Origin of the sequence: Microbacterium plantarum, from assembly GCF_035231185.1 — a bacterium.
GTDB classification, from domain to species: domain Bacteria; phylum Actinomycetota; class Actinomycetes; order Actinomycetales; family Microbacteriaceae; genus Microbacterium; species Microbacterium plantarum.
Genome location: NZ_CP141117.1, coordinates 2,565,247 through 2,622,917, shown reverse-complemented (window position 1 = coordinate 2,622,917; position 57,671 = coordinate 2,565,247). Strand labels below are relative to the sequence as shown.

Sequence of the window (57,671 nt, the reverse complement as noted above, 5' to 3'; positions counted from 1 at the left end):
GCTTTCGCGCACACGGCGGAGTACGACCGGGCCGTCGCGACGTGGTTCGCCGAGTCGACCCTCGAGGGCGACGAGCTGCCGCAGCACCTCACGATCCGCGCCGAGCGTCTGGCCACGTTGCGCTACGGAGAGAACTCGCATCAGCGCGCCGCCATCTACACGCGCGCGGGCGGCCACGGCATCGCTCAGGCCGAGCAGCTGCAGGGCAAGGAGATGTCGTACAACAACTACGTCGACGCGGATGCCGCACTGCGCGCCGCGTTCGACATGGTCAAGCCCGCCGTCGCGATCATCAAGCACGCGAACCCGTGCGGCATCGCCGTCACCGCACCGCAGGCGCTCGACCCCATCGCATCCGCGCACCTGCGCGCGCACGAGTGCGACCCCGTGTCCGCATTCGGCGGGGTGATCGCCGCCAACCGGACCGTCACGCTCAAGATGGCCGAGAACCTGCGCGACATCTTCACCGAGGTGATCGTCGCTCCCGACTTCGAGCCCGCCGCGCTCGAGGTGTTCAAGCTGAAGAAGAATCTCCGCGTGCTGCGGCTCCCCGCCGACTGGCGTCAGGAGCGCATGGACGTCCGGCTCGTCTCGGGCGGGCTGCTGCTGCAGGACGCCGACCGCTTCCCCGATGACATCGAGTCGGTCGCCACGGACTGGCAGCTGGTGTCGGGGGAGCGTCCCGACCCCTCCGAGCTCGAGGGGATGATCTTCGCGTGGAAGGCGTGCCGTGCCGTCAAGTCGAACGCCATCGTGCTCGCTCAGGGGTCTGCGACGGTCGGCATCGGCATGGGACAGGTCAACCGCGTGGACTCGTGCCGCCTCGCCGTCGAGCGCGCCGGAGAGCGGGCGGCCGGCTCGGTCGCGGCATCCGATGCCTTCTTCCCCTTCGCCGACGGCCCGCAGGTCCTCATCGACGCGGGGATCAAGACGATCATCCAGCCCGGCGGTTCGGTGCGCGACCAGGAGGTCATCGATGCGGCCCAGGCCGCGGGCGTGACGATGTTCTTCACGGGCGAGCGCCACTTCTTCCACTGACGCCGAGCGGGGTCGGCCGAGTCAAGAGGTGATCGGCGGGCCCGGAACGGGCGATAGGGTCGCTTCGGGTGTGGATCGTTTCGAGGAGGAACGAGTGATCTGGGAGATCGATGAGCGCGCTCGGACGATCGAGGGGCTCGATGCGGACGGCCGACCGAGGCCGGAGTACGCCGCGTCTCTCGGACTGCGCCGAGCACCGTTCGGCCGGCGCGTGCTGGCCACGGCCATCGAAGCGCTGGTCCTGCTCCTGATCCAGTCGCCGCTGCTCGTCTTCGTGGTTCCGGCGCTGAGCGGCATCGCTCTGGCGGCCGAGCCCGTCGAGGCGCTCGGCGCCCGTGACGATCTGCTGCTGCTGATCATCCTCGCGGCCGTGAGCTCGGGTCTGTCGACGGCTTTCGTCCTCACCCAGCTCATCCTGCTCGGCCGCCGTGGAGTCACTCTGGGCAAGGCGCTGACGGGCTTGCGCGCCGTGAACGTCCGCACGCTGGAGCGTCCCGGCTTCTGGCGAGGCGCTGTCGTGCGCTACCTCGTCCTCTGCGCGAGCATGATCGTCCCGATTCTCGGCCCCCTGCTCGTCATCGCGCTCTCGCCCTTGTTCGACCCCAACCGGCGAGGCCGCAGCTGGCCCGATCTCGCGGCCGCCGTCTGGCTCGTCGACATCAAGCGCGGGCTCAACCCGTACGACGACAAGCGCATGCGCATCGCGAGGAAGACGGTCGCGACGGACCTGCTCGATGTGAAGACGGAGCTGCCGTCGCTCGCGACACCCGTCGCCTCGGCGGGCACCGGGTCGTACGTTCCGCTCGCGCGAAACAAGGGCGGTGTGCTCGGAGCCGTTCGCTCCGCACCCGGCAGCGGAATCATCGGCGAGACGGATGCCGTCGAGGAGGAGGAACGCCCGGGCATCCCCACCACGGTCGCGCCGGCGCCGTTCGTTGCACCCGCACCGGGCATGCCCGCGGCGTCGCCGCCGCCCGCAGCGCCGGGAGTGCCTGCCGGCGCACCCACGCCCGGTGCTATTGCTCCGGGGGCGATCGTCGCTCCCGCCGCCGGCGCGGCGCCGTGGACGCCGCCGTCGCTGCTCGAAGAGCCCGTTGCGCCGCCTGCCCCGGCTTCGCCTGCCCCGGCCGCCCCTGCCCCGGCTGCGCCCGCTGTGTCGGCGCCGGCACCCGTTCCCGCCGCCGAGCAGGTGGCCGCGCCGTCCGCGGTCGTCGAGCTCACGCTCGACTCGGGCGACACGATCGCGGTGCCGGGCGGGGGCGTCGTTCTGGGCCGGGCCCCGGCAACCGGTCCCGACGATGTGGACGTCTCACCCGTTCCGGTCGTGGACCACACGCGTTCGATCTCGAAGACCCATTGGGCGCTCCTTCGCTCCGGCGGCCGAGTCGTGGCTGTCGAACGCGGCTCGACCAACGGAAGCGTTCTCGTGCGCGGTGCCCGAGAGCAGGTCCTCGTCCCCGGCCAGCCCGTCGAGCTGCGCGACGGCGACACCATCCGCTTCGGCGACCGCTCCGCGGTCGTCGCGATCCGCTGACTCCCCGCCGACCGACGTCGCACGGCTGACAGGAAACCTCGATGAGACTCAAGCTGACTCTGCAGCGCCGCGATCACACCGGGACGGACATCGTCGTCACGTCCGACTCGACCGCCACCGTGCACGACGTCGCGCGTCGGATCGTCGACAGCGACCCGCGACGTGAAGTCGCCGCGGGCGACTCGGATGTCCTGACGTTGACGGTGGCGCCGCCGACGTCGCCCGATTTCGTCATGCTCGACCCGAACATGCTCGTCAGCGATGCTCCGATCGGCTCGGGGTTCGTTGCCACCGTGACGAACCTCGGAGCGGACTACGTCGCCACCCGCGGTGCCGGCGGCCCCGTCGCCGCGATCCTCCACGTGGTCGGCGGGCCGCTTGCGGGACGCGAGTTCTCGCTCCCGCAGGGCCACTTCACGATCGGCCGCTCGCAGGGCAACGACATCGTGCTCGATGACCGGCTGGTGTCCAAGCGTCACGCGCGCATCGAGATCGGGGCATCCGTCGAGCTCGTCGATCTGAACTCCGCCAATGGAATCGTCATCGACGGCGGTCTCGTGCAGCGCCTGCGCGTGATCCCCGGCCAGCGGTTCCAGCTCGGCGACACCGAGCTCGTCATCTCGATGGTCGAGAGCTTCGCCCCCGTCGAACAGGATCCTGTGCTCGAGCGGGGCGGCAGTCTCCTGTTCAACCGCAGCCCGCGGGTCGAGGCGCGCTACGTCGGCGAAGAGCTCGAAGAGCCGCGGATGCCGAAAGATCCGGTGTCGCGCCTCTTCCCATGGCCGATGCTCATCGCGCCCCTCATCCTGGGCATCGCGATGTTCTCGATCACCAACCAGCCGCGCACGCTGCTCATCGTCTTCATGACGCCGATGATGCTGCTCGGAAACTTCATCTCGCAGCGGACGCAGCTGGGCCAGCGTCAGCGCAAAGAGGTCGAAATCTTCGAGCGCACCTTCGAGGAGCTCGAGGAGAAGCTGTACCGGCTGCGGCCGCGTGAGCGCGAGGTGCGCAACGCCGAGGTCCCGCCCGTCGCCGTGGTCTTCGAGCAGTCGATGCAGCTCGGCCCGATGCTGTGGACGCGGCGCCCCGAGCACTGGAACTTCCTCTCGGTGCGGATGGGCACCTCCGAGGCTCCTTCACGCACGAGCGTCAAGCGTGCTGAGAACCCCGATGCGCTGCAGGAGTACGTCGAGCGCGTCGACCGGCTGCGCGAGCGCTACCGGATGATCGACGGCGTCCCCGTCCTTGAGTCGCTGCAGAGCGTCGGCGTGCTCGGCGTCGCCGGCGGCGCACGCGAGGCCGCGGATGCCCTCCGCGGGCTGGCCGTGCAGCTGTTCGGGCTGCACTCCCCGAACGATCTCGCCGCCGTCGCGCTGACCGAGCCCGAGTGGGCGAAGGAGCTCGAGTGGCTCAAGTGGCTGCCGCACACTTCGAGCGAGCGCAGCCCGTTCCGCGACATGCCGCTGTCGGATTCCGCCTCCACCGGCGCCGCACTGCTGTCCGGGCTCGAGGAGCTCGTGATGCGGCGATCGAAGGCGGCAGCCGCGCCCCGTCTGCCGTTCGACGACGACTGGGACCCGATGCGTTACGGCACCGATGTCCGTCGCGCCGCCGAAGAGGCGACCTTCCCGGGGCAGACCGCGGTGCTCGTCATCGTCACCTCCGACGCGCCGGTCGATCGTGCCCGTCTCACGCAGGTGCTGGAGCGCGGCGCCGACGTCGGTGTCTACGGCATCTTCGTCGCGCCCGTCGTCGACGCACTGCCCGCCGTGTGCCGCACGTTCGTCGACGTGTCGGCGGGACTCGGCGCGGCGCGTGTGGGAACCGTCCGCAGCGGCGTCGAGTACCCCGTCACAGAGGTCGAGGGCGTCTCGAACGAGCTCATGACGGTGCTCGCGAAGCGACTCGCTCCGGTGGCCGATGCCAGCACGATCATCGAGGACTCCTCCGACATCCCGAACTCGGTGATGTTCCTCTCGCTCGTCGGTTCCGAGCTCGCCTCCGACCCGACATTCGCTGTCGAGCGCTGGCGCGAGAACAACACGATCCTCGACCGCAGCGGGGGAGCGCTGCCGCGGCTGAAGAAGGCCGGCAACCTGCGCGCCATCGTGGGCCAGGGTGCGACCGACGCCATGACGCTCGACCTGCGGACGCAGGGGCCGCACGCCCTCGTCGGCGGTACGACGGGCGCCGGCAAGTCGGAGTTCCTGCAGGCGTGGGTGCTCGGCATGGCCGCCGCCCACAGCCCCGACCGCGTCACCTTCCTCTTCGTCGACTACAAGGGCGGATCGGCCTTCGCCGACTGCGTCGAGCTGCCGCACACCGTCGGCCTCGTCACGGACCTGAGTCCGCACCTGGTCCGTCGCGCCCTGACGAGCCTCCGGGCCGAGCTGCACCACCGCGAGCACCTGTTCAACCGCAAGAAGGCGAAGGACCTGCTCGAGCTCGAGAAGCGTCGCGACCCCGAGACGCCGCCCGCACTCGTGCTCGTGATCGACGAGTTCGCCGCGCTCGCGGGCGAGGTGCCGGAGTTCGTCGACGGCGTCGTCGACATCGCCCAGCGCGGTCGCTCGCTCGGCATCCACCTCATCATGGCGACGCAGCGTCCCGCCGGCGTCATCAAGGACAACCTCCGCGCCAACACGAACCTCCGCGTCGCCCTGCGCATGGCCGACGAGTCGGATTCCAAGGACGTCGTCGACGACCCCGTGGCGGCCCGATTCGACCCCAGCATCCCCGGTCGCGGTATCGCGAAGACCGGCCCCGGCCGTCTCGTTCCCTTCCAGTCGGCGTATGCCGGTGGCTGGAGCACCGATGAGGTCGTCGCCGCCGACGTCAGCGTCGCGGAGCTCCGCTTCGGGTCGGTGCAGCGCTGGGAGGTCGACGAGAAGCCCGAAGACCCGGCCGCCGAGGTCGATCCCGGACCCAACGACCAGAAGCGCATCGTCGCCACCCTCGTCGCCGCCGCGAACCGAGCGGCGATCCCGGCACCCCGTCGGCCCTGGCTCGACGACCTCGAGACCACCGTCGACATCCGTTCGCTGCCCGCGGGTCGCGCCGGGTCGATCCTCATCGGCAAGAGCGACATCCCCGAACGCCAGCTGCAAGAGGCGGTGTACTTCGATCCCGACCGCGACGGCTCGATGCTCGTGTACGGCACCAGCGGCTCGGGCAAGTCGACGGTCCTCCGCACGATCGCCATCGCCGCCGCGACGACGGGCCGCCGTGCCGAGAACATCGAGGTCTACGGTCTCGACTTCGGCTCGGGGTCGCTCAAGAGCCTCGAGATTCTGCCCCATGTCGGGTCGGTGATCCCCGGCGACGACGCCGAGCGTGTGCAGCGCATCATGCGCTCGCTCGGGAAGGTGCTCGACGATCGCGGCAAGCGGTTCAGCGCCGCCAACGCGTCGACCATCGCGGAGTACCGCGAGCTCACCGGCCGTGACGAGGCGCGCATCGTGCTGCTCCTCGACGGGCTGCCGCAGTTCCGGGCGGAGTGGGAATCCACCACGGCGCGGATGCCGTTCTACCAGGCGTTCATGCGGATCCTCGGCGAGGGACGTCCGCTCGGCGTCCACGTCGTGGCCACCGCCGACCGTTCCGGCTCGGTGCCGACGGCGGTCAGCTCGAACATCTCGCGCCGCGTCGTGCTGCGACTCTCGGACGAGAACGCCTACGCGCTGCTGAACGCGCCGAAGGACGTCCTCGACGAGCGCTCCGCGCCCGGGCGGGCGATCGTCGACGGCTTCGAGACGCAGATCGCCGTCCTCGGCGGCACGCCGAACGTCGCGGAGCAGACGAAGCTGCTCGGTCAGCTCGCCGACGAGCTGCGCTCACGCGGCGTGCGGGAGGTCGCCGAGATCGGGTCGCTCCCGACGCGTCTCGCGCTGGCCGATCTTCCCGACCGGATCGGGGAGTTCCCGGTGCTCGGCGTCTCGGAAGACACGCTGGCGCCGCGCGACTTCGACCCCGTGGGGACCTTCGTCGTGGCGGGCCCGCCGATGGCCGGCAAGACCACCGCGATGAAGGCCCTCATCACGTCGATGACGCGCCTCGACCCCGAGGTGACGCTGTTCCACTTCGGCGGCCGGCGCTCGCAGCTGCGCGACTTCGCGCCGTGGGTGCGCAGTGCCACGACGCCCGACGACGCGAAGGAACTCGCCACTGAGCTCGCCGAACTCGTCGCCGACGAGACGCTGGGGCGCCGCATCCTCATCGTCGTCGAAGACGTGCCGCAGTTCGCCGACTCGCCGGCGGAGCGCCCGCTGAAGGCCCTGTTCCAGGCGGTCAACCGCAGCGACCACCTGCTCATCGGCGACGCCGACGTCACGCAGGTGACCAGCGGATTCGGCCTCGTCGGCGACTTCAAGGGCGGCCGCAAGGGCATCATCCTCAAGCCGGATGCCTTCGACGGCGACGCCGTGTTCAAGGTGCCGTTCCCGAAGGTCAAGCGCAGTGACTTCCCCGAGGGTCGCGGCATCTTCGTGCAGGCCGGTCGTGCCGTCACGGTGCAGATGCCGCTGGTGGAGTCCGAGACCGTCGCGGCATCTCGTCCTGTGGCGGCGGGCGCGGCGGAGGCCGTGTCGACCGACACGGTCACCGAGACCATTCGCTGAGTCGGATGTCGTCGGGGCGGGTCCGCGCGTCGCCAGCCACTGCGGGCGGGCGGTGGTGGGCGTGGATCGCGGGCGCCGGGATGACGTCCGCGGTCGTCTCGGCTGCCGTGATGTATCCACCGCTCCGGCGTATCCGGCTCGACCCCGGCCTCGCCCTTCCGATCATGGTGACGGCATCCGTCGTCGCGGTTCTCGCTCTCGGCGCGGCGGCCGTCGTCCGGCCTGCGGCAAGGCGAACGGATGCCGCGATCATCGCCACGATCGTCGCGGTGGCAATGGTCGCGGCGATCGGATACCGCGCTGTGGTGGGAACGTCTGCGGGCACGTCGTTCTCGGAAGCGCAACTGCGGCTGTGGTTCGCACTCGCCGTGGCGCAGGTCGTGCTCCTCGTCATCATCGCGGTGCGATCGCCCCGCACCCGGCGCGCCGATGAGGTGCGGCGTTGAGCATGCGAGCGACGATGCGGCGGTCATCGCCTACGTCCAGGCCGACCTCGAGCAGCTGTTCGCGTCGGTCGTCACGGTGACGCACTGAGCGTCTCTGTCGCTCCGGGCGCCGTGCCGCAGCGACCGCCTCACCACGACGAGCGCACTCCGCGAGCCGAACGCTCCATGTGGTGATCACCGTCGTCTCACCGATCGGGTGGCCAAGTGAGCGCACCGATGGACACGAAGTGGGACCCCGTCATCCCCTATCCGCTCTTCCTCGCGCCGACGGCGATCCTGGTCGGCCTCGCTGCCCTCTCCGGGGTTCTCGCGCTGGTGGTCGCCCTCAGTGCGCGAGCCGGCGACGAGTCAGGGCAGCGGGGTCCACTGGGCCCCACGGCGCCGGCCATGGTCAGTGCTTTCGCTTTCTCCTCCTCGTCCCCGACGGGGCACCCGGTGGGGTGACACCGTCTTCGGTGAGCAATGGGTGGCAGCAGCCGTTCGCGCCGGCGCGTTCGTCGTGCTGCTCTTCGGCGTGGCTGCCTCGTCCGCGAAGAGTCGTCGTCGCCGAGGCGCAGACGCATGAGCCCGTCCGCCGCGCACCTGGACGATGACCGCCCGCAGAGCGTGAACGTGGGATGACGTTCTTCAACGACAGTGCCACCGACTGGGCCGACGATCATTCCTTGAGCGCGGAGACGCGGTTCAGTCGCCTCGAAACGGTCGCTTTCCAGCGGCATTCCGAGTTCTTTCATACCCTGGCGCTGCGCGTCGGAACGGCGGAGATGCGCGCCAGAACGGTGGTGGTACGTCGGGTGGTGGCTCAGCCGTGCCGTGTGGTTCTGGGATCGTGAAGGTGACCAGTGGTGGTGGTGCGTCTTCGCGATAGACCCGCCCGGTCGGTGAGGTCCAGACGAGGGTTCCACCCGCGAGTTGTACCACGTGCCATCTGGTGTGGTGTTTGACGTCGTGGTGGCGCTTGCAGAGGTCGGCGAGGTTGCACACGTGTGTCTTGCCGCCGTCGGATGCGGCGATGGTGTGGTCGAGTTCGCATCGGATGGCGGGTTGTCGGCATCCGGGGAACCGGCAGTGCCGGTCCCGGGCTCGCAGCAACCGGATCATCGCCGCGGTGGGCCGGTACGCGTCGCATTCCAGCACGGTTCCGGTGACGGGGTGGGTGAGCAGCCGGTCCCACGAGGTGGCGTTGCCCGCGAGCTCGCGGGCGGTGGCGGCGTCGATGGGGGAGCGCCCGGCTAGATCGGCCGGCCCCTCGTCCTGACCCATCAGCGTCAGCGCGGATACCGCGACCTGCACGTGTGCGCGGATCGCGCCGAGGGTTCCGTTGCCGTCACCGGTCGCGGTGGGATCGAGGGTCGGTGTTCCGGCCAGCAGGAGGTCGGAGAACACGTCGGCTCGAACCTGGTCGATGCTCCGGCCGTCGTCGATGAACGACGACCCGACATCAAGCGTCGTTTCGGCGTCGGGTGCGCGGCCATTCGCGTCGGCTCGCTCGTCAGGAACGCCCGCGGCGTCGCGCGCAGGTCGTGCGTTGATGATCTCCCGCGCCTGTCGCGTAAGTCGGTCGACGATTCCGTCGGCGATCACGGTCGGCAGCGTCGCGATCAAATCCGACATCCCGTCCGGGCCGGGCTTGACCGAGACGCACCTCCCCGCCGCGACCTCCTCGTGGCGTTCCGTGAACGATCGCGGGTGCACCCGTTCGGCGACCATTTGGAGCGCGTCGCGCACCCGGTTCGGGGCGTCGCGTTCGCACTTCTCGATCGCGAGGCGTTCGAACTCCGCACGGTCACCCGCCGGGATGACGCATCCGACGTCCTGGATGACCCGCACGTGCCCGCGGACGATCCGCCCGGCCTCCCATGCCGCCATCGTCAACGGGTAGTTGTCGACGAGGTCTCGGGCTTCGTCGATGCGACGCTGCAACGTCCGGTCGGTCGCGACGAACACCCCGGCAAGCTCGGCGGCGATCCCACGCAGTGCCATCTCCCGCGCCTTCACCCGCTCGGACGCGCCCGCCGACTGCTGCTCAGCCAGCACCCCCGCCGCCGCCAGAACCCGCACCTCCCGGACCTGCCCGGCCCGCACCACATCCGCAGCCGCCTCGGCATCCGCGACCAGCGCCGCGAGCGCGGCGACGTCGGCGTCGCTGCCCATCCCGCTGTCGGATGCGTGGTTCGAATGCATGTTCTAATCATGGCACCGACCTCCGACATTCACCCGAACTGTCCACAGGCTGCGGCATCCGCGCGATCGACCGTCGGAACATGCCGCAGCGCCGCCGTCCGAACCTGACGTGTCACGCCCGTTCGGACCGGTGGGGAGGTCCCCCGAGCGCCTGGGGTTCTCTCATCGTCATCCCCGCCGTCAACATCGTTCCCGCCGGGATCGTTCTAGCTGGCCTGGCCGCGGCCCACATCGCCCTGCACGTCTTCCTCCTCGCGCGTCGTCCGATTCCGCGGGGATGGCCCGATGTCGGGAAGCTCGGGATGACTATGGCGTCGGAGGTCATGTCGCCTCGCGCGAAGGCTGCGCTCCCGAGTGCCGGCCACCTCAGCTCAGCCCACTGACGGGCCGGATGGAGAAGACCGCGGTATCACGGCGCGTCCTCTCGGCATGAAAGGCGGAACTGCGCCACGGGCTGTCAGAGGAAAGCGATTGCCTAGCACATTCCGAGATGGGGAGTTCTCCCCATCGACCTGATGTGATCGGTGCCGATAGGTTTTCTGTGTCGGCTCCGGAGGGGGGTCGGGACATCAACTTTCAGGAGGGCCGTCATGGCTGATTTCGGTGCATCTTATGGCGAGATGGAGCAGGTTGCGAGCTCGCTGGCGCAGGCTCGTGATGACATTCAGGGTCAGCTGGACACCCTGAAGTCGCAGGTCGACACGCTTCTGGGCGATGACTTCAAGACGCAGCACGCGTCGGGCAAGTTCGGTGAGGGCTACTCGGAGCTCACCACGGGTCTGAAGAACGCGGTCGATGGCATCAACGACATGTCCGAGTCGCTGCTGGGCATGATGCGCGCGATCCAGGACCTCGACCAGCAGCTCGCCGGCAGCTGATCTCGTCTTCTCGGAGGTGACCATGGTCGACGTGCGGATCGACTACGGCGCGATGCGCGCCAGCCGCAACGCTTACGCGAACATGCGGGATGTTCTCGACGGGGCGACACGGGCGATGTCGAACGTGTCGGGCGCGGCCGTGCCCCAAGACGTGCTGCGGCGGCGTCTCGAGGATCTCCACGATTCGTGGGGTGGCGGTATCGACAAACTCGCCCGCTATGCGGAAGACGCGGGCACGGGACTCGAGGGCATTCTCGAGGCATTCCAGCAGCTCGACACCGAGCTCGGCAACAGCATGGTTCCGCAGGAAGGATCGGCGTCGTGACCGACTTCTCCGCTCTCGGCTTCGACCCCGCCCCTGGCGATGTCGCGACGCTCTCCGGATATGTGGATGCGCTCACCACCAGCTGCGACGGCGTCGATGACGCGCTGTCGATGATGGACGGCTCCGACGACGCCGCCTGGATCGGGAAGTCGGCGACGGCGTTCCGCGCCGCACTCAGCGAGGACTTCCGACCGCACCTCAGTGACACCGGCGAGGCGTTGCGCACATCGCGGACGGCCCTCGCGACCTGGACCGATCAGCTCACCAACTACCAGCGGCGTGCCGCAGCGCTCGCGGAGGAGGCCTCAGCGGCATCCGCGAGCGTCGCCTCATCGGAATCGGCCCATGCGCAGGCGCAGGCGAACAAGGACGCCGAGGACGCCGACCCGGATGCCGTGTCGAACGCGTCGACGGCGCTGGCGAACGCGCAGGGCGAGCTGGAGTCGATCCGCGCGCGCGCTCGTCAGCTCAAGGACGAGGTCGATGCCGACGCCGCCGCCGCGGCCGGAGCACTGCTTTCCGCGAGCGACACGCTGAACTCCTACGCCGGCAACCCGGTCATGAACTTCCTGGGCTCGGCCGGCGACTGGCTCGCCGACGCAGGCAACTGGCTCATGGACAACGTGGTGCCGATCCTGGAGGACATCCTCCGGGCGGCGCTGCCGATCATCGCGATCCTCTCGCTCTTCATCCCCGTCCTCGGCACGGTGGCGCTCATCATGTCCATCGCGCTCGTCGCGATCGACGGCCTGCAATGGGCGACCGGTCGCGGAACGTTCGCCGAGTTCGCCACCGGCGCCCTCGGACTGCTGGCGGGTGGCGCGCTCGGGCAGGCTGCAAAGGCGCTGATCGGCCCCGGTGGACAGGTGCTCATCCCGTCGATCCAGGGCATGACGCCGGCGATCGCCGGCGGTGGGGCCGCGGCGGGAAGCGTCGCCGTGGCGCTCAACGTCAATCTGCCCAACATGGTCGCGAACACCTACTGGACCGTGAACAGTGCGATGGACGCCCACAGCAAGGGGACGGACTTCGTCGACAGTCTGACCGGGCCGTGGCAGAACCTCTCCGAGCGGTTCAACAACACCCTGCGCGGCAACGGTCCGCGCACCGACGAGGAGGTCTGATGACCGAGCAGGAGGCGACGCTCGACCCGATCGCGGCTGAGGGGGCGCCGCTGCGGGTCTGGCAGCGCGTGCCCCAGGGGTGGATCGAGTTCCGCTCGTTCGGCGATCGTTCGCCGCAGGAGTGGCTCGACTGGTACCTCGTGAGTGCCGAGGGCTGGCTCCCGGATGCTGCGCGCGACGCGATCGTCGACGGATTCCGCGCCGGCGTCGAGCTGTTCGCCGACACAGCTTTCGCGTTCGCCGGTGTCTCGCTGACGTTGGGCGAGCGCCCGGCGGCGTTCTTCCTCTGCACGAACGTGGTGCCGGGGGCGGCCGAGACCGACGCCGCCGCGACGGCGTTCCACCGGCTGCTCCCGCTCGCGCGGTTCGGCGAAGGCGGGCGCAGCGAGAGCTTCACCACCCCGGACGGCCGCGTCGGCACCATCACCCTCGGTGCGTCGATGGACGGCGGGATGCCGCATCTCACGGCGGTCGGCGAGATCCGTCTTCCCGGCGGCGCGGGCACCGCCGTCGTCATGGGGTTGTGCTCCGACCCGCAGCAGTCGGCCGAGCTGGCGCTGCACGTCGCGTTCGCGCTCACGACCACTCAGGCTCTGCCCGAGGGTGTCGAGCCCGCGGAGCCCGAGCCCGCCGCCACGTAGCATTCTGTCCATGGCGTTCGCTTTCATCCAGGCAGCATCCCGCCCGCTCCTCGAGACAGGCGAGGCGGGGGAGCCTGCGGCATCCGCGGGGCCGTCCGACGCCGATCGTGCTGTCACCGTCCTGCGTGCCGACTACGAGCGATGGTCGCGCTGGGCGCTCGGAATCGTCGGATTCGTCGCTGCCGCGGGCGGCGTGTTCTTCGCGGGCGGGCTGGTCGCGACCGTCGTGGCGATGGGCGTCGTGACACCGGACACCGTCATCGTCATCGTCATCGCAGCGGCGATCGCGCTCGGAGGCGTCGCGCTGCTCGTGGTGTTGTGGCGCACGGGTCGCGCTTTGACTCGCGCCGCGTCGTTCTGGCTGCGCGCACCGTACGTCGCGGGCCAGCGCGCGCCGCGCGCCGCCGGATGGGTACAGGCGCGTACCGTCAACCTCGAGCCGCGCATCCTGGTCCGTCTGAGCACGGCGACCTTGGCGCTGCTCGTCGCCATCGGCGGTGTCGCGGTCTTCGTGCGTGACCTCGGCGCCGGCGTCTCGGTTTTCACGGTGCCGGTCCTGCTGGTCGGCATCTGCGGCGCCCTCAGCGGCATCGGTCAGATCAGCGGCGTATTGCGTATCGTCAACGGCCTGAGTGCGGGCGACCCGCTGTGGGCGTGGCTGACGCGCTCGGTGCGCGCGCGCTGAGGCACGCTTCACCTGCCGCGTACGCTGGCCCCGTGATCCTGCCGTCGTCGCCGCCGAGCCGCGTGCACGCGTTCGCCACACGTGCCTTTGCGATCGTTGCCGTGATTCCGTCCGTTGCGCTGATCGTATTCCTCGTGGGGTCGCTGATCCTCTCGGGCGGGCAGGTCAGCGAGTCCACAAGGGCCAAGTGGGCCGTCGCGGCGCCGTATCCGCTCTTCGTCATGCCCGCCGGAGTCCTGATCGCGCTAGCCGGTGCATTCGTGGTCTTGGCCGTCGTCTCGGTGGTGACCGCGCGTCGCGACGATGTGCCGGGTCTGCGCGGACTTATCGGGCCTGGCATTGCCGCCGCGATCGCTGCGGTCCTGTTCGCCGGTATGACGCCGGAGCGCGGCGTGCGTGCGGGGGACATGGTGTGGGGTGCCCAATGGACCGCGGCCCCGATCTCGGCTCTCGCGGTCGTCATCCTGGTCGTGGGCATCGCCGTGCTCTCCCGACGTTCCTCGATTGGTGAGCGATGACGGCGGGCCGGCTGAGGCACTCGCGGAGCAGCTCATACCGCCACCGCGCGACAGGGCGAGCGCGACGCACGTTTGCCATGGCCCTGGCCACGGGAATGGTAGTGATCATGACGGGATGCAGTTCCGCAGCCGAAGCACCGACGGGAGATGCGCTCTACCGCGACGGCGAGGATCGATACCTCTCGTACGCGACGACCATGCATTCGGTGATCATGGCGATCCACGATGGTGAGTGGAAGGTGGATCAGGGGTCGTGGGGCGCCTCGCCTATCCCGTGCCGGACAGAGGGCGGCTCCGACGGGTATGCCTTCTCGTGGGCCCGACTGCTGGAGCAGGACGCCCCGGATGTCGACGCGATCGTGGCGGCATCATCCGCTGCCTTCGAGGCCGCAGACATGTCGGCGACCACCACGACCTACGGCGAGGGAGACCGCCAGGAAGTCAACGTGATCGCGACGGGTGGTCCCGTCGTTCGTGGCGTCGTGACCATCCGCCCTGCCCTGGGTACGATCCGAGTGACCGCGGAACCCGGGTGCTTCCCCGGTGACGCCGCGAAGCTGTATGACATGGTTTTCGCCGGCATCTCCTACCCCGGACTCGCCCTGCGCGTGCCGGCCTTCGAGGGGCCCGATTGGCAACCCCGGTTCTATTTCCCCGAGGACGGCAGCCCGGTGTACTGGAACGAGGACGGAACGCCGATCGAACCTCCGCCCGCGTCCACCGACTTTCCCGTCGCCCCGTACGGTGGTGACTCATAGGCTTCCTCCACACCACGGCTCGCGGCTGGGCAGAAGGCCACTCGCTCGCCGCTGACGTCCGATTCGCGCAACTCGAGGCTGTGGCCTACCAGCGGCATCCGGAGATCTTCCAGCACTTCGGCGCCGACGGCGCCGCGATGGCGCACCGCCTGCACGCGAACGCGAAGAGGTCATCGTTACATCGCATCCTCGACGTCGTGCTGTGGGCCCTCGTGATCGGCGCGTTCTTCGCACCGATCGCGGGCCTCGCCGTGCTCATGGGCGACCGCTTCGACTTCCACCGCATCGAGGCCCAGCGGGCGATGCCGATCGCGGGCGCGATGTTCACCGTCGCGGCGGTCAGCCAGGCCACCCTCCTGGTCATCTGGCTGGTCCGGGGCGCCCGGTTCTCGTGGCCGGAGTTCTCCATCCACCTCGTGGCGGCGGCGATGGCACTTCTCGCGCTGGGCACGATGCCCGGCGTCGCCGAGCTCGACGACTACACGGGGTGGCAGCAGTGGCGGGTTCCGGTCCTCATCGCGCTCGGCGTCGCCGGGCTGGCAGCCCTCGTGATGCTGGTGCGCTTCCGCGTCCGCGAGCCCGATGGCGACGGCGAGGGCGCGCCCGAGACAGGCCTCAGCGTCGGCGACATCCGCGCCCGCATCGCGGCGCTGCCGGCGGGTGAGCGTCAGGCCATCGTCGACGACCGGAACGCCGCGCTCGCCGTGCTGCACGAGCGTGGCCTGATCGATGCCGAAACCCTCGAGCGGGCCCTCGGGTGCGAGCCGGGAACGCTGTTCCTCCTCGACGCCGAGCGGCCCGCGTGAGCCGGTGGCTGCGGCGGGCCGACCGGGTCAGATGTTCGGGCGACCGTAGGTCTCGAGGAAGCGCAGCCACACCTCGCTGAGCGTCGGGTACGCCGGCACGGCGTGCCACAATCGCGCGAGCGGAACCTCGCCGACGACCGCGATCGTCGCAGCCTGCAGCAGCTCGCCGACATCCGCCCCGACGAACGTCGCTCCGATGAGAACGCCGCGGTCCTCGTCGACGATCGCCCGTGCCTGACCGGAGTAGGCGTCAGACCGCGTCGACGCGCCCGCGATCCACGAGAGGTCGTAGTCCAGCACACGGATGTTGCGTCCCGCAGCACGCGCGGATGCCTCGGTCTCGCCGATCGATGCCACCTCGGGGTCGGTGAACGTCACCTGCGGCACGGCGCCGTGGTCGGCGGTCGCGACGTGCGCGCCCCATGGGGCGTCGTCGATGGTGCCCCCGGTCGCCCGCGCGACGATCACGTCGCCCGCGGCGCGGGCCTGGTACTTGCCCTGGTGGGTGAGGAGGGCGCGGTGGTTGACGTCGCCGACCGCGTAGAGCCAGTCGGATCCGCGGACGAGCATCGTGTCGTCGACCTCCAGCCACGAGCCGGGCTGGAGGTCGACGGCATCCAGCCCGAGATCGTCGGTACGCGGGACGCGACCGGTCGCGACGAGCACCTCAGCGGCGCGGACGCGCGTGCCGTTCGACAGCTCGAGCTCGACCTGACCGTCGTCGACGCGCTGGGCGGAGACGAGGTCGGTGTGCAGCAGCACCCGCGCGCCGCGGTCGGTCAGCGACTGCGCGACGAGGTCGCCCGCGAAGGGCTCCATCGGTCCGAGCAGCCGGCTGCGCGCGATGAGCGTCACCTCGCTGCCGAGGTCGACGAACGCCGTGGCCATCTCCGCGGCGACGACACCGCCGCCGACGATCGCGAGCGAGCCCGGGATCTCCTGCACGGCGGTCGCTTCGCGACTCGTCCACGGAGAGACATCGGCCAGGCCGGGGATATCGGGGAGGAGAGCCGCCGAACCGGTGCACACCGCGACGGCGTGACGTGCGATGAGGGTGGTGAGCGAGCCGTCGGGTCCGGTGACCTCGACGCGCTTCTCGCCGGAGAGGCGGCCGTGCCCGCGGACGAGGTCGACGCCGGCCCCCTGGAGCCACTCGACCTGCGACGCGTCGTTCCAGTCGGAGGTCAGCGAGTCGCGGCGGCGAAGCACCCCGGCGACGTCGATCTCGCCCGTCACAGCCTGCTTCGCACCGTCGACCGCGCGCGCCGCGCGGAGGGCGGCGCCGGCTCGCAGCAGACCTTTCGACGGCATGCACGCCCAGTACGAGCACTCGCCGCCGACGAGTTCGCTCTCGACGATGGCAACGCTCAGGCCGCCCTGCACGGCGCGGTCGGCGACGTTCTCTCCGACGGGACCGGCTCCGATGACGACGAGGTCGTAGGTGCGTTCGCTCATGTCGCGACGCTAACCCCGGTTGCGGGCTGTGCGCCAGCACTTGCGCTCAGCGGGGTCGCGCGTGCCGCCAACGGGCTGAGCGGCTCGATCCGACCCGTGAGCGGGGATGGCAGGGGGTTGAGCCTGTGCGCGGTCCGGTCGGGCGGCGATTCGTCGGCCGGCGACGCAGGGGAGTTCTCCCCATCGACGCGGCGTCCAGGCCCCCGATAGCGTGTGAGCGTCGGCCGGACCGAGCCGGCGGAGGGGGCCCGATGTCAGACGTCGAGATCTACTATCACGCGCTCACGAGCACCGCGGATGCGATCCAGACGCGGGTCTCGAGCGCGGTGATGGACAACGCCGACATCCAAGGCGACGACACCGGTGTCGAGAACCCCGCGCACCGGGTCGCGCTCCGTCTCGAGATGAACCGGCGGCTGAGCGGACTGAATCGCGCCGTGCTCGAGCGCACGACCGCGGCATCCGAGGTCGGCGCGTTGCTGACCGCGATCGCGACGCGCTACTCCGACCTCGACGTCGAGCTCACCGGGCAGGAGCAGCCGTGACCCTCACCTCTCCGAACCGCGGCTACCCGCTCGAACGCCTCGAGGGCAATCCCGGATCGATGAGCTGGTGGAGCAGCGCGTTCAGCCGTGTCGCCGGCTCGCTCGGTGAACTCCGTACGACCGTCCAGTCCGCGACCGATCTCGACGGTGTCGGTGCATCGATCCGGTCGGCTCGCTCCAAAGCGCAGGAGGTCGCCAGCGCCTTGGCCGCGGAGATCGCCGAGGCGGAGCTTCTCGCAGGAGTGCTGCAGCGGTACGCGGACGCGTTCTCGTCGTCGGCGGAGGCGGCGAACCGGCTCATCGACGACATCGAGTCGGCCCACGCTTCGTTGGCATCGGCATCAGCCGCAGCCGATGAAGCGGGGCTGAACGCGCTGTGGACCTCGCGCTCCGGCGAGCCGGCCGACGTCCGGCGCGCGAACGATGCGGCGCAGGATGCCGTCGCCACCCGGGATGCCGCGGCGCGCGATCTGGCCGATCTGTGGGAGCAGTTCGAGAGCCACTACTCCGCCTGGGATGCGGCCTACGACGCGGCGCTCGCCGAGCTCGCAGGCGGTGCGGGGCCGGCGATGACGTCGCAGGCGCAGAACCTGCTCGACCAGCTGCTCGCGGCGGACACCCCGCAGACGGTGCTCGAGCTGTGGCTCGCACACCCCGAGCTGCAGGACGAGATCGCCCGAGCGCATCCCGACATCATCGGCAACCTCGACGGCATCCCCTACGACGTCCGCGCGCGGGTCAACCGAGAGCGCCTGGAGGCGTTGTACAACTCCAACCTGACCGGAGAGTTCGGCGACCAGATCGACGCGCTCTGGAACACCCTCGTGCAAGGTGCACCGCCGCCACTTCTGGTTTCGTTCGATCCGGACGGGTCGGCTCAGGTGACGGCCGCTCTCGCGTACGGCGACCTCGCGACCGCGACCGACATCAACGTGCTCGTGCCCGGGATGCTGTCGAACGTGACGGGGATGGGCGAATGGGGCGATTCTGCGCGTGCGCTCAACGCCGCCGGGTCGAACATCGCGAGTGTCGTGTGGTTCGGGTACGACTCGCCCACCGTCGCAGAGGAGCCGTCCATGCAGCGGGCGAACGACGGCGCTCCGGCTCTTCGTGCCTTTCTGCTCGGTCTTGACGCAGTGCACCCCGCGGCAGAGAAGGCCGTCATCGCGCACTCTTATGGCAGCACCACCGCCGCCCTCGCGATCGGGTCACGCCCGGACGCTCTCGGCGTCGACCAGTTCATCGCCGTGGGATCGGCCGGATTCCCGAGCGACCCGCAGATCTTGTCGAACCTTCAGAACGCCGAGGGCCTGAGGATGTACGCGACGCTGTCCGAGAACGACGCCTGGGCGCGGATCGGCCGCGACACGAGCTGGGGTGGCGCGCACGGCACCGTACCGGAGACTCTTCCGGGAATGACGGAGTTCGGCAGCGACGGTGGCCGCGCCGACGGCGAGGACCTCGCCCCGACACCTGGGCATGCCGCGCATTCGGGTGGGAACGGGCCGCTTCCCTCCGGGGACGGCGAGGGATACCTCGTGGAAGGATCGGAGTCGTTCTACAACATCCAGCAGATCATCCTGACCGGTGAGCCCGGGACGGAGATGGACGGCGAAGGCAGCGAGAGCGGCTTCTGGGATCTGCCCGACTGGCTGGAGTGGCTGCCCGTTGACCCTTACCGGACGTGACTGATGAGATCGACCTCGCGGATGACGATGACGGCGCTCGCCGTCGGATTGGTGTTGACGATGACCGGATGCGGTGGGCAGGGCGATCCCGGATCGACCGGAGGCGCCGGTGGCGGCGAGTCCGGTGAGACGTACGCCCAGGCCGAGCAGCGGTTCACGGCGCTCGCGACCGGCGTGCACTCGGTCATCATGGCCATCGAGCCGGCCGAGTGGAGTGTGGTCGACGGCGCGTATGGTGCTCACCCGACCGGGTGCCAGTCGGGCCTCAGCGAAGAGGGCGGGTATCGTCTCGTGGCGGTCCGCGGGATCGAGCTTCCCGGCCGTGACCCGCTGGAGGTCGCTCAGGCGGCCACGGGCGCTTTCGATGCTCTCGGTATCGACAGCGACACCGCCGACCGTGGGCAGGGAGATGCGCGCGAGGTGACCGTCGTCGCGACAGGCGGCATCGCCGAGCGGACTGTGGTCACCATTCGCCCGGCAACGGGCCAGGTGAGGGTGTCGGCCGAGACGGAGTGCGCGCCCGGATCAGCGCACGACCTCGCGATGCAGGTCTTCGGCGAAGAACGGCTGCCCGCGGATGTCTGGCGCCGGCTCCCGGCCTTCGACGGTCCGACATCCGAGCCGTCGTTCTCGTTCCCGCCCGACGGGCCGCTGTACTACGACGAGTCCGGCAACCCCGTCCAGCCGCAGCCCAGCGGCGACTGATCGTGTGCGCGCTCGTCAGCGTCTCGCCGTCGTCGCGACGATCGTCGCCGCTGCGGGCCTGACCGGTGCGTGCGCCGGTACGCCCGACGCGGATCCGTACCCCCGGGCGCGCGAGCAGTTCACGGCGATGGCCGACGAGCTGCATACGGTGATCATGGCCATCGAGCCGACCGATTGGCGAGTCGACCAGGGACAGTACGGAGCCCGCCCGAGCGGATGTCAGCTGGGCGTCAGCTCGGACACGGGATATTCGTTCACGGCGGTGCGCGCGCTCGATCTGCCGGGCCGGGAAGCCGCGGAGATCGCGGCGGCGGCATCCGAGGGCTTCGCCGAGCTCGGTGTCGACGCGGAGACCGTCGAGCGGGGTTCAGGGGATGCGCGGGAAGTGACGGTGGTGGGCGAGAGCGATGCCGCGCGCACCGTGGTGGTGATCCGTCCGGTCGATGGCCGTGTGCTCGTCTCCAGCGAGACCGCCTGCACGCCCGGGTCGAGCTCGGAGATCCTCACTGCGATCTTCGGGGAGGAGCAGTATCCCGACGACGTCTGGCGTCGGCTTCCCGCGACGGAGGGGCCGTCATCGGTGCCGCAGTTCTCCTTTCCGCCCGGCAGCCCCCTCCACTACGACGCCACCGGCGCGCCCATCCTGCCCCCGCCCCGCTGACCTCCTCGTCGACTCGCCAGAAAGTGCGCCGGAACGGTCGTGTCCGATTTCCGCGAGCCGGTGTCGGTGGAGCGTGTCAGGCTGGGGGCATGACCAGTGACGGGATGACCTTCGACGAGCGGTATCGCGCCATCGACGCGCGCGACCGCCGCTTCGACGGCCAGTTCGTCACGGCGGTGCGCTCGACGGGCATCTACTGCCGCCCGAGCTGCCCCGCGCGCACACCTCAGCCCGCCAACGTGACCTTCTACCCGACGAGCGCCGCCGCTCACGAGGCCGGATACCGCGCATGCAAACGCTGCCTGCCCGAGGCCACGCCCGGGTCGCCGCAGTGGAACCTCCGCGGCGACCTCGCCGCGCGAGCGATGCGTCTCATCGCCGACGGGGTCGTCGATCGCGAGGGCGTTCCGGGGCTCGCATCGCGCCTCGGCTACTCGTCGCGTCACCTCACCCGACTGCTCACCGCGGAGCTGGGGGCCGGACCCCTCGCGCTGGCCCGCGCGCACCGTGCCCACACCGCGCGCACCCTGCTCGTCGACACCGATCTCCCCATCGCCGATGTCGCCTTCGCCGCGGGGTTCGCGAGCGTACGACAGTTCAACGAGACGGTCGGTGAGGTCTTCGCGATGCCTCCCGGTCAGCTGCGCGCGCGCCGGCAGGCGGGGGAGCGGATGCCGGGCCGCATCGACCTCGTCCTCCCGGTGCGCGAGCCGTTCGACGCCGCGGGCCTCTTCGGGTGGATGCGGGCCCACGCCATCCCCGGGGTCGAGTCGGGCGACGAACGCTCATTCGCCCGCGTGATCCGTCTCGCCGGGGGACCGGCGTGGTTCGAGGTGCGCCAGGATGACGCGGGGCGCGTGCGCCTGCGCGCCGAGCTGGCCTCGCTGGCCGACCTGTCCACCCTCATCGCGCGGGTCCGGCGGCTGTTCGACCTCGACGCCGATCCGACGGCGATCGACGAGGCCCTCGCGCGGCATCCCGCACTCGCGCCTCTCGTGGCGCGGATCCCGGGCGTCCGCCTGCCCGCGGCGATGGACCCCGACGAGATGCTCATCCGCGCGATGATCGGCCAGCAGATCAGCGTCGCCTCCGCCCGCACCGTGCAGGGGCGCCTGACCGCCGAGCTCGGCGAGCCCGTCCAGACCGCCGCCGGCCCCGCGACACTCTTCCCGACGATGGCGGCGATCGCCGAGCGCGGCGCTGAGGTGCTGCGCGGGCCCGGGGCGCGCATCCGGGCGATCGTCGGCGCCGCCACCGCGCTCGCCGACGGCTCGCTGCGTCTGTCTCCCGGTGACGACACGCACGAGCAGCGCGCGGCGCTCCTCGCCTTGCCCGGCATCGGCCCCTGGACCGCCGACTATGTGCGGATGCGGGTGCTCGGCGACCCCGACATCCTGCTGCCCGGCGACGTCGCGGCACGCGCGGGGGCGGCCGCCGCCGGTATCCCCGCCGGCCCGTCCGAGCTGGTCGCCTGGGCCGAACGCGCCGCCCCCTGGCGCAGCTACCTCATGGCCCACCTCTGGTACGCCGCCCCCGTCACGCAGGCGTGGCGCGAAAGCGCGACCGAGCCGACCCTCCCGCCGTCCCGAAAGGCCCGAGCATGACCGCCGTCTCCCACGCCCCCGCCCCGATCGACGCCACCCGGGTCGAGACCGCTTCGATCCAGACGGTCGAGACGCCCGACGGCCCCTTCACGATCCTCGAGTCGCGCGGCGAGGTGCTCGCGTCGGGGTGGACGGCCGACCCGGTCGCGATCGTCGACCGGCTCCGGCCCGCCGCCCGCCCCGCACACGTGGTCGAGGGAACGACGGATGCCGCCGCAGCGGTCGCCGCGTACTACGCCGGCGACCTGGCGGCGATCGATGCGGTGCCGGTGCGCCAGTCGGGCACGGCGATGCAGCGCGCCGGCTGGCAGGCACTCCGCCGTATCGGACCCGGCGCGCCCCTGACCTACACCGGCTTCGCGACGGCGCTCGGTTCGCCCGGAGCCGTGCGTGCCGCGGCATCCGTCTGCGCGCGCAACGCCGCGGCCCTCTTCGTTCCGTGCCACCGCGTCCTCCGCACCGGTGGGGCGCTCGGCGGGTTCGCCTGGGGGGTCGAGGTCAAGCAGAGTCTCTTGACGCGCGAGGCGCGGCTTCGCGCCTGACTCGGCCACAGTTTCTCCTTGCACTCAGCGAATACTCAGGTATAGCCTGGAGGGCTCCCGTGTGTGCAGCGGGTGCTCTGTCCGCTCGACCTCAGGAGGAAGCCATGTCCCCGGCCATCGTCATCACGAAGTCCGTCGCTCTCCTCATCATGGTTGACGGACGCCCCGCACGCGGAGGAATCGCCCGGTAGCTCCGGGAAGCGCTTCGCCGCTTCCGACGTTTCCTCCCGCGGGGCCCCGGTCCCGCTTCGCCGCGCTCGCGCGCGCCCCTCGCCGTCTTCGGCATCCGCTCGACACACCTCAGGATCATGACTTCCTCGACGCCCCCTCGTCTGTCCACGCCGCGCGCGCTCGCGCGTCTGCTCCCCTTCGCCAAACCGGTGCTGCCCCGGCTGAGCCTCGGCTTCGCCAGCGCGCTCATCGCGAGCCTGCTGGCTCTCGGCATCCCGCTCGTCCTCGAGGTGATCGTCGGCCCTGACGGCCCGATCAACTCGGGCGACCCGTGGCTCATCGTCCTCGGCGCCGGCGCCGTGCTCGCCCTCGGTCTGCTCGAGGCCCTCATGGTCTGGGCGCGCCGCTGGTTCGTCCTCGCCCCGGCGACCAAGGTCGAGTACGAACTGCGCACCGACTTCTTCGCGCGCCTGCAGCGGCTGCCGGTCGCCTTCCACGACCGCTGGCAGTCGGGTCAGCTGCTCAGCCGGATGATGCAGGACATCAGCCTCATCCGTCGCTGGCTCGCCTTCGGCATCGTCCTGCTCGTCGTGAACATGCTCACGATCGTCGTCGGCTCGATCATCCTGTTCCGGTGGCACTGGCTGCTCGGCACGATCTTCGTCGTGGTCTCGGCGCCGCTGTGGATCGCGGGATTCATCTTCGAGAACCGCTACGGCCTGCTCTCCCGGCAGAGCCAGGACCAGGCGGGCGACCTCGCCACAGCCGTCGAGGAGTCGGTCCACGGCATCCGCGTGCTGAAGGCGTTCGGCCGCGGCGGACACGCCCTGCAGAAGTTCACGCGCCAGGCCGAGACCCTGCGCGAGACCGAGGTCAAGAAGGCCAAGGCGGTCGGCTGGATCTGGTTCTGGCTCGTGCTGCTGCCCGACATCGCCTTCGCCCTGTGCCTCGGCGCGGGCATCTACCTCGTGCAGGCGGGCGAGCTCGGCGTCGACTCGCTGATCGCGTTCTTCGCGATGGCGACGATCCTGCGCTGGCCCGTCGAGTCGATCGGGTTCCTCTTCTCGTTCCTCGTCGACGCACGGACGGCCACCGACCGCATCTTCGAGGTGTTCGACGAGCAGAACACCATCGTCGACCCCGAGAACCCCGCGACCATCGCTCAGCCGCGCGGCGAGCTCGTCTTCGAGGGCGCTCATTTCCGGTACCAGGACGCCCCCGAGAGCGAGCGCGACCTGCTCGACGGCATCGACCTCGCGCTGCGGCCGGGGGAGACGATGGCGCTCGTCGGACTCACCGGCTCGGGCAAGACGACGCTCACGACCCTGCCGGGGCGCCTGTACGACGTCACGGGAGGCCGCGTGCTGCTCGACGGCGTCGACGTGCGCGACCTGCGGCTCGACGAGCTGCGCCGTCACGTCGGCATGGCGTTCGAGGACGCGACGCTGTTCTCGCAGACCGTCCGAGAGAACGTGCTGCTCGGTCGCGAGGACCTCGAACGCGGCAGCGAGGAGGCCGAGCGCGTCATGCGCGAGGCTCTCTCGGTCGCGCAGGCGAACTTCGTCGACTCCCTTCCGAACGGCGTCGACACGGTCATCGGCGAAGAGGGGCTGAGCCTGTCGGGCGGACAGCGGCAGCGCCTGGCGCTCGCCCGAGCCGTGGCCGCGCGCCCGGCCGTGCTCGTGCTCGACGACCCGCTGTCGGCGCTCGACGTCGACACCGAAGCGCTCGTCGAAGATGCGCTGCGCGAGGTGCTGGCCGACACGACGGCGCTCATCGTCGCGCACCGCCCCTCGACCGTGACCCTTGCCGATCGTGTGGCACTGCTCGAGGAGGGGCGGGTGACCGCGGTCGGCACCCACTCCGAGCTGCTGCGCACGAGCGAGCACTACCGGCACGTGATCTCGAGCCTCGAGGACGAGCAGGACCGACACGACCATGAACGACACGACCATGAACGACACGATGAAGCGGAGGTGACCCTGTGAGCACCGTCACCGGGACGAGCGGCGAGGACCGCTCCGATTACACCCGCGAGGAGAGCCGAGAGATCCGGCGACGCTCGCTGCGTCTGCTCGGGTCGCTGGTCTCCCCGCTGCGCATGCAGCTGGCGCTGGCGGCGGTCGTGCTCGTCATCTCGACCGCGCTGCGCGTCGCGGGCCCCGCGCTTGTCGGCTGGGGCATCGCCAACGCGCTGCCAGCCGTGCAGGAGCAGGCCGACTGGATGCCGACCATCGCGGTCGTCGTCGTCTTCCTCATCACCGCCGTCGGCGGCGCCGCGCTCATCGGCTGGTACGCCGTGGTCGCGGCACGTCTGACCCAGGCGGTCATGATCGACCTGCGCAAGCGCATCTTCCGCCACACGCAGCGCCTCAGCCTCGAGTTCCACGAGTCGTACACGTCGGGGCGCATCATCTCGCGCCAGACGAGCGACCTCGACACCATCCGTGAGCTGCTCGACGGCGGCCTGAACGAGCTCGTCTCGGGTCTGCTCTACGGCGGGTTCACGCTCATTGCGCTGCTGCTGCTCGACTGGCAATCGGGCGTCATCCTCGCGGTCATGGGCATCCCGCTGTTCCTGCTCATGCGCTGGTTCTACCTGCGGTCGCAGGTCGTCTACCGCGAGTCGCGCGTCATCAGCGCGAGGGTGATCGTGAAGTTCGTCGAGTCGATGACCGGCATCCGCGCGGTCAAGGCGTTCCGCAAAGAACCCGCGAACGACACCGAGTTCGGTGGGCTGTCGAGCGATTACCGTGATGTGAACATGCGCTCGATCCGCCTGTTCGGAACGTTCGAGCCGGCGCTCATGGCCGTGGCATCCGTCTCGCTCGCCCTCGTGCTCGCCTGGGGAGGATTCCGGGTCGTCGACGGCACGCTGAGTCTCGGGTTCCTGCTGTCGGCCGTGCTGTACGTGCGGAACTTCTTCGCGCCCATGCAGGAGGTCGCCTTCTTCCTCAACTCGTACCAGTCGGCGACGGCGGCGCTCGAGAAGGTCTCGGGTGTGCTCGAGGAGGACCCGACGGTCCCCGACCCGACCGATCCCGTCGAGCTGCGGGAGGCCCGCGGGCACCTGCGGTTCGAGGACGTGACGTTCGGCTACTCGGATGCCGTGACGATCCTGCCCGACTTCGCGCTCGACATGCCCGCGGGGCAGACGATCGCGCTCGTCGGCACGACCGGTGCGGGCAAGTCGACGCTCGCCAAGCTCGTCGCGCGGTTCTACGACCCCACGAAGGGGCGGGTCACGCTCGACGGCGTCGACCTGCGCCGGCTGCATCCGAAAGATCTGCGCCGCGCGATCGTCATGGTCACGCAGGAGGCCTACCTGTTCAGCGGGACGGTCGCCGACAACATCGCGCTCGGCAAGCCCGACGCGACGATGGATGAGATCCAGGCGGCGGCGAAGGCCGTCGGGGCGCACGAGTTCATCGAGCGGCTGCCCGACGGATACGCAACCGACGTCAACAAGCGCGGCGGGCGCGTGTCGGCCGGGCAGCGTCAGCTGATCTCGTTCGCGCGAGCCTTCCTCGCCGACCCGGCGGTGCTGATCCTCGACGAGGCGACGGCGTCGCTCGACATCCCGAGCGAGCGGCAGATCCAGGAGGCCCTGGGCACGCTGCTGGCCGACCGTACGGCGATCATCATCGCGCACCGCCTGTCGACGGTGGCCATCGCCGACCGGGTGCTCGTGATGGAGCACGGCCGCATCATCGAGGATGACACCCCCGCCGCGCTCATCGCCGGCACGGGCAAGTTCGCCCAGCTGCACAGCGCCTGGCGCGAGTCGCTCGTCTGAGCTCACGCCGAGAACGCACCGCCCCCGCGAGAACGTACCGGGGGTGGTGCGTTCTCGGCGTAACGGTGCGTTCTCGCCGCCGGTCAGCGGATATCGCCGGCGCGGTGGGTGACCGCGGCGAGGGGGTGAGAGGTGTCGAGATCGGCGAGGGCCATCACGCCGTCGATGCCGACACCGACGGGCGCCACCAGGCGCACCGATGCGTCGCCCGTGTGCAGGTCGGCGGTGAAGGCCTCGAGCAGCGGGATCGAACCGAAGACGCCGCCGATCGCGCACACCGGGAAGGTCTCCTCGTCGGTGCGCACCTGGGCGATCGCCGCGCGCACGCTCTGCGCGAGCTCGTGCGCGGCGCGGACCGAGATGTCCTGCGCGACGGTGTCGCCGGCGACGGCGGCGCGCGCGACGACGGCGGCGAAGCTCGCGACGACGCGGACCCGATCGGGATCGGCCTGCAGGCTCATGTACGCCTGCGACAGGTCAGGCCACCGGTCCGACACCGTCGCCGTCAGCTCGGTCGTCGGCCCCCGGCCGTCGTAGGCGCGCATCACGGCATCCAGGGCCTCGCGGCCGATCCAGTAGCCGCTGCCGGCGTCGCCCATGATCCACCCCCACCCGTCGACGCGCGCAGTGGTCTCCGCGCCGACGGCGAGCGTGACGACTCCGGTTCCGGCCGCGACGACGGCTCCGCGTCGGTCACCGAGCGCGCCGAGGAACGAGGTCGTCGAGTCGTGGGCGAGCACGACGCCGCGCACGCCCTGCGCCGCCGTGAGCGCGAGCATCGCGTCGGCGTCGGCGTTCGCGTCGGTCAGCCCCGAGATGCCCGCGACCACGATGTCAGCGGGCGAGCCTGTGCGCGCCGCGGTCTCGGCGACGACGGCGGCGAGCTGGGGGAGCAGCGGCTCACCGGTCCGGATGCCGGGGAAGAGCAGGTCTTCACCGGATGCCGCAGTCGCGCGCACCTTGATGCCGCTCTGCCCCGCGTCGATCGCGAGCACGCGTCGTTCGCTCACGGGGTGCCCCCGAGCACGCGGCGCAGGAAGCCCGCCTGCGCCTCCCACTGGTATCCCTGGCCGCCCTCGTGCTCGTTGAAGGGGAAGACCGACATCTCCTTGTGCGCGCCGCCGTAGGCGTTGAACGCGGCGTAGACCGTCGAGGGCGGGCACACCGGATCGAGCAGCCCGACCGAGAACAGGGTCGCCGCGTCGGCGCGGCGGGCGAAGTTCACGCCGTCGAAGTACGACAGCGTCTCGAAGACCCGCGCCTCGGCGCCGCGGTGCACGGCGAGCCAGCGCACGACCTCCTGGTAGGGGTCGCTGCCGGTGAAACCGATGGCGCGCTCGAAGTGGCAGAGGAAGGGAACGTCGGGCATCGCCGCGACGAGTCCGTCGCTCAGGCCGGCGGCCGCGATGGCGATGCCGCCGCCCTGGCTGCCGCCCGTGACCGACACCCGTGAGGCGTCGATCTCCGGCAGCGACCGCACCGCGTCGACCGCGCGCACGGCGTCGGTGAACACGCGCCGGTAGTAGTAGGTCTCGGGCGACTCGATGCCGCGCGTCATGAAGCCGGGCACGGCGGGGCCGGAGCCGTGGGGGTCGGGAGTCTCGCCGCCGCTGCCCCAAACACTGCCCTGTCCGCGGGTGTCCATGACGAACGAGGCGTACCCGGCAGTGGCCCAGGCGAGCCGCTCGGTCGGCAGGCCGCGTCCGCCGCCGTAGCCGACGAACTCCACGACCGCCGGCAGCGGGCCCTCGCGATGCGCGGGGAGGATCAACCAGGCCTTCACGGGATCACCGCCGTACCCGGGGAAGGTCACGTCGTGCACGTCGACCGTCGCGTACAGCTCGGATGCCGCGGACACGGTCACCTCACCGCCGGCCTCACGCGAGCCCGCGAGCGTCGCCGACCAGAAATCGTCGAAATCGCTGGGCTCGCTCACCTCCGGGCGGTAGTCCTGAAGTTCGGCGAGCGAGAGATCGAAGCGCGGCACGCGCTCACCCTAGCGCGAAGCCCGGAACCGTGAGAGATATCTCGACATCGAGAGAACCACCCCCGTGCGATACGCTGAGGAACGACCCTCGACGCGCTTTTTGGAGAGACGACACGTGCCCGACTCGACCATCATCTACACGTACACCGACGAGGCGCCGGCACTGGCCACCGCCTCCTTCCTGCCCATCGTCGAGGCCTTCGCCGGTGCGGCCGGCGTGGCCATCGAAACCCGCGACATCTCGCTCGCGGGCCGCATCCTCGCCGCCTTCCCGCAGAACCTGACGCCCGAGCAGCAGGTCGGCGACGCCCTCGCCGAGCTCGGCGGCCTGGCGACGCTGCCCGAGGCCAACATCATCAAGCTGCCGAACATCTCGGCCTCGATCCCGCAGCTGAAGGCGGCCATCGCCGAGCTTCAGGCCGCGGGATACGACATCCCGAACTACCCGGACGAGCCGCAGAACGTCGACGAGAAGGACGTGCGCGCGCGCTACGACCGCATCAAGGGCTCCGCCGTGAACCCCGTGCTGCGCGAGGGCAACAGCGACCGCCGGGCCCCGCTCTCGGTCAAGAACTACGCCCGCAAGCACCCGCACCGCAACAAGCCGTTCGCCGACGGGTCGAAGACTCGCGTCGCGACGCTGGGCCACGACGACTTCAAGTCGAACGAGACCTCGACGGTCATCGAGGGCGACGACGTCCTCGCCATCCGCTTCACGGCTCAGGACGGCACCGTCACCGAGCTGAAGTCGGGCCTGAAGGTGCTGCCGGGCGAGGTCGTCGACGCGACCTTCCTCTCGGCCGCAGCCCTCGACGCCTTCCTCGCCGACACGGTCGCGCAGGCCGCGTCGGACGACGTGCTGTACTCGGTGCACCTGAAGGCGACGATGATGAAGGTCAGCGACCCGATCATCTTCGGCCACGTCGTCCGTGCCTTCTTCGCCGACGTGTTCGCTCGCTACGGCGATGACCTCGCCGCCGCCGGCCTCACCCCCAACGACGGCCTCGGCGCCATCCTCGCGGGCCTCTCGCAGCTCGCGAACGGCGACGAGATCCGTGCCGCCTTCGAGGCCGCCATCGCCTCCGGGCCCCGTCTGTCGTACGTCAACTCCGACAAGGGCATCACGAACCTGCACGTGCCCTCCGACGTGATCGTCGACGCCTCGATGCCGGCCCTCATCCGCAACGGCGGCAAGCTCTGGGGCGCCGACGGCGGCGAGGACGACACGATCGCCGTCATCCCCGACTCCTCCTACGCCGGCGTCTACCAGGCGACGATCGAGGACGTCATCGAGCACGGCCCGCTCGACCCGGCCACGATCGGCTCGGTGCCCAACGTCGGCCTGATGGCGCAGGCGGCCGAAGAGTACGGCTCGCACGACAAGACCTTCGAGATCCCGGCCGCCGGAACCGTCGAGGTCGTCGACTCGTCCGGGTCGGTCCTGCTGTCGCACGAGGTTCAGGCGGGCGACATCTGGCGCGCGACGCAGACGAAGGATGTCGCGGTGCGCGACTGGGTCAAGCTCGCCGTCACCCGCGCGCGTGCGACGGGCGTGCCCGCCGTGTTCTGGCTCGACGAGAACCGTGCCCACGACGCGAACCTCATCGCGAAGGTGAAGACCTACCTCGCCGAGCACGACACGGACGGGCTCACGATCGAGATCCTCGCTCCCGCCGACGCGACGCGCTACTCGCTCGAACGCATCCGCCGCGGCGAGGACACCATCTCGGTCACCGGCAATGTGCTCCGCGACTACCTGACCGACCTCTTCCCGATCCTCGAGGTGGGCACGAGCGCCAAGATGCTCTCGATCGTCCCGCTGCTGGCCGGCGGTGGTCTGTTCGAGACCGGCGCGGGCGGTTCGGCTCCGAAGCACGTGCAGCAGCTCGTCGCCGAGAACTACCTCCGGTGGGACTCGCTGGGTGAGTTCTTCGCCCTCGCGGCGTCGTTCGAGCACCTCGCCGAGTACACCGGCAACGCTCACGCGAAGGTGCTCGCCGACACGCTGGATGCCGCCACCGGCACGTTCCTCGAGCAGGACAAGTCGCCGGGTCGCGCACTCGGCACGATCGACAACCGCGGCAGCCACTTCTACCTCGCGCTGTACTGGGCGCAGGAGCTGGCGGCTCAGACGGTCGACGCCGAACTCGCCGCCGCCTTCGCGCCGGTCGCCGAGACCCTCGCCGCGAACGAAACGGCGATCGTGGAGGAGCTGATCGCGGTGCAGGGTTCGCCGGCCGAGATCGGTGGCTACTACCGTCCCGACGCCGAGCTGGTCGCGGCCGTCATGCGGCCTTCGGCGACGCTGAACGGCATCATCGACGGGCTTTGACTCCGCTCTGACACAGCGAAACGCCCCGGCCGCTTCGGCGCCCGGGGCGTTTCGCGTCGTGCGTGGGGGAGTCCGTCAGAAGCGGATCTCGGCGACGACCTCGCCGTACTCGGTCTCGTTGACCGGCGTGAAGCCGACACGGGTGAAGAACGCTTCGGGCCCGCCCTCTCCGGCCTCGTAGATCACGTTGAGGCAGTCGAAGCCTCGCTTGCGCGCCTCGTCGACGAGCTGTTCGACGGCGAACCGTCCGACACCGCGGCCCTGGTCGTCGGCGTCGACGTTGATGCGCCACAGCACCGAGCGGAAGTGCTCGTGCGGCGCGTCGGGGTCGAAGCCCGCGCTGACGAAGCCGACGACCTCGTCACCGTCCAGGATCACGCGCTGCCACGAGGTCGCCGGGTCGACCACGGTCGCCGCGATCGCGTAGCTCTCGGGCACGACGAATCGCTCCTGCCCGGGCTTCAGCGACAGGTTGTTCACCGCGACGATCGTCGACGCCGACAGTTCTTCCACTCGGAGGTCAGCCATGGTCACAGGCTAACGGTGATCGATCGACCGCGCATCGGTCGATCGGGGGATGGGCCCGGATGCGTCGATCAGGCGTGGACGTAGACGTCGGTTCCGGCGACAGCCCACTCGTAGATCTGGGCGGCGCGCGAGTCGGGCATCCCGACGCAGCCGGCGCTCATCCGGTTGCCCCAGTTGCTGTGCCAGTAGACGCCGTGGAACGCCTGGTCGCCGTTGAAGTACATCGCCCACTTCACATCGGGCTGGACGTAGCTCACGCCCGAGTCGGCCGCGGTGCCGCGCATGTCCTGGCGCGGAGTCTTCCACCCGATCGTGTAGTAGCCGGTCTGGGTGTCAGCGCCGGGGCGGCCGGTGGAGACGAGCCACGAGTCGACCACGGCGCCGTTCTCCTTGAGGTAGAGGCGCTGTTCGCTCAGGTCGACCTCGAGCAGCCGTGTGATGGTCTCCGTCGTGACGGGGACGACCTCGACGGGCAGGCGGTAGGCGGCATCACCAGTCGCGAGCTGCTCCGCGAATCCGGCGGCGATGCCGTCCGTCGAGCTCAGCGTGCGACCGTCGAGGCCGGCGTCGGAGTCGTCGATGACCTCACCCGCGGCGTTGGCGAACACCACGCCGTTGACGGGCGCCCGATCGACGAGCCCCGGAAGGGTGTCGACCACGGGCTGGATGGCGGCGGGGTCGGCCGTGATCTCGAACGAGCCGTCGTCTTTCGTGCCGACCGTGAGCCAGCTCGCGGCCGTCGCGCGGTCGACGGGGACCGTGCGCTCGTCGCCGACGTAGAAGCCGACGCCGTCGAGCATGCTGTTCAGCGAAGCGGCGGCCTCCTCCGCCGCGGCGGTGGTGGTCAGCGCCGTCACGGGCGTCAGCTCGGGGTCGATGACCGCGTCGGTCGTGCCGGAGTCGAAGGCGCTCTGCAGGCCCGCACGGGCCGCCTCGGGGTCGACGCCCGCACCGGGGACGTCGGGACTGACGACATACGACGAGCCGTCGAAGGAGACGGATGCCGCCGTAGGCTCGACGTACAGGTCGCCCGCGGCGCCTCGCAGGGCGGCGGTGGCCGTCGCTTCATCGAGGGCCACGGGAGCAGCGATGGGCTCGCCGAACCACTGGGTGATGTTCCAGGCGGGCCGCGCGTCGAAGGCGGAGGAAGCGAGCTGCGTGCCGTCGACCTGTGCTCCGAGATCCGCACCGGAGACGCTGTCTCCGCCCTCGCCGAGCGTGACAGTGGTCTGATCGAGGCGGTCCTGTACGGCGGCCGCAGCGGCGCCCGGCGTCATGAAACCGACGGGAACACCGCCGATCGAGGTGCCGGGGGCGATCAAGAAGAGCGATGCGGCGGCGGCGCCGAGCGCGACGACGCCGACGGGAATGCCGATCCACAAGCCGAGGTGCCGCTTCTTGGGCGCCGGCTCCACGGGCGCCCATTCGACGCGCTGCCCGGCATCGCCCGAGGGCGTGCCTCGCTCGGCCGTGCTCTCGTGATCATGCTTCGACGCGACATCCGTCACCGCTGTACCCCCGTCTGCGCGTGAAAGCGCACTCGGTTCTTATGGTACGCGAAGGCACTCCGAGAGCGGCCTGAGTGAAACCAGAGCGTTATCTGGCGGCGCGATCCGGATCGCGCCGATGCGTCATTCCGTGCCGCAGAGCTCGGTGTAGGTGTCGATGCTGCCCTGCACGTCGCTCAGCGCCGTGGTGAGCTCCGTCGCACGATCGGTGTCACCGGCGGCCACAGCCTCCATCGATTCGGCGGCCGAGGAGAACGCCGTCTGCAGGTCGGGCAGGATGCCGGACACCTCTTCGTTCGTCACTTGGGCGGCGGCGTCGCCCATGCCGTCCGAGATCGTGCGCAGCGCGCCGGCGGCGGCGGCGGGATCGGAGGGGTCGATCTCCTGGATTCCCTGCGTCGCCTCGGTCATGACGTCGTTGACCTGGGTGCACGCCTCCTCGACCGACTGGGTGCTCGCGGGGGTCGAGCCGCCAGCAGCGGAGCCGTCTCCGCCGGTGCACCCGGTCAGGGCGACGAGCGCCAGCGCGGTGACGGTGAGGGCGGTCAGGCGACGGTTCATAGGGTTCTCCTCGATGCAGCGATCTCTCCACCCTACGGAGGCGCGACGATCGGACGTTCCCCTTGACATCTGCAGGGGAGGCAATGTGCGGATGTAACGGGTTTGTAAACATCGCTAGCAAACCTGGGCGCATCTCTTGTGTCCGCCACATTCGTAAGGTCTACTAACAAACATGGCGAGCACCGATACCGAGGCCCCGCGGCGCACGACGCGCACCCGGCGCCCGGGCGCGAAGATCCTGCCCGAGCACGCTCGGGCGCATAACCGCGCGCTCGTGCTCGAACGTCTCTTCCACGGCGGAGCGATGAGCCGTGCTGACCTCGCTCGCGAGACCGGCTTGACCCGGGTGACGATCTCCGACCTCGTCGCCGAGCTCATCGGCGACGGCTTCGTCAGTGAGCGAGGCACCCGCGAGGCCGCCGGACCGGGCAAGCCCGCGATCCTCGTCGACCTCGCTCGCGACGGCCACCGCATCGTCGGCCTCGACCTCTCGGGGAGCGACCGTTTCCTCGGTGCGGTGATGACCCTCGACGGCGAGATCGTCGCTCGTCACGAGGTCGCCGTGCCGCGCGGCCGCGACGACATCCTGCCGGCGGTCGTGCACCTCGCGCGAACACTGGTGGACGACGCGCACGCGCCGGTGCTCGGCGTCGGCGTCGGCACCCCCGGTGTCGTCGATGACACCGGAGTCGTCCTCGCGGCACCCGGCCTCGGCTGGGATCGCCTCGACCTCACCGGCATCCTGAGCGAGGCGGTCGGCGCCCCGGTGCTCGTTGCCAACGACGCCAACGCCGCAGTGCTCGCCGAGCACACGTTCGGCGGTGCCGGCGACGACATCATCCTCGTGAAGGTCGGCCGCGGTGTCGGTGCGGGCCTGCTCACGGGTGGCGAACCGCTGCGCGGCGCGCGCTCGGCCGCCGGCGAGATCGGCCACGTGACGGTGGGCACCGACGGCGGCCCCGATTGCGCGTGCGGGAAGGTGGGATGTCTCGAGGCCTGGATCTCGGTTCCCTCGCTCTCCGCGCGTATCGATGCCGGCGCCGCGAGCGACCGCGACGGTCTGCTGCGAGACGCGGGCGAACGTCTCGGCATCGCCCTGGCCCCCATCGTGGGTGCTCTCGACCTGTCGGAGATCGTCCTCTCCGGCCCCGCGGAACTTCTCGACGGCACGCTTGCGAGCGCCGCCGCCGAGACGGTGCGCACACGCACGCTCGCCACGTTCCACGACGAGCTGCAGGTGCGGATGACGGAGCAGGGCCAGGACATCGTCCTGCGCGGTGCTGCCGTCATGGTCCTGTCAGGGCGTCTCGGCGTCTCCTGACCTCGCTCCACAGCTCCATAGCCCCACCTGCACCACCAGCTCCACACCCGGGCGAGCCATCCGACTCGTCGACACCAGAGAAGAAGGAATCACCATGAAGAAGAGCCTCGGAGCACTGTCGCTCCTCGGTGTCTCCGCCCTGCTGCTCGCCGGTTGCGCGAGCGGCGACGCGGGACAGAGCGCCGAGACCGGCGACCTGACCGTATGGCTGGTCGGCACCGACACGCCTCAGGACGCCCGCGACTACCTCAAGAAGACGTTCGAAGCAGAGAACGACGGCTGGACGCTGACGATCGAGGAGAAGACCTGGGCCGACACCGCGGACAACTACGTCGCCGCGCTGTCGTCGAACGACGCGCCCGATCTGGTCGAGGTCGGCAACACCCAGTCGCCCGGCTTCATCGATCAGGGTCTGTTCCTCGACATCTCCGACCTCCAGGCGGACCTCGGCGGCGACGAACTGCTGCAGAGCTTCGTCGAGCTCGGGTCGGCGGACGGCAGCCTGTACGCCGCTCCCTACTACGCGGGGTCGCGCATCGTCTTCTACTCGCCCTCTTCGTACAGCGGCGAGGTGCCGACGACGCTCGAGGAGTACGTAGCCGACGGCATCGCTGCGACGACCGCCACCAAGTCGGGCATCTACGCCCCCGGCAAGGACTGGTACAACGCGCTGCCCTACGTCTGGGCGAACGGCGGCGAGATCGCGACGCAGGACGGCGACACCTGGAAGGGCGGCTTCTCCAGCTCGGGCGGCATCGCCGGTCTGACGATGCTCCAGGACGTCTACCAGAACGCGACGATCGCGCCGGCTGACGCGGACGAGACCGATCCGCAGGTTCCGTTCTGCGCCGGCGAGATCGGCTTCCTCTCGGCTCCGGCGTGGGTGAAGTGGTCGATCCTCGCGCCCGCCGACGACGCGAAGGCCCCGGGCTGCCCCGAGACGGTCGGCGCCGATCTGAAGGCGTTCGCTCTTCCGGGCATGACCGCCGGTGAGGTCGCTCCGGTCTTCGCCGGAGGCTCGAACATCGCTATCGCGGCGAAGTCGGACGCTCCCGACAAGGCCGAGGCCGCACTCAAGATCATCCTCTCGGAGGGGTACCAGAAGATCCTCGCCGAGAACGGGCTCATCCCCGCGCTGACCTCGTTCGCCGACTTCCTGCCCGATGACGAGATCACGGTCGAGGCGGCGAAGGCCGTCGCATCGTCGAAGGCCGTTCCGGCGAGCCCCAACTGGTCCGAGGTCGAGTCTTCCGGTGTGATCAAGGACGCTCTCGTGAAGATCGCGCAGGGCGGCGACGTCACGGCGATCGCGACCGAGCTCGACGGTCAGATCGAAGCCATCCTCAACAAGTAGTCGTGAGTCGTGGGGCGCGGGAGTCCGCGCCCCACGAACACCGCAGAGAGGACAGCACGATGACTAACGTGCTCACCCGAACGCCGCGACGGCCCGAGCCGCGGGCGAAGCACGGGCCGCCGCCTACCGCGCGGCAACGGTCTCGGCGTCGCCGCGACAACGTCGGCGCGCTGACGCTCCTCGGCCCCTCGCTCATCATCCTCGGGGTGATGGTCGGGTACCCCGCCGTACTGATGCTCGTGCAGTCGTTCACCGACTACGCCATCCGCAACAAGGTGCAGGGCACGCTTCCCGACTTCATCGGGTTCGAGAACTACCTCGAGGTCTTCACGCAGTCCGACTTCCCGGCCGTCCTCGTCCGCAGTCTCGGGCTGATGGTGGCCATGACCGTGCTGATCGTGGGGCTCGGCGCCCTCGTGGCGGTGCTCATGACGCGCCTGCGGCGCGGGTGGCGCATCCTCGTCTCGCTCGGTCTCCTCCTCGCCTGGGCGATGCCGCCGCTGGCGGCGACCACGGTCTGGGGATGGATCTTCGACTCGCAGTACGGCATCGTCAACTGGGCGCTGAACACGATGACCGGCTCGACCGACTGGACCAACCACTCGTGGCTGGCGAATCCGTGGTCGTTCTTCTTCGTCCTGACGGTGATCGTGGTCTGGCAGGGCGTGCCCTTCGCGGCCTTCACCCTGTACGCGGCGCTCGGGCAGGTCCCCGCCGAGGTGCTCGAGGCGGCATCCCTCGACGGCGCGGTCGGGTGGCAGCGCTTCCGACTCGTCGTGTTCCCGTATCTGCGGAACGTCGTGACGGTCGTCGTGGTGCTGCAGGTCATCTGGAACCTCCGTATCTTCACGCAGGTCTACGCGCTGCAGCAGCGTGGCGGCCTCATCTCCGAGACCAACGTGCTCGGCACCTACATCTTCCGGCAGGGCCCGGGGGAGTTCGGCGTCACGAGCGCGATCGGCGTGCTCATGGTCGTGCTGCTCCTCACCCTCTCGTGGGGATACATCCGCACCACGCTCAAGGAGGAGGAGCTGTGAGCACCCAGGTCACCCCCGCGACCCAGCTCGGCACGATCGGGGTCGATGAGGTCGTCGGCGAGGTGGGCCGAGCGAAGCGCCCCCGGCCGCGCTCGCTCGCCGTGCGACGACCGCCGCGCCGCCGCATCCTCTCGCGCGCAGGACTGAACCTCGCCGCGCTCGTCGTGTTCGTGTGCTCGGTGTTCCCCGTCTACTGGATGCTGAACATGTCGTTCACGCGCGGCGAGAGCATCATCAGCCGCACCCCGAGCTTCCTCCCCTTCGACTTCACGCTCGGCAACTACGCCACGGCATGGACGCGCGAGGCGGCCCCGGGGCAGACCGACTTCGTGCACGGGCTCCTCTCGTCGACCCTGGTGACGGTCGGCGTGCTCGTCATCACGCTGGTGCTGGCCTTCCTCGCCTCGATCGCCGTGGCCCGCATCCGCTTCCGCGGGCGGCGCTCGTTCATCGTCGCCGTCCTCATCGTGCAGATGATCCCGGGCGAGGCGATGATGTTCACGATCTACGGCATGATCGACGACTGGCGCCTGATGAACACCCTCGTCGGCCTCGGCATCGTCTACGTCGCCGCCGTCATCCCGTTCACGATCTGGACACTGCGCGGATTCGTCGCGGGTGTTCCGGCCGATCTCGAAGAGGCGGCCATGATCGACGGGTGCACCCGCACCCAGGCGTTCTGGAAGGTGACGTTTCCCCTGCTGGCGCCCGGACTCGTCGCCACGGGCATCTTCGCCTTCATCCAGTCGTGGAACGAGTTCACCATGGCGCTGCTGCTCATGAAGGGCTACAACCTGACGCTCCCGCCGTGGCTGCTGTCGTTCCAGTCGGCGACGGCAGCGACCAACTGGGGCGCCGTGATGGCGGCATCCACCCTCATCTCGATCCCCGTCGTGATCTTCTTCCTCATCGTGCAGGGGCGGATGTCGGGCGGGCTCGTGTCGGGGGCCGTGAAGGGATGACGCTGCGCATCGGTGTCGACGTGGGCGGCACGAAGATCCTCGCCGTGTCCGTGGATGGCGACGGCAACGAGATCGCCCGCCTTCGTCGGCCGACCGGATGGGGCGGCGATGCCGTCGCCGATGGCATCGCCGCGGTCGTCGCCGACCTGGCGGAGGCTGAATCGGTCGTCGCGGTCGGCGTGGGCGTGCCCGGGCAGATCCGGCCGGGCGGCGGGATCGTCGAGCATGCCCTGAACCTCGGGATCGACCGGTACGACCTCGCGGGAGCCGTCGCGGCGCGGATCGGCATTCGACCGGTGATCGACAACGACGTGCGGTACGCGGCGGTGGGTGCGCGGGAACTCCGTGCCGGGGGAGGATCGCTCGCTTTCCTGAACCTCGGAACCGGCATCGCCGCGGGCATCGTCGACGAGACGGGCCCGCGCCGCGGCGGGCGCGGCGCGGCCGGTGAGGTCGGGCACATCCCCATCGACCCGAACGGTCCCCGTTGCCGCTGCGGACAGCGCGGATGCATCGAGGCGTTCGCGGGCGGGGGAGCCGTCGCCGAGCGCTGGGGCGGTTCCTCGCCGCTGCCCGTGCTCGCGGTCTTCGATGCTGCGGATGCGGGGGACGAGCGCGCCGACGGCATCAGAGCGGACGTGGTGCGCGGCGTCGAGGCGGCGGTCCGGCTGCTGGTGCTCACGACCGACGTCGACGTGGTCGTCTTGGGCGGGGGCGTCGCCGCGCTCTCCGATCGGCTGCTCGTCCCGGTGCGGGCCGCTCTCGCCGCATCCGCCGGCGCGTCGCCGTTCCTGCGGTCGCTGCGGTTGGACGAGCGGGTCGAGCTCGCGCCCCGGGACGTGCCCGTGGGGGCGCTCGGTGCCGCCGTTCAGGCCCAGGCGAGCGGAAGCAGGTGCTCGGTGCTGAGCGGTGCGAGCGGCAACGCCGCGGCTTCGGGAGCGGTGAGCCAGCGCGCCTCGGCGATCTCGGCGGCGGCGCTGACCGACGCGGGGTCGAGCGTGATCGCGAACGCCTCGGCGACGACGCGGAAGCCCGGCTCGTTCGCGGCATCCGACTCGAACCGGCCGAGGTAGACGAGGTCGGGCTCGGCCACGACGACGCCGAGCTCCTCGTGCAGCTCGCGGACGAGGGCCGCGCCGGCGGACTCGCCCGGCTCGGGCTTGCCACCGGGCGCCATGAACCGCTCGGTGCCGCGCTTCCGGACGAGCAGGGTACGCCCGTCGCCGTCGGTCACGACCGCCGCACTCACGTGGACCTCCCCGGCCGGGACGGAGTCGCTCACGGCGCGAACACCTTTCCGGGGTTCAGGATGCCGGCGGGGTCGAAGACCCGCGCGATGCGCCGCTGGAGCTCCCATTGATCGTCGCCGAGCTCGTCCGCGAGCCAGCGCCGCTTGAGGACGCCGACGCCGTGCTCGCCGGTGAGCGTTCCGCCGAGGCGCAGCGCCGACTGGAAGAGGTCTTCCGCCGCCTCCCAGATGACCTCCGGGACCTCGTCGCCGTCGAAGATGAAGTTCGGGTGCAGGTTGCCGTCGCCTGCGTGGCACACGGTCGGGATCGTCAGACCGAAGCGCTCCTCGATGCGGGCGATCTCGTCGAACATCGCGGGCAGGGCGCTGCGCGGCACCGAGACGTCCTCGATGAGCGCGGTTCCGAGGGTCTCCATCGCGGGATGCATCGACCGCCGCACCGTCCACAGCTGCTGGGCCTCGGCGTCATCGGCGGCGAGGCGCACGGTGCCGCCGGCGGCCGCGAGCACCGCGACGACGGCCTCCGCCTCGGCCGTCGCGCCCGGGCCGTCGGTCTGGACCGTCAGCTGCGAGGCACCCAGCGTGGGGGCGGGAAGCCCGAGCAGGCGGTGCGAGGCGGCGAGGGAGGTCGCGTCCATCAGCTCCATGATCGCCGGCTGGATGCCGGCCGCCGTGACGGCCGATGCCGCGACCGCGGCGGAGCGCACATCGGAGAACGTCGCGGCGATCGTCCGGGCCTGGCCGGGGACGAGGCGGCGGAGCTTCAGCGTCGCCGCGACGACGACGCCCAGGATGCCCTCCGACCCGATGACGAGCGAGGTCAGGTCGAGGCCCGTCACGCCTTTCACGGTGCGATGTCCGAGACGCATCAGGCGACCGTCTGCCAGCACGAGATCGAGGCCGAGGACCGCGTCTCGCACCACCCCGTACTTCGCGCAGAGCAGGCCGCCCGCGCCGGTGGCGATGTTGCCGCCGACGGTCGAGATGTCGCGGCTCGCGGGATCGGGCGCCCACCAGAGGCCGTGCTCCGCGAGCGCCGCGTTCAGCTGCCCGTTGAGGATGCCGGGCTCGACGACGGCGATGAGGTCGTCGGGGCGGACCTCGAGGATGCGGTCCATCGAACGCAGCGAGAGCCCGATCTCACCCGCGTCCGTGTTGGCGCCGCCCGCGAGGCCGGTGCCGGCGCCCCGCGGCACGACCGGGGTGCCGGTCGCGGAGGCGATGCGCATCGTCGCCTGGACGTCCTCGACGGTGCGGGCGTGAACGACGGCGAGGGGCGATCCGGATGCCGCCTGGCCTGACTTGTCCGCCCGAGCGGCGGCCCGACCGGCATCCGAGACGTCGACGCGGTCGCCGAGCTCGGCGACGAGCCGGGCGACGACGTCGGGAGCGGTCATGACAGGCGCCGGCGACCGGCGATCACACCGCAGGTCACCGCGATGACCCCGAAGACGAGACCGACCCAGGCCTGGTCCATGCTCCACCACGCGATGGTGGCCGAGGCGTAGACGAACAGCTCGACGAGGGCGCGCACGAACGGGTGCACCATGAGCACGGCACGCGGCGAGACGAACAGGGCCCACAGGAGGATCGCGGCGACCGGAGCGCCGATGCCGAAGACCAGGTTGAGGGGGAAGTCCCACGCCGCGAAGCCCCAGATCGCGAAGGTGACGAAGGCGAAGAGCTGGCAGGCGAAGGCGAGGAGGTCGATCGCCGAGAGAGCCCGTCGCGTGCCGGCCGCCTGCTGCGGCGCCTCGGGGGTGGCGGGACGGACGTTCGGCAGTTCGGACATGCCTCCGATTCTAGGCGCCGGCCTCACGTCGCCGACCTCGGGAGGGACCTCGGGCGAACGGGTCACGCGCGCCCGGTCCAGACGCGGCGGACGCGCAGGTCGGCGTCGAGCAGGACGGCATCGGCCGGGCTCCCGATCTCGAGCCTGCCGAGGTCGGGACGTCCGATCGCGCGGGCCGGAGTAGCCGTCAGCGCCGTCACAGCTGTCGGCAGCGCCACGCCCGCGGCGACGGCCGTCCGCAGCGCGGCATCCTGCGTCAGGGTGGATCCGGCGATCGTGTCGTCGGCGAGCCGCGCCACGGAGTTCTCGACGCGCACCGCGAGCGCCCCGAGCACGTAGTCTCCGTCGGCCGATCCGGCGGCCGCCATCGCGTCGGTGACGAGCGCGATGCGCCCCGGTGCGGCGGCGAAGGCGATCCGCACCACCTCGGGGGCGAGGTGCACGCCGTCGGCGATGACCTCGAGCGTGACGCGTGGGTCGGCGGTGGCCGCGCCGATCGGACCGGGCTCACGGTGGTGGAGGCCCGGCATGGCGTTGAAGGCGTGGGTGAGGATCGTGGCGCCGGCGTCGAAGGCCCGTCGAGCGGTCTCGGCGTCGGCGTCGGTGTGACCGACGGCGGCGGCCGCGCCCGCGGCGACGATGCGCTCGATCGCGGTGAGGGCGCCCGGCAGCTCCGGAGCGATCGTGACCTGGCGGACGGTGCCGCGGCCGGCCTCGAGCAGCCGCGCCACGGCGTCGGCGGCGGGTCCGATCAGCAGATCCGGATCGTGGGCGCCGTGGTGTCCGGGATCGAGGAACGGCCCCTCGAGGTGCGAGCCGAGCACCGTGGCATCCGTCTCGGCGAGGTCGGCGATGGCGGCGACCCGTCGGACGAGGTCGTCGACGGATGCCGTGACGAGCGAGATGACCGCTCGGGTCGTGCCGTGCGCCCGGTGCAGCGCGCGCGCGGTGCGGATCGCCTCGGCACCGTCGTCGTATGCCGCGCCGCCGCCGCCGTGGCCGTGGATGTCGATGAAGCCGGGAGTGAGGATCGCGCCGGGGCCGGCGGCATCGGTGGCATCGACGACCTCGTCGACCGGTTCTTCGGCGACGGCATCGCGCCACGCGCCGCCGGTGCCCTGCGCGGCGACCCGCCCGTCGCGCACGACGAGCCAGGAGTCGGGCATCTCGCGGCCCCCGTCGACGAGCCGAACGGAATGGATGACGCGGTTCAGACCGTCCATGCGACCTCCGGGGAAGCGGGGAAGCGGATGCCGAGGGTCGTCCACAGCGGTCCGAGCGCGCCGACGCGTTCGCGGAAGGACTCCCACGTGCGGTTGTCTGCGCTGCCGGTCGCAGCCGACCAGGCGGCTTCAGCGGCCGCCGCGATGCGAGGGAAGGCGAGTGCATCGATGTCGTCCAGGTCGCGGACGGTCTCGGTCCACAGCGGCGCTTCGACCCCGAGGATGTCGTCTTCCGAGATGCTGGACACGACCTCGCCGGGCTCCCACGAGTAGGCCCGTTCGAGGCTCGTCGGACCGTTCGCCCAGGTCAGGCCGAGGGGAGCATCGGCCGTCGGTTTCATGTCGAGGTACACGGCGTCGGCGGGCGAGAGGATGACGCGGCCGCCGCGCGCGACGAAGGCCCGCGCACGTTCGTCGGCACCGTCGGTCGGCGAGACGAGGCCCCAGTACTGGCCGATCGTGCCGGGCGCGAGATCCGCGGCGGCGCCGGCCTCGTGCCAGGCGATCGGCGTCTTGCCGAGGTCGGCGATGACCCGCGAGGTGCGGGCCACGAAGGCCGCGAAGTCCGCCGCCGGGGTGCCGTGCGCCTCGTCGCCGCCGAAGTGCAGGTAGGGGCCGGGGGTCAGCTCCGCCAGCTCCGTCAGGACGTCGTCGACGAAGGCATCGGTCTCGGGTGCGCCGATGCGCAGCGACGAGAAGCCGACGCCCATGCCCGTGTAGGCCTCGCCGGCGACGGGAGCGGGGCCGCCCGCGGCATCCCACCCGTCCAGCGCCGGTGGCGCGGCGACCTCGGGGTAGGCGAGCCCGACGGCGTGGGTGTGGCCGGGCATGTCGAACTCGGGCACGACGGTCATGTGGTTCGCCGCGGCGTGGGCGATGATCGCGCGGTAGTCGTCGGCCGTGAAGAAGCCGCCGGCACCGCCGCCCACCGCGCTCGCCGCCGCCCGGGCGGTGAGCTCCGGGCGGCGGGTCAGCGCGAGCCGCCACCCCTGGTCGTCGCTGAGGTGCAGGTGCAGGACGTTGAACTTGAGGCTCGCCGCCCGCTCGAGGTAGGCGGTGACGGTCGCGACGTCGTGGAAGTGGCGGGCGACATCGAGCATCACGCCGCGATACCCGAAGCGGGGGGCGTCGTCGATGTCGACCCCCGGAATCACCCAGCCGTCGGAGGAGCGGGTGATCAGCTGGCCGAGAGTCTGCACGCCGTAGAAGAGGCCCGCGGAGTCGGCACCCCGGATCGAGATGCGGCGGTGGTCGACCGACAGCCGGTACGACTCGGGCGGCCCGTCCCCGTCGACGGCGACGTCGATGGCGGCGCCGTCGAGCTCCGCGGCGCTGTCGGGCTCCGCGGCGCTGTCGGGCTCCGCGGTGCCGGGGGCCGCGGTGAGGTGGAGGCCGGTCCGCGTCAGGACGAGCCGGTGGAGGACGCCCGCGGCATCCGGGTCTCCCGTCACCGCGACGGTGTCCGACAGGGTGAACGTCACCCTCTTCGCGGGCGTGACGGAGGAGGGCAACGGGACCAGCGGCAGCGACGTCATCGCGCCCCTATCTGTAAGGGTGCCTAACAAACTTTCGAGCCAGCGTATCAGCGCGGCATCCGTTATGCTCGACGCGTCGCGACTGGCGTTGAGGTGGGCCACCACCGGGGAGCGACCGACACGGCATTCGACCGCACGCCTGGGCCGATGTGGAACCTTCACTGCTCGTAAGCTCCGTCCCGAAAGCCGTCGTCTGGAGATCGTCATGACCGATTCGTACTTCAACGCCCCGCTCGCCGAGGTCGACCCCGAGATCGCCCAGGTGCTCGAGCGCGAGCTCGACCGCCAGCGCGGCTACCTCGAGATGATCGCGTCCGAGAACTTCGTGCCCGTCTCGGTGCTGCAGTCGCAGGGTTCCGTGCTCACCAACAAGTACGCCGAGGGTTACCCGGGTCGCCGCTACTACGGCGGCTGCGAAGAGGTCGACGTCGCCGAAGAGCTGGCGATCTCGCGCGCGAAGTCGCTCTTCGGCTCCGAGTTCGCGAACGTTCAGCCCCACTCGGGCGCGACCGCCAACGCCGCCGTGCTGCACGCGATCGCGCGCCCCGGTGACACGCTCCTCGGCCTCTCGCTCGACCACGGCGGCCACCTCACCCACGGCATGAAGATCAACTTCTCGGGCCGGCTGTACGACATCGTCGCCTACGGCGTGAACCCCGACACCTCGCTGATCGACATGGACGAGGTCCGTCGCCTCGCCCTCGAGCACAAGCCGAAGGTGATCATCGCCGGCTGGTCGGCCTACCCCCGCCAGCTCGACTTCGCCGCCTTCCGTGCGATCGCGGACGAGGTCGGCGCGTACCTCTGGGTCGACATGGCGCACTTCGCCGGTCTCGTCGCCGCCGGTGTGCACCCGTCGCCGGTGCCGCACGCCCACGTCGTCTCGTCGACGGTGCACAAGACCATCGGCGGCCCCCGCTCGGGCATCATCCTCACCAACGACGCCGACCTGGCGAAGAAGATCAACACCGCCGTCTTCCCGGGCCAGCAGGGCGGCCCGCTCATGCACGTCATCGCGGCGAAGGCGACGGCGTTCAAGCTCGCAGCGACGCCGGAGTTCAAGGAGCGCCAGGAGCGCACCGTGCGCGGCGCCGCGATCATAGCCGACCGTCTGACGCAGCAGGATGTCGCGGATGCCGGCATCGCCGTCCGCTCGGGCGGCACCGACGTGCACCTCGTGCTCGTCGACCTGCGCGACGCCGCGATCGACGGCAAGCAGGCCGAAGACCTGCTGCACGAGATCCACATCACCGTCAACCGCAACGCGGTGCCCAACGACCCGCGCCCGCCGATGGTGACCTCGGGCCTGCGAATCGGAACACCGGCTCTCGCGACCCGCGGCTTCGGCGACGCCGAGTTCACCGAGGTCGCCGACATCATCGCGCTCGCGCTGCAGCCCGGCGCTGACCTCGAGGCCCTGCGTGCTCGCGTGGCGACGCTCGCCGACGCCTTCCCGCTGTACCCCGGCCTGCAGCAGTAACCCGGCGTCGCCGGTCGCTGGCCGGTCGCCGAGAGGGCACCCTCTCCGCGAGAACGCACCCCGCACGGTACGTTCTCGCCGGGATCGTGCGTTCTCGGCGACCGCGACCCGGCGACCGCGACCCTCTCGAACGGAGAACGACATGACCGCGCAGAAGCTCGACGGGCGGGCCACCGCCGCTGCCATCAAGACCGAACTCGCCGAGCGCGTCGCTGCGCTGAAGGCCCGCGGAGTCACCCCGGGCATCGCGACGGTGCTCGTCGGGGCCGACCCGGCATCCCAGCTGTACGTCGGGATGAAGCACCGCGAGTCCGAGGCGATCGGCATGAACTCGATCCAGATCGAGCTGCCGGCCGAGTCGACGCAGGCGGAGGTCGAGGAGGTCATCGACCGCCTCAACGCCGACCCGACGTGCCACGGCTACATCGTGCAGCTGCCGCTGCCCAAGCACCTCGACACCGACCGGGTTCTCGAGCGCATCGATCCCGCGAAGGATGCCGACGGCCTGCACCCCGTCAACCTCGGGCGTCTCGTGCTCAATGTCAACGACCCCATCACGACGCCGCTGCCGTGCACGCCGCGTGCCGTCATCGAGCTGCTGCAGCGCAACGGATACGACCTCGCGGGCAAGAACGTCGTCGTCGTCGGGCGCGGTGTCACGATCGGCCGGTCCATCGGTCTGCTGCTGACCCGCCGCGAGATCAACGCCACGGTGACCCTGACTCACACCGGCACCGCCGACCTCGGCGCGCACCTGCGCGAGGCCGACGTCATCGTGGGTGCCGCGGGCGTGAAGCACCTCGTCACCGCCGCGGACGTCAAGCCAGGCGCCGCCGTCCTCGACGTGGGCGTGACCCGCGAGAACGATCCCGAGACCGGCAAGTCGAAGGTCTACGGAGACATCGCGCCAGATGTCGCCGAGGTCGCGGGCTTCCTCTCGCCCAACCCGGGCGGCGTCGGCCCGATGACGGTCGCCCTGCTGATGACCAACGTCGTCGAGGCCGCCGAGCGCGCGACCGCCTGAGCCTGCTTCGTCCACCCGTCGACTCGCCAGAAAGTGCGGATGCCGGCCCGCCCGGATCCGCGTTCTCTGGCGAGTCGACGGGAGCTCAGAGGAAGCGGGAGAGGAAGGCGCGGGTCCGGGGCTCGCGGGGAGCGCCGAACACCTCCGACGGCGCGCCCTCCTCGACGATGACGCCCTGGTCGAGGAAGACGACGCGGTCGGCGACATCCCGCGCGAACGCCATCTCGTGCGTCGCCATGAGGATCGTCGAGCCGGACACCGCGAGGTCGCGGACGAGCTCGAGCACCTCGCCGACGAGCTCGGGGTCGAGCGCCGAGGTGATCTCGTCGAGCAGCAGCACCTCGGGATCGGTGGCGATCGCGCGGATGATCGCCGCCCGCTGCTGCTGACCGCCCGAGAGCCGGTCGGGGTGCTCCCCGGCCTTGTCGGCGAGCCCGATGCGCGCGAGCAGGTCCCGCGCACGCGCCTCCGCCTCGCGCCGGGGCACGCGGTGCACGACCCGCGAGGCGAGGGTCACGTTGTCGAGCACGGACAGGTGGGGGAAGAGGTTGTAGCTCTGGAACACCGCTCCCAGCCGCGCGCGCACCGCGTTCGCGTCGACCCGGGGGTCGGAGATGTCCGCGCCGGCGAGGAGGATCTGCCCGTCGTCGATCGGCTCCAGCAGCCCGAGGCAGCGCAGCAGCGTCGACTTGCCCGAACCGCTTGCGCCGATGAGGGCGACGACCTCGTTCCGGGCGAGCGACACATCGACGCCGCGCAGCACCTCTTTGTCGCCGAACGACTTGCGGATGCCGCGGGCGTGCAGCACGTCGGCAACGCTGCCGGGCTCGGTGTCGGGCGCGGTGCCGGGTCGGTTCCAGCTCACAGGATCGATCCCGTCTGCTCGCGGCGTCGGAGCCTCGCGGTGTACCAGTCCGTCAGTCGGATCGTCGGGATCGCGAGCAGCACGAACAGCACGCCTGCCACGACGTACGGGGTGAAGTTGTAGGTCGTCGCGACCACGCCCCGCGCCTCGGCGATCGCGTCGAACGCCGCGAGGATCGAGATCAGTCCGACATCCTTCTGCATGGAGATGAAATCGTTCATGAGCGGCGGGGTCATCTTGCGCAGCGCCTGCGGCAGCACGACCCGCACGAGGGTCTGCGGGTAGCTGAGCCCGAGCGCGCGGGCGGCGAGACGCTGCGACGGATGCACCGACTCGATGCCCGCCCGCACGACCTCCGCGACGTAGGCGGAGTACGTCAGCGTGATGGCGAGGACTCCCAGAAGCACCGGATCGATGCGGGTGTTCAGGATCGTCGGCAGCCCGAATCCGATCAGATAGAGCACGATGACGAAGGGCAGACCGCGGAAGAGGTCGGTGTAGGCCGCGGCGATCAGCCGGAGCGGGAAGAACACCGGTCCGCGCAGGGTCCGCAGCAGCGCCAGCACCAGCGCCACCGCGGCGACCGTGAAGACCGAGATGGCGAGCACCTGCAGGTTCACGAGGAAGCCCTGCCACACCTCGGGGAGGGCCTGCAGCGCGACGGCGGGGTCGAAGAAGCTCCGCTGGACGGTCGCCCAGCCCTCCGTGTTGATCACGGTCACCCAGACGACCGCGGCGAAGGCGAGTGTCGAAGCGACGGCGATCAGGACCGACCGGCGCTCGCGGCCGCGCCGATACGCTCGGCGCTCGAGTTCGAGCGCGCTCGGGACGGAGGTGGTCACGGATAGACGCTAGCGCGCCCTCACTGGAGGAGCGTCACGCCCTCCGTGAGTCCCGAGAGCCACTTCTGCTCGAGCTCGGCGAGGGTGCCGTCCTCGCGCAGCTCGTCGACGGCGGCCGTCACGGCGGGGGTGAGCGGCGAGTTCTTCGCGAGCAGCAGGCCCCATTCGTCCTCGATGCCCGCCTTCGGCAGCTCGCCGACGAAGAACGAGTTCTCGATGTAGAAGTTGACCGCGAGGTAGGCGGTGGGGGTGTCGAGCACGATCGCATCGATCTGTCCCGCGCCGAGCGCGGCCACGGCATCCTCGTTCGAGTTGTACAGGCGAGCCTCGGCGTCGGGCGCGACCTCTGCGAGGGTCTGCGCGCTCGTGGAGTTGGCCATCGCGCCGATCGTGAGGTCGGTCAGCCCTGCGATGTCGGAGACGCCGTCGGCCGCGCCGCCCCGGATCGCGACGATCGACTGGCTCGCGGAGTAGTAGGGCGAGGAGAAGTCGACGCCCTGCTTGCGCTCGTCGGTGATCGTGTACTGCTGGACGTTGATGTCGAAGCTCTTCGGACCCGGCGCGATCGCGGCCTCGAAGCTCGTGCGCACCCACACGACGTCGTCCGGTGCGAACCCGAGCTTGTCGGCGACGGCGTAGGCGACGGCGGCCTCGAACCCCTCGCCCGACTCGGGGTCGTCGTCGACGAAGTACGGCTCGTAGGCCGTCTCGCCCGTGGCGAAGGTGAGCTTGCCGGGGGTGACGTAGTCCTCGGCAGCGGGTCCCGACGCGGCATCGCCCGAGGCGGCGGGCGCGGGCGAGGACGAGCAGCCGGCGAGGACGATCGCCAGAGCGGCGACGCCGATCGAGGCGGCGCGGACGAGAGAGCGGGACATCGGGGAACCTCCGGGTGCGGATGCCGCGCATCGGCGTGCTGTCACCGGCGGCTGCATCCATTCTCACCCGGCCGGGATGCCGCGGCGCGCGCGGGTCGTCGTGTTACGCGGCCTCCCTGCGGGCCCGGCACGGGGTGGACCCGCGGGGGTGGGGTCGGGCAGGATCGGCGGCGTGCGAGACGACGGCGGTGGGGGAGGGTGCAGGGCAGCGGGGGCGATCACGACGCAGCGGCTGCGCTCGCACCTGCTGAGCGAACCCGCGTCGTCACTCGGCGAGGCCGGGGCCCACATGCTCGCCGTGCAGGCGCAGGAGTTCTGGTCGGGTCGATGGGCGCTGGCGGTCCGCACCGACGGCGAGCCTCCGCTGAGCGAGGTGGATGCCGCGTTCGAGGACGGCACGCTCGTGCGCTCATGGACCCAACGCGGCACCCTGCACATCGTGCGCTCGGTCGACCTCGCCGGGATGCTCGCGGTGACCGCCGACCGGCAACAGCGTGCCGCGGCGGGCATCCTGCGCGGGCTCGCGATCGACGAGGCGGTGCTGGCGACGGCTGAGCGTGCCGCCCGACAGGCGCTGCGCGGCGGGAACCGGCTCACGCGCGACGAGTTCGCCGACCTCCTGCGCGGTGCCGGCATCGGGACCGAGCGCTCGCGCGGCAACCACATCCTCTCGGCGCTCGCCGTCCGCGGAGTGCTCGCCTTCGGCCCGGTGGTGCCGCGCGAGGGTGGACCGACCCGCGACCAGTTCTTGGTCGCCGTGGACGAGTTGCCGTCCGGACGGGTGCCCGATGATCCGTTGGCCGAGATGTTCGCCGGCTACATCCGCTCGCACGGACCGGCCCGCGTCGAGGATTTCCGCTGGTGGGCGGGGCTGCCGATCGGAATGGCACAACGTGCGGCCGAGGCGGCCGGCGACCGCGTGGTCGAGATCGAGGCCGGACTGTTCGCGGCACCGGGCGCGGGGCCCGGCGTGCCGGCATCCGTTGCCGGGGTAGACCCGGAGCGCGACAGCGGGGATGTCGTCGCCCTGCCCGCCTTCGACGAGTACTTCCTCTCCTACGCCGACCGGACGACCGTCTGCGCCCCCGACCTCGCGGCTCGGATCGGCCCCACCCTGAACGGTCAGGTCGCGCCGATCCTGGTCTCCCGGGGACAGGTGATCGGCACGTGGCGCCACTCCGTCGCCGCCGGGCGGCACCATCTGCCACCTGAGCCCGCGCTCGTGACAGACCCAGCGGTCGCGGCATCCGCGATCGAGGCGTCGCTCGCCCGGGTCTCACGCTTCCTCGCGGGCTGAGCCCCCGCGTGGCGGTGCGCTAACTCCTCACACCCGCGGCGGCCATACGTCCGCACCCGCGCGAGCTCGTGATTCCGGCCTGCCGACGGCGTGAATCTGAGGAGTTATGGCGCGCCGGCCGCGAGTCAGCCGGCGGCGTGGCGGTCGAGGAAGGCGTAGACCTCGCCGTCATCGACACCGGGGAAGTTGCCGCGCGGCAGCGGCGAGAACATCTGCATGTGCACGCGGGCGCTCGGCCAGGCCTTGCCCTCCCATCGCGACGTCAGGTCGGGGTCGGGCCGCCGGCAGCATGACTCGTCGGGGCACGTGGATGTCGCCCGCTTCTGCGTCTCGCGGCCGCGGAACCAGCGGGCGTCGTCGAACGGCACGCCGACGGTGATCGAGAACTCGCCCTCGGCGGTGGTCCCGGTCTGGCTCGAGCACCAGAACGTCCCGCCCGGGGTGTCGGTGTACTGGTAGTGCTCGACCGTGCGGTTCTGCTCCTCGAACGCCGACCGCGCCGAGAAGGCCCGGCACACGACCTGGCCCTCCACGCTGCCGGTGACGTCCATCGGCAGCGGCAGGCCGTCGTTCTCGTAGACCCGCGTGATGGCCCCCGCGCCATCCACGCGCAGGAAGTGCAGCGGGATGCCGAGATGCAGGGTCATGAGGTTCGTCATGCGCATCCCGGCTGCCTCGTGCGTCACCCCGAACGCGTCGCGGAAGTCCTCGACCGCGAGGTTGCGGTCCTTCTTCGCCTGCGACAGGAACGCGACCGAGGCCGTCTCGGGCATGAGGCAGCACGCGGCGTAGTAGTTGATCTCGAGGCGCTGCTGCAGGAAGTCGGCGTAGTCGCTCGGGGGAGTGTGGCCGAGCAAGCGGTGCGCCATCGCCTGCAGCGCCATCGACCGCAGGCCGTGACCGCCCGGGATCGAGGCCGGCGGAAGGTAGATGCGCCCGTTCTCGAGGTCGGTGACCGAGCGGGCCGAGTGAGGAAGGTCGGCGACGTAGAGCAGCTCGAACCCCAGCTGCTCGGCCATGATGCTCACGGTGCGGTGCGTCAGCGCACCCGAGGTGTGTCCGGCCGCCTTGAGCTGCTTCTCGGCGAGGCGCTCGATGTCAGGGAGGTAGTTCGCGACCTCGCGCATCCGCAGGCGCAGCTCCGTGTTCGCACGCCGGGCTTCCTCCGGGGTCGCGATCGCCTCGCGCTCGCGGCGCTGCAGTTCGCGATGCAGTCCGAGGATGGACTCGAGCGTGTCGTCGCTCATCGTCTTGCCCGCGCGCACCGGTGCGATGCCGAGTCGCCGGAAGACGGAACTGGCCTGCGCCCGCTCCAGCTCGAGCTCGAGGGCGGCCCGGCGGTTCGGGGGCTCCGGGGAGAGGAGGTCGGTCACGTCGGTGCCGGTCGCCGACGCGATCGCCTGCAGCAGCGAGAGCTTCGGCTCGCGTCGACCGTTCTCGATCAGACTCAGCTGGCTGCCGGCGACGCCGACCTGAGCGCCGAGCTCGTCGAGTGTCAGCCCGCGGGCGACACGGTGATGGCGGATGCGGTGCCCGAGGGTTGCGAGTTCGATTCCGGATGCGGCCATTCCTTGATCATAGGGAAAGAATCGGGTTTCTTGAAGGCATTGAACGCCGCAAGACGGGGTGTTCGTGCGTTGGAATCGTCAGGTATCACCGATCTCGCCGCCGACGTAGGAGACCGACATGGCCATCGCCGACCTCTTCACCCGCCCCGCCGTCACCGGCACAACCGCAGCGGGCGCCGCTCCCCGCCGCGCGCGGCCCGACCTCGGCGCCCGGCCGTCGGCGGCATCCGGTCCTCTCGGCGATCTCGTCGCCTGGGTCGACGAGATCGCCGCGCTCACGCAGCCCGATCGGATCCACTGGGTCGACGGGTCGGCGGCCGAGAACGACGCACTGCTGCGCGAGATGGTCGACGAGGGCAAGCTCATCAAGCTCAACCCCGAGTGGCGGCCCGGGTCGTACCTCGCGCGCTCGCACCCGAGCGACGTCGCCCGCACCGAGGCGCGGACCTTCATCGCGTCCGAGCGCGAGGAGGATGCCGGCCCCACCAACAACTGGGTCGCACCCGACGACATCCGGGCGACCATCACGCCCCTGTTCGCGGGTTCGATGCGCGGGCGCACGATGTACGTCGTGCCGTTCTCGATGGGGGCGCTCGGCGGCCCGCTCTCGCACATCGGCGTGCAGGTCACCGACAGCGCCTACGCGGTGGCGTCGATCGGCATCATGACCCGCGTCGGGGCGGCCGTGCTCGACGAGATCGCCGCCGGCAAGCCCTGGGTCAAGACCGTCCACTCGGTCGGCGCGCCGCTGGCGCCCGGCGAGGCGGATGTCGCGTGGCCGTGCAACGACGAGAAGTACATCGTCCACTTCCCCGACACCCTCGAGGTCTGGTCGTTCGGGTCGGGCTACGGCGGCAACGCCATCCTCGCCAAGAAGTGCTTCGCGCTGCGCATCGCGTCGGTGATCGGCCGTGACGAGGGCTGGCTCGCCGAGCACATGCTGCTCATCCGGGTCATCGACCCGGCCGGCAAGGCGTACCACGTGGCCGCGGCGTTCCCCTCGGCCTGCGGCAAGACGAACCTCGCCATGCTGCGCCCGACCATCCCGGGCTGGCGCGTCGAGACCCTCGGCGACGACATCGCGTGGCTGCGTCCGGGATCCGACGGGCGGCTGTGGGCGATCAACCCCGAGGCCGGGTTCTTCGGCGTCGCGCCGGGCACCGGCGAGTCGACCAACGTCACGGCGGTCGAGACGCTGTGGGGCAACACGATCTTCACGAACGTGGCGCTGCGTCCCGACGGCGACGTCTGGTGGGAGGGCCTCACGGATGAGGCGCCCGCCGAGCTCATCGACTGGGAGGGCAAGCCCTGGACCCCCGACTCGGGCCGACCGGCCGCGCACCCCAACTCGCGCTTCACCGTCAGCGCCGCTCAGTGCCCGCAGATCGCGTCGGATTGGGATGCCGCCGAGGGCGTGCCACTCGACGCCATCCTCTTCGGTGGTCGCCGGGCGACGAACGTCCCCCTCGTCGTCGAGGCGACCGACTGGACGCACGGCGTCTTCATCGGCTCGAACATCTCGTCGGAGCGCACGGCGGCGGCCGAGGGGACGCTCGGGGAACTCCGCCGCGACCCCTTCGCCATGCTGCCGTTCTGCGGCTACAACATGGGCGACTACTTCGCCCACTGGCTGAAGGTCGGGCAGAAGCTGCGGTTCGACCGGGCCCCCCGCGTCTTCCAGGTGAACTGGTTCCGCAAGGGCAGCGACGGGCGCTTCCTGTGGCCCGGGTTCGGCGACAACTCGCGCGTCATCGACTGGATCGTGCGGCGCCTGAACGGCGAGGTCGACGCGGTCGACAGCCCGATCGGACGCCTCCCGCGCACCGAGGACCTCAATCTCGACGGCATCGAGGTGTCGCAGCTCGATCTCGATGAGCTGTTCGCGGTCGACACGGACTCGTGGCTGCGCGAGGCCGACCTCACCGAGGAGTTCTACGACACCTTCGGTGACCGGCTGCCCGCGGCCCTGCGTGCCGAGCTGGAGGCCCTGCGCTACCGCCTCGGCCACCGGGCCTGACCCCGGCCCGCACGAGAACACACCGTCGCCGCGAGAACGCACCGGAAAGGGTGCGCGTTCGCGGCGATGGTGCGTTCTCGGCGTCAGACCAAGAGCTGGTGCTTCGCGAGGTCGCGGTACAGCGGGACCGTGGCGACGAGCTCGGAGTGCGTGCCCTGGCCGACGACCCGGCCGTGGTCGAGCACCACGATGACGTCGCTGTCGACGACCGTCGAGAGCCGGTGCGCGATGACCACGAGGGTGCGGCCCGTCGCGACGGCGTCGATCGCCTCGCGCATCCGCTGCTCGTTGAGCCCGTCGAGCGAGGACGTCGACTCGTCCAGCAGCAGGATCGGGGGCGCAGCGAGCAGCGCGCGGGCGATCGCGAGGCGCTGACGCTCGCCGCCCGAGAGCATGACGCCCGCCTCGCCGACGGGCGCCTGAAGACCGAGCTCGCTGCGCTCGAGCACATCGCCGAGGTTGACGGCGCGCAGCACCCGCTCGCACTCCGCGTCCGTAGCCTCGGGCGAGGCGAGGCGCAGGTTGTCGGCGATCGTTCCCGCGAGCGTGGGGGCGTCCTGCTCGACATAGCCGAGCTGTGCGCGCAGCTCGGCCCGGGGGAGGGACCGGATGTCGTCACCCCCGACGAGCACCGCTCCGCCGGTGACGTCGTAGAACCGCTCGATCAGGGCGAGGGTCGTCGACTTGCCCGCACCCGAGGGGCCGACGAGGGCCACGCGCGCACCGCGGGGAACGCGGAAGCTCACGCCGCGGAGCACCTCGCCCTCGGGGACGGCGGTCGCTCCGGCTGTCGCTGCGGACGAGGCGGCGGCGTCTGCGCCGTTCGCCGGCGAACCCGTCTCATCGGCCGTGACCGCAGCGACCGCCGAGGTGTCGACGCGTGCGTCCGCGAGGGTGCGCAACGCTTCGTCGGATGCCGAGCGCCGGGCGGCGACGACGGCCTCGGGGTATCGGAAGTGCACGTCTCGGAACTCGATCGCGACATCGCTGTCGCCCGAGACGGCTACGGTGGCTGCAGCATCCGGATCGGCCGATTCCTCCGTGGGCAGGTCGAGCACCTCCTGGATGCGGCCGAGCGCGCCGAGCGCCTGATTGACGGAGGTGATCGCCCCGAGGAACGACGCGAGCGGCTGCACGAGGAAGAACAGGAACATCACGAACGTCACGAGGCTCGCGATCGAGATGGCGCCCGAGGCGACGCGGTATCCGCCGACGCCGAGCACGACGAGCAGTGACAGCTGCAGCGCGACGCCCGCGACGGGCACGACGAGGGCCGACGCCTTCGCGACGCGCACGCCCGCGTCATAAGCCTGGCGTGCGGCCCCCGTGACGGCGGCCTCCTCGCGCTCGGTCGCTCCGGCGGCGCGGATCGTGCGGATCGATCCGATCGCCCGCTCGACACCCGAGGCCAGCTCGCCGACCCGTTCCTGCTGTTCGCGCGTGGCGCGACGGATGCGGGTGCTGAGACCCACGACGACGGCGACCGAGGCTCCGATCACGATGACGATGAGCAGCAGCAGCAGCGGGTCGATGAAGAGCATCGCGACGATCGCGCCGACGAAGATGAGCGCGTTGCCGACCGAGTCGGCCAGCCCCTGGGTGAGCACGGCGTAGAGCAGGGTCGTGTCGGTGCCCACGCGCGAGACCAGGTCGCCGGTGCGTCGGGCGTCGAACTCCGAGATCGGCAGTCGGAGCAGGCGTGCGATGAGCCGGCGGCGGCTGGAGAACACCACCGCCGTGCCGGTGCGCTGGAGCAGATAGTGCTGGAAAGCGCCGATGGCCGACGAGACGACGACGAGGATCACGAGCGCCCACACGAGGATGCCGAGGGTGTCACCCACCTGCACACGCTCGATGACCTGCCCGACGACGAGCGGCTGGCCGAGCGTGGCCACCGCCTCGACGATGCTGAGTACCGCGACCGCCACCAGCACGCCCTTGTGCTCGAACAGGTACGGGAGCAGCTGCGACAGGCGGGCCCGCGGGCCCTCGTCGGTGCGGCGGCGGCCGCCGCGCAGGCGGCTGCGGGTGTCGGACATGCGGTTCCCTCGGTTCGGCGAAGCTCTCTCCTTCGACCGTACTTCTTTCATCGAGGGTGGTTGTCCGTCCGCGGTATCGATGGAAGAGTGCCCGGATGCGTTCGATCTCGAAACGTCAGGCGGCACCGCTCGCCGCGGCCGCGTTCGTCGTGCTCACGCTCGCCGGCTGTACCGGCCCGGTGGCGGACGGCGAAGCGGCAGAGCCGTCGGCATCCGTCGGTTCCACGCCATCTCCCACCCCGACATCCGACGCGCGCACCGACGAGCAGCAGTTGCCCCTGCCGGTCGATGAGATCGCGGACTGGGCCAAGACAGCGGTGCCCCGGTCTTCGGACACCACCGGCATGGGGACGCTGTCGGGGTGGCTGAGCCAGCACACGTCCGCACACCAGACGTCGCAGTTCTCGTCGCTCCCCGCCGGGACGTACCAGGCGCAGGTCGCGTGCCGCGGTGCCGGCACGATCACGGTGACCGCGGGCCCGATCGACAGCGCGTCATCGGGCGATCCCGTGACGTGCTCACGATCACGGTGACCGCGGGCCCGATCGACAGCGCGTCATCGGGCGATCCCGTGACGTGCGACAACAGCACGATCGCCTTCGACGTGACCGTCGAGCAGCCGGGCGTGAGCGTCACCATGGACCTCGCCGGCGACCCCACCATCTACGCGCTCTCGCTGGAGCGGACTGCTTAGCCCCTCAGCGCTCGACGAGAACGCCGTCGGCGTCGGCCCAGACGTGTCGGCCCGGCGTGAAGACCACGCCGCCGATGGTGACCGGAACGTCGACCTCGCCGCGGCCGTCCTTCGCGCTCTTGCGGGGGTTCGAGCCGAGCGCCTTGACGCCGAGGTCGAGCGACGCGATCGCGACACGATCGCGGATCACCCCGTTCACGATGATGCCCGCCCAGCCGTTCTCGACCGCCGACGCGGCGATCAGGTCGCCCACGAGAGCCGACTCGAGCGATCCGCCGCCGTCGACGACGAGCACGGCGCCGCCGCCCGGCGTCGCGAGCACGCGCTTCACGAGCGCGTTGTCGCGATGACAGCGCACGGTGCGGATCGGTCCCGCGAAGGAGGTCCGGCCGCCGAGGTCGAGGAACTGGACGCCGAGCGAGTCGAGCTCGTCGCCGCGTTCGTCATAGAGGTCTGCGGTGGCGGTCGTCATGTCGACAGGGTAGCGGCGACCGCCGAGTCCAAGCCGTCAGGCGCCCGTCGCGATGGGTCGATCGGGATGCTGCGACCACTGGCTCCACGAGCCGGGGTAGAGCACCGGCCGGTATCCCGCGAGGCTGAGGGCGATGGCCTCGTGCGCGGCGCTGACGCCCGAGCCGCAGTAGACGCCGACCGTCGCGCCGGGTTCTGCGCCCAGCGCTGCGAACCGTTCGCGCAGCTCATCCGAGCACCGGAACCGCCCCGACTCATCGTTGTTCTGCGTCGTCGGCGCGGACACCGCGCCCGGGATGTGGCCGGCGCGCGGGTCCATCGGCTCGACCTCGCCGCGGAACCGTTCGCCGGCGCGGGCGTCGAGCAGCAGGCCGGTGCGGGCCTGAT

General features: G+C 70.7%; 52 protein-coding genes, 1 pseudogene and 1 riboswitch (2 of these 54 only partly in view). Of the genes and pseudogenes, 34 read left to right on the top strand and 19 right to left on the bottom strand.

Features of this window, described 5'->3' with window-relative positions; all coding sequences use genetic code 11:
- From purH to VC184_RS12715, 5 genes are all read left to right on the top strand, one after another.
- A protein-coding gene (gene purH, locus VC184_RS12735) for a bifunctional phosphoribosylaminoimidazolecarboxamide formyltransferase/IMP cyclohydrolase (RefSeq protein WP_323986475.1) crosses the window boundary here: on the top strand, positions 1-1,038 show its 3' portion. 567 nt of this gene lie to the left of the window's left edge; 1,038 of the gene's 1,605 nt are visible here — the last part of the coding sequence; the start codon falls outside the window, past its left edge; the stop codon is at positions 1,036-1,038.
- Positions 1,039-1,132: 94 nt separating this feature from the next.
- The gene (locus tag VC184_RS12730; protein ID WP_282501428.1) at positions 1,133-2,572 is read left to right on the top strand and encodes an RDD family protein; all 1,440 of its coding nucleotides are present in this window, start codon (positions 1,133-1,135) and stop codon (positions 2,570-2,572) included.
- Between the two features lie 41 nt (positions 2,573-2,613).
- A complete protein-coding gene (locus tag VC184_RS12725; protein ID WP_323986474.1) occupies positions 2,614-7,191 on the top strand; it encodes an FtsK/SpoIIIE domain-containing protein in 4,578 nt (1,525 codons plus the stop codon).
- A gap of 5 nt (positions 7,192-7,196) precedes the next feature.
- A complete protein-coding gene (locus VC184_RS12720; protein WP_323986473.1) occupies positions 7,197-7,637 on the top strand; it encodes a hypothetical protein in 441 nt (146 codons plus the stop codon).
- 204 nt (positions 7,638-7,841) lie between these two features.
- Positions 7,842-8,081 carry a hypothetical protein gene (locus tag VC184_RS12715; protein ID WP_274178969.1) on the top strand — a complete coding sequence of 80 codons (240 nt, stop codon included), beginning with the start codon at positions 7,842-7,844 and terminating at the stop codon, positions 8,079-8,081.
- A 240-nt stretch (positions 8,082-8,321) separates the two neighbouring features.
- On the opposite strand, the gene VC184_RS12710 is transcribed toward VC184_RS12715, so the two are convergent.
- Entirely contained in the window at positions 8,322-9,821 is a 1,500-nt protein-coding gene (locus tag VC184_RS12710; RefSeq protein WP_323986472.1) for an HNH endonuclease signature motif containing protein, read from the bottom strand.
- Positions 9,822-9,901: 80 nt separating this feature from the next.
- On the opposite strand from VC184_RS12710, the gene VC184_RS12705 reads away from it, so the two are divergent.
- The 9 genes from VC184_RS12705 (at position 9,902) to VC184_RS12665 (ending at position 15,556) form a co-directional block, all read left to right on the top strand.
- Positions 9,902-10,204, top strand: a complete 303-nt coding sequence (locus tag VC184_RS12705; protein ID WP_323986471.1) for a hypothetical protein — start codon at positions 9,902-9,904, stop codon at positions 10,202-10,204.
- Positions 10,205-10,411: 207 nt separating this feature from the next.
- Complete coding sequence (locus VC184_RS12700) at positions 10,412-10,699, top strand: WXG100 family type VII secretion target (protein ID WP_112617469.1); 288 nt, start codon at positions 10,412-10,414, stop codon at positions 10,697-10,699.
- Positions 10,700-10,721: 22 nt separating this feature from the next.
- Complete coding sequence (locus tag VC184_RS12695) at positions 10,722-11,024, top strand: P-loop NTPase family protein (RefSeq protein ID WP_023955668.1); 303 nt, start codon at positions 10,722-10,724, stop codon at positions 11,022-11,024.
- A complete protein-coding gene (locus VC184_RS12690; protein ID WP_112617468.1) occupies positions 11,021-12,148 on the top strand; it encodes a hypothetical protein in 1,128 nt (375 codons plus the stop codon). Before VC184_RS12695 ends, VC184_RS12690 begins: the two co-directional genes overlap by 4 nt.
- Positions 12,148-12,789 (top strand): hypothetical protein, encoded by a 642-nt coding sequence (locus VC184_RS12685; RefSeq protein WP_282501423.1) that lies wholly within the window; start codon positions 12,148-12,150, stop codon positions 12,787-12,789. Before VC184_RS12690 ends, VC184_RS12685 begins: the two co-directional genes overlap by 1 nt.
- 10 nt (positions 12,790-12,799) lie before the next feature.
- Positions 12,800-13,474: a hypothetical protein gene (locus VC184_RS12680; RefSeq protein ID WP_282501422.1), complete on the top strand. Its 675-nt coding sequence runs from the start codon at positions 12,800-12,802 to the stop codon at positions 13,472-13,474.
- Positions 13,475-13,506: 32 nt separating this feature from the next.
- Entirely contained in the window at positions 13,507-13,992 is a 486-nt protein-coding gene (locus VC184_RS12675) for a hypothetical protein (protein WP_274178965.1), read from the top strand.
- A 107-nt stretch (positions 13,993-14,099) separates the two neighbouring features.
- The gene (locus tag VC184_RS12670) at positions 14,100-14,750 is read left to right on the top strand and encodes a hypothetical protein (RefSeq protein ID WP_274178964.1); all 651 of its coding nucleotides are present in this window, start codon (positions 14,100-14,102) and stop codon (positions 14,748-14,750) included.
- An 80-nt stretch (positions 14,751-14,830) separates the two neighbouring features.
- On the top strand, positions 14,831-15,556 hold the full coding sequence (locus VC184_RS12665) for a hypothetical protein (protein WP_274178963.1): 726 nt from the start codon (positions 14,831-14,833) through the stop codon (positions 15,554-15,556).
- A gap of 27 nt (positions 15,557-15,583) precedes the next feature.
- Here the strand turns inward: VC184_RS12665 and VC184_RS12660 are convergent, their stop codons facing one another.
- Entirely contained in the window at positions 15,584-17,011 is a 1,428-nt protein-coding gene (locus tag VC184_RS12660; protein WP_323986465.1) for a dihydrolipoyl dehydrogenase family protein, read from the bottom strand.
- 251 nt (positions 17,012-17,262) lie between these two features.
- Here VC184_RS12660 and VC184_RS12655 point away from each other — a divergent pair, with 251 nt between their 5' ends.
- From VC184_RS12655 to VC184_RS12620, 8 genes are all read left to right on the top strand, one after another.
- Positions 17,263-17,556 carry a hypothetical protein gene (locus VC184_RS12655; RefSeq protein ID WP_323986462.1) on the top strand — a complete coding sequence of 98 codons (294 nt, stop codon included), beginning with the start codon at positions 17,263-17,265 and terminating at the stop codon, positions 17,554-17,556.
- Positions 17,553-19,244 (top strand): alpha/beta hydrolase, encoded by a 1,692-nt coding sequence (locus tag VC184_RS12650; protein WP_323986460.1) that lies wholly within the window; start codon positions 17,553-17,555, stop codon positions 19,242-19,244. Before VC184_RS12655 ends, VC184_RS12650 begins: the two co-directional genes overlap by 4 nt.
- A 3-nt stretch (positions 19,245-19,247) precedes the next feature.
- Positions 19,248-19,949, top strand: coding sequence for a hypothetical protein (locus tag VC184_RS12645; RefSeq protein WP_323986458.1), 702 nt, complete (start codon positions 19,248-19,250; stop codon positions 19,947-19,949).
- Positions 19,950-19,953: 4 nt separating this feature from the next.
- Positions 19,954-20,610 (top strand): hypothetical protein, encoded by a 657-nt coding sequence (locus VC184_RS12640; RefSeq protein WP_323986456.1) that lies wholly within the window; start codon positions 19,954-19,956, stop codon positions 20,608-20,610.
- Between the two features lie 89 nt (positions 20,611-20,699).
- Positions 20,700-22,214, top strand: a complete 1,515-nt coding sequence (locus VC184_RS12635; RefSeq protein WP_282501417.1) for an AlkA N-terminal domain-containing protein — start codon at positions 20,700-20,702, stop codon at positions 22,212-22,214.
- Positions 22,211-22,756, top strand: a complete 546-nt coding sequence (locus VC184_RS12630) for a methylated-DNA--[protein]-cysteine S-methyltransferase (protein WP_323986454.1) — start codon at positions 22,211-22,213, stop codon at positions 22,754-22,756. Before VC184_RS12635 ends, VC184_RS12630 begins: the two co-directional genes overlap by 4 nt.
- Positions 22,757-23,064: 308 nt before the next feature.
- On the top strand, positions 23,065-24,915 hold the full coding sequence (locus VC184_RS12625; protein WP_323986452.1) for an ABC transporter ATP-binding protein: 1,851 nt from the start codon (positions 23,065-23,067) through the stop codon (positions 24,913-24,915).
- Positions 24,912-26,723 carry an ABC transporter ATP-binding protein gene (locus VC184_RS12620; protein ID WP_323986450.1) on the top strand — a complete coding sequence of 604 codons (1,812 nt, stop codon included), beginning with the start codon at positions 24,912-24,914 and terminating at the stop codon, positions 26,721-26,723. Before VC184_RS12625 ends, VC184_RS12620 begins: the two co-directional genes overlap by 4 nt.
- A gap of 83 nt (positions 26,724-26,806) precedes the next feature.
- On the opposite strand, the gene VC184_RS12615 is transcribed toward VC184_RS12620, so the two are convergent.
- Entirely contained in the window at positions 26,807-27,733 is a 927-nt protein-coding gene (locus VC184_RS12615; protein ID WP_323986448.1) for an N-acetylglucosamine kinase, read from the bottom strand.
- Positions 27,730-28,710 carry an acetylxylan esterase gene (locus tag VC184_RS12610; protein WP_323986446.1) on the bottom strand — a complete coding sequence of 327 codons (981 nt, stop codon included), beginning with the start codon at positions 28,708-28,710 and terminating at the stop codon, positions 27,730-27,732. Before VC184_RS12610 ends, VC184_RS12615 begins: the two co-directional genes overlap by 4 nt.
- A 115-nt stretch (positions 28,711-28,825) precedes the next feature.
- Here VC184_RS12610 and VC184_RS12605 point away from each other — a divergent pair, with 115 nt between their 5' ends.
- Positions 28,826-31,042, top strand: a complete 2,217-nt coding sequence (locus tag VC184_RS12605; protein ID WP_112617452.1) for an NADP-dependent isocitrate dehydrogenase — start codon at positions 28,826-28,828, stop codon at positions 31,040-31,042.
- A 75-nt stretch (positions 31,043-31,117) separates the two neighbouring features.
- Here the strand turns inward: VC184_RS12605 and VC184_RS12600 are convergent, their stop codons facing one another.
- The 3 genes from VC184_RS12600 to VC184_RS12590 form a co-directional block, all read right to left on the bottom strand.
- Entirely contained in the window at positions 31,118-31,570 is a 453-nt protein-coding gene (locus VC184_RS12600) for a GNAT family N-acetyltransferase (RefSeq protein WP_274178950.1), read from the bottom strand.
- 68 nt (positions 31,571-31,638) lie between these two features.
- Positions 31,639-33,078, bottom strand: a complete 1,440-nt coding sequence (locus VC184_RS12595) for a L,D-transpeptidase family protein (RefSeq protein ID WP_323986444.1) — start codon at positions 33,076-33,078, stop codon at positions 31,639-31,641.
- Positions 33,079-33,201: 123 nt separating this feature from the next.
- The gene (locus VC184_RS12590; protein WP_269267931.1) at positions 33,202-33,639 is read right to left on the bottom strand and encodes a hypothetical protein; all 438 of its coding nucleotides are present in this window, start codon (positions 33,637-33,639) and stop codon (positions 33,202-33,204) included.
- A 172-nt stretch (positions 33,640-33,811) separates the two neighbouring features.
- On the opposite strand from VC184_RS12590, the gene VC184_RS12585 reads away from it, so the two are divergent.
- From VC184_RS12585 to VC184_RS12565, 5 genes and pseudogenes are all read left to right on the top strand, one after another.
- The gene (locus VC184_RS12585) at positions 33,812-34,960 is read left to right on the top strand and encodes an ROK family transcriptional regulator (protein WP_112617449.1); all 1,149 of its coding nucleotides are present in this window, start codon (positions 33,812-33,814) and stop codon (positions 34,958-34,960) included.
- A 94-nt stretch (positions 34,961-35,054) separates the two neighbouring features.
- On the top strand, positions 35,055-36,314 hold the full coding sequence (locus tag VC184_RS12580) for a sugar ABC transporter substrate-binding protein (protein ID WP_323986441.1): 1,260 nt from the start codon (positions 35,055-35,057) through the stop codon (positions 36,312-36,314).
- 59 nt (positions 36,315-36,373) lie between these two features.
- Complete coding sequence (locus VC184_RS12575) at positions 36,374-37,351, top strand: carbohydrate ABC transporter permease (protein WP_274178946.1); 978 nt, start codon at positions 36,374-36,376, stop codon at positions 37,349-37,351.
- Positions 37,348-38,313 carry a carbohydrate ABC transporter permease gene (locus tag VC184_RS12570; protein ID WP_282501411.1) on the top strand — a complete coding sequence of 322 codons (966 nt, stop codon included), beginning with the start codon at positions 37,348-37,350 and terminating at the stop codon, positions 38,311-38,313. The genes VC184_RS12575 and VC184_RS12570 overlap by 4 nt, the downstream gene beginning before the upstream one ends.
- Positions 38,310-39,026, top strand: a pseudogene (locus tag VC184_RS12565) (ROK family protein); the annotation flags it as partial. The gene VC184_RS12570 and the pseudogene VC184_RS12565, both read left to right, overlap by 4 nt.
- Positions 39,027-39,181: 155 nt before the next feature.
- Here the strand turns inward: VC184_RS12565 and VC184_RS12560 are convergent.
- From VC184_RS12560 to VC184_RS12540, 5 genes are all read right to left on the bottom strand, one after another.
- Positions 39,182-39,595, bottom strand: a complete 414-nt coding sequence (locus tag VC184_RS12560) for an NUDIX hydrolase (RefSeq protein WP_162815470.1) — start codon at positions 39,593-39,595, stop codon at positions 39,182-39,184.
- Positions 39,592-40,959 (bottom strand): FAD-binding oxidoreductase, encoded by a 1,368-nt coding sequence (locus tag VC184_RS12555; RefSeq protein WP_323986438.1) that lies wholly within the window; start codon positions 40,957-40,959, stop codon positions 39,592-39,594. Before VC184_RS12555 ends, VC184_RS12560 begins: the two co-directional genes overlap by 4 nt.
- Complete coding sequence (locus VC184_RS12550) at positions 40,956-41,354, bottom strand: YrdB family protein (RefSeq protein WP_274178943.1); 399 nt, start codon at positions 41,352-41,354, stop codon at positions 40,956-40,958. The genes VC184_RS12555 and VC184_RS12550 overlap by 4 nt, the downstream gene beginning before the upstream one ends.
- A 62-nt stretch (positions 41,355-41,416) precedes the next feature.
- On the bottom strand, positions 41,417-42,577 hold the full coding sequence (nagA, locus tag VC184_RS12545; protein ID WP_282501410.1) for an N-acetylglucosamine-6-phosphate deacetylase: 1,161 nt from the start codon (positions 42,575-42,577) through the stop codon (positions 41,417-41,419).
- A complete protein-coding gene (locus VC184_RS12540; RefSeq protein WP_323986436.1) occupies positions 42,565-44,112 on the bottom strand; it encodes a family 20 glycosylhydrolase in 1,548 nt (515 codons plus the stop codon). Before VC184_RS12540 ends, nagA begins: the two co-directional genes overlap by 13 nt.
- Before the next feature lie 68 nt (positions 44,113-44,180).
- Positions 44,181-44,264, top strand: a riboswitch (ZMP/ZTP riboswitch).
- Positions 44,265-44,317: 53 nt separating this feature from the next.
- Between VC184_RS12540 and glyA the strand changes: the two genes are divergently transcribed.
- Both glyA and VC184_RS12530 read left to right on the top strand, forming a co-directional pair.
- Entirely contained in the window at positions 44,318-45,592 is a 1,275-nt protein-coding gene (gene glyA / locus VC184_RS12535) for a serine hydroxymethyltransferase (protein WP_323986434.1), read from the top strand.
- A gap of 142 nt (positions 45,593-45,734) precedes the next feature.
- Positions 45,735-46,616 (top strand): bifunctional methylenetetrahydrofolate dehydrogenase/methenyltetrahydrofolate cyclohydrolase, encoded by an 882-nt coding sequence (locus VC184_RS12530; protein WP_112617598.1) that lies wholly within the window; start codon positions 45,735-45,737, stop codon positions 46,614-46,616.
- An 85-nt stretch (positions 46,617-46,701) separates the two neighbouring features.
- Here the strand turns inward: VC184_RS12530 and VC184_RS12525 are convergent, their stop codons facing one another.
- From VC184_RS12525 to VC184_RS12515, 3 genes are read right to left on the bottom strand one after another with little or no spacing between them, the layout of a single operon-like run.
- The gene (locus VC184_RS12525) at positions 46,702-47,481 is read right to left on the bottom strand and encodes an amino acid ABC transporter ATP-binding protein (RefSeq protein ID WP_407667113.1); all 780 of its coding nucleotides are present in this window, start codon (positions 47,479-47,481) and stop codon (positions 46,702-46,704) included.
- A complete protein-coding gene (locus VC184_RS12520) occupies positions 47,478-48,323 on the bottom strand; it encodes an amino acid ABC transporter permease (RefSeq protein ID WP_023955608.1) in 846 nt (281 codons plus the stop codon). Before VC184_RS12520 ends, VC184_RS12525 begins: the two co-directional genes overlap by 4 nt.
- Positions 48,324-48,343: 20 nt before the next feature.
- On the bottom strand, positions 48,344-49,198 hold the full coding sequence (locus tag VC184_RS12515) for an ABC transporter substrate-binding protein (RefSeq protein ID WP_112617438.1): 855 nt from the start codon (positions 49,196-49,198) through the stop codon (positions 48,344-48,346).
- Positions 49,199-49,370: 172 nt separating this feature from the next.
- On the opposite strand from VC184_RS12515, the gene VC184_RS12510 reads away from it, so the two are divergent.
- Positions 49,371-50,495 carry a winged helix DNA-binding domain-containing protein gene (locus tag VC184_RS12510; protein WP_323986431.1) on the top strand — a complete coding sequence of 375 codons (1,125 nt, stop codon included), beginning with the start codon at positions 49,371-49,373 and terminating at the stop codon, positions 50,493-50,495.
- 125 nt (positions 50,496-50,620) lie between these two features.
- Here the strand turns inward: VC184_RS12510 and VC184_RS12505 are convergent, their stop codons facing one another.
- On the bottom strand, positions 50,621-52,063 hold the full coding sequence (locus VC184_RS12505) for a helix-turn-helix domain-containing protein (RefSeq protein ID WP_323986430.1): 1,443 nt from the start codon (positions 52,061-52,063) through the stop codon (positions 50,621-50,623).
- Between the two features lie 118 nt (positions 52,064-52,181).
- Between VC184_RS12505 and VC184_RS12500 the strand changes: the two genes are divergently transcribed.
- Positions 52,182-54,080, top strand: a complete 1,899-nt coding sequence (locus VC184_RS12500; protein ID WP_323986429.1) for a phosphoenolpyruvate carboxykinase (GTP) — start codon at positions 52,182-52,184, stop codon at positions 54,078-54,080.
- A gap of 83 nt (positions 54,081-54,163) precedes the next feature.
- Here VC184_RS12500 and VC184_RS12495 read toward each other — a convergent pair whose 3' ends face one another.
- Positions 54,164-56,119, bottom strand: coding sequence for an ABC transporter ATP-binding protein (locus VC184_RS12495; protein ID WP_274178934.1), 1,956 nt, complete (start codon positions 56,117-56,119; stop codon positions 54,164-54,166).
- A gap of 95 nt (positions 56,120-56,214) precedes the next feature.
- Between VC184_RS12495 and VC184_RS12490 the strand changes: the two genes are divergently transcribed.
- A complete protein-coding gene (locus VC184_RS12490; RefSeq protein ID WP_323986428.1) occupies positions 56,215-56,652 on the top strand; it encodes a hypothetical protein in 438 nt (145 codons plus the stop codon).
- A complete protein-coding gene (locus VC184_RS12485) occupies positions 56,634-56,813 on the top strand; it encodes a hypothetical protein (RefSeq protein WP_323986426.1) in 180 nt (59 codons plus the stop codon). The genes VC184_RS12490 and VC184_RS12485 overlap by 19 nt, the downstream gene beginning before the upstream one ends.
- A 4-nt stretch (positions 56,814-56,817) precedes the next feature.
- Here the strand turns inward: VC184_RS12485 and rraA are convergent, their stop codons facing one another.
- Together rraA and VC184_RS12475 are read right to left on the bottom strand one after the other, a co-directional pair.
- Positions 56,818-57,285 carry a ribonuclease E activity regulator RraA gene (rraA, locus tag VC184_RS12480; RefSeq protein WP_274178932.1) on the bottom strand — a complete coding sequence of 156 codons (468 nt, stop codon included), beginning with the start codon at positions 57,283-57,285 and terminating at the stop codon, positions 56,818-56,820.
- 36 nt (positions 57,286-57,321) lie between these two features.
- On the bottom strand, positions 57,322-57,671 hold the final stretch of the coding sequence (locus VC184_RS12475; protein ID WP_274178931.1) for a sulfurtransferase. 502 nt of this gene lie beyond the right edge of the window; only the last 350 of its 852 coding nucleotides appear in the window; its start codon lies off the right edge, out of view; it ends in the stop codon at positions 57,322-57,324.

Bases quoted from the DNA above. Each gene is read 5' to 3' on its own strand.
- nagA (WP_282501410.1), bottom strand. From the start codon at position 42,577: ATGGACGGTCTGAACCGCGTCATCCATTCCGTTCGGCTCGTCGACGGG.
- VC184_RS12585 (WP_112617449.1), top strand. From the start codon at position 33,812: ATGGCGAGCACCGATACCGAGGCCCCGCGGCGCACGACGCGCACCCGG.
- VC184_RS12600 (WP_274178950.1), bottom strand. From the start codon at position 31,570: ATGGCTGACCTCCGAGTGGAAGAACTGTCGGCGTCGACGATCGTCGCG.
- VC184_RS12705 (WP_323986471.1), top strand. From the start codon at position 9,902: ATGCCGCAGCGCCGCCGTCCGAACCTGACGTGTCACGCCCGTTCGGAC.
- VC184_RS12590 (WP_269267931.1), bottom strand. From the start codon at position 33,639: ATGAACCGTCGCCTGACCGCCCTCACCGTCACCGCGCTGGCGCTCGTC.
- VC184_RS12725 (WP_323986474.1), top strand. From the start codon at position 2,614: ATGAGACTCAAGCTGACTCTGCAGCGCCGCGATCACACCGGGACGGAC.
- VC184_RS12505 (WP_323986430.1), bottom strand. From the start codon at position 52,063: ATGGCCGCATCCGGAATCGAACTCGCAACCCTCGGGCACCGCATCCGC.
- VC184_RS12695 (WP_023955668.1), top strand. From the start codon at position 10,722: ATGGTCGACGTGCGGATCGACTACGGCGCGATGCGCGCCAGCCGCAAC.
- VC184_RS12515 (WP_112617438.1), bottom strand. From the start codon at position 49,198: ATGTCCCGCTCTCTCGTCCGCGCCGCCTCGATCGGCGTCGCCGCTCTG.
- VC184_RS12495 (WP_274178934.1), bottom strand. From the start codon at position 56,119: ATGTCCGACACCCGCAGCCGCCTGCGCGGCGGCCGCCGCCGCACCGAC.
- rraA (WP_274178932.1), bottom strand. From the start codon at position 57,285: ATGACGACCGCCACCGCAGACCTCTATGACGAACGCGGCGACGAGCTC.
- VC184_RS12635 (WP_282501417.1), top strand. From the start codon at position 20,700: ATGACCAGTGACGGGATGACCTTCGACGAGCGGTATCGCGCCATCGAC.
- VC184_RS12490 (WP_323986428.1), top strand. From the start codon at position 56,215: ATGCGTTCGATCTCGAAACGTCAGGCGGCACCGCTCGCCGCGGCCGCG.
- VC184_RS12670 (WP_274178964.1), top strand. From the start codon at position 14,100: ATGACGGGATGCAGTTCCGCAGCCGAAGCACCGACGGGAGATGCGCTC.
- glyA (WP_323986434.1), top strand. From the start codon at position 44,318: ATGACCGATTCGTACTTCAACGCCCCGCTCGCCGAGGTCGACCCCGAG.
- VC184_RS12710 (WP_323986472.1), bottom strand. From the start codon at position 9,821: ATGCATTCGAACCACGCATCCGACAGCGGGATGGGCAGCGACGCCGAC.
- VC184_RS12685 (WP_282501423.1), top strand. From the start codon at position 12,148: ATGACCGAGCAGGAGGCGACGCTCGACCCGATCGCGGCTGAGGGGGCG.
- VC184_RS12655 (WP_323986462.1), top strand. From the start codon at position 17,263: ATGTCAGACGTCGAGATCTACTATCACGCGCTCACGAGCACCGCGGAT.
- VC184_RS12575 (WP_274178946.1), top strand. From the start codon at position 36,374: ATGACTAACGTGCTCACCCGAACGCCGCGACGGCCCGAGCCGCGGGCG.
- VC184_RS12555 (WP_323986438.1), bottom strand. From the start codon at position 40,959: ATGACCGCTCCCGACGTCGTCGCCCGGCTCGTCGCCGAGCTCGGCGAC.
- VC184_RS12580 (WP_323986441.1), top strand. From the start codon at position 35,055: ATGAAGAAGAGCCTCGGAGCACTGTCGCTCCTCGGTGTCTCCGCCCTG.
- VC184_RS12530 (WP_112617598.1), top strand. From the start codon at position 45,735: ATGACCGCGCAGAAGCTCGACGGGCGGGCCACCGCCGCTGCCATCAAG.
- VC184_RS12630 (WP_323986454.1), top strand. From the start codon at position 22,211: ATGACCGCCGTCTCCCACGCCCCCGCCCCGATCGACGCCACCCGGGTC.
- VC184_RS12720 (WP_323986473.1), top strand. From the start codon at position 7,197: ATGTCGTCGGGGCGGGTCCGCGCGTCGCCAGCCACTGCGGGCGGGCGG.
- VC184_RS12660 (WP_323986465.1), bottom strand. From the start codon at position 17,011: ATGAGCGAACGCACCTACGACCTCGTCGTCATCGGAGCCGGTCCCGTC.
- VC184_RS12680 (WP_282501422.1), top strand. From the start codon at position 12,800: ATGGCGTTCGCTTTCATCCAGGCAGCATCCCGCCCGCTCCTCGAGACA.
- VC184_RS12540 (WP_323986436.1), bottom strand. From the start codon at position 44,112: ATGACGTCGCTGCCGCTGGTCCCGTTGCCCTCCTCCGTCACGCCCGCG.
- VC184_RS12645 (WP_323986458.1), top strand. From the start codon at position 19,248: ATGAGATCGACCTCGCGGATGACGATGACGGCGCTCGCCGTCGGATTG.
- VC184_RS12550 (WP_274178943.1), bottom strand. From the start codon at position 41,354: ATGTCCGAACTGCCGAACGTCCGTCCCGCCACCCCCGAGGCGCCGCAG.
- VC184_RS12625 (WP_323986452.1), top strand. From the start codon at position 23,065: ATGACTTCCTCGACGCCCCCTCGTCTGTCCACGCCGCGCGCGCTCGCG.
- VC184_RS12500 (WP_323986429.1), top strand. From the start codon at position 52,182: ATGGCCATCGCCGACCTCTTCACCCGCCCCGCCGTCACCGGCACAACC.
- VC184_RS12700 (WP_112617469.1), top strand. From the start codon at position 10,412: ATGGCTGATTTCGGTGCATCTTATGGCGAGATGGAGCAGGTTGCGAGC.